This is a genomic window from Bradyrhizobium sp. 137 (genome assembly GCF_023074095.1).
GTDB lineage: Bacteria > Pseudomonadota > Alphaproteobacteria > Rhizobiales > Xanthobacteraceae > Bradyrhizobium.
This window is the reverse complement of record NZ_JADPKU010000044.1, coordinates 55,145-111,573: the sequence shown is the minus strand read 5'-3', so window position 1 is coordinate 111,573 and position 56,429 is coordinate 55,145. Positions and strand designations below refer to the sequence as shown.

General features: G+C 63.9%; 48 protein-coding genes, 1 tRNA gene and 4 pseudogenes (2 of these 53 running past the window's edge). 24 read left to right on the top strand and 29 right to left on the bottom strand.

Annotated elements, in window-relative coordinates; all coding sequences use genetic code 11:
- On the top strand, window positions 1-1,860 hold the 3' portion of the coding sequence (locus IVA78_RS09725) for an indolepyruvate ferredoxin oxidoreductase family protein (protein ID WP_247417089.1). The gene continues 1,572 nt to the left of window position 1, outside the view; only the last 1,860 of its 3,432 coding nucleotides appear in the window; the start codon falls outside the window, past its left edge; the stop codon is at window positions 1,858-1,860.
- Between the two features lie 12 nt (window positions 1,861-1,872).
- Here IVA78_RS09725 and IVA78_RS09720 read toward each other — a convergent pair whose 3' ends face one another.
- Entirely contained in the window at window positions 1,873-2,784 is a 912-nt protein-coding gene (locus IVA78_RS09720) for a LysR family transcriptional regulator (RefSeq protein WP_247417091.1), read from the bottom strand.
- Between the two features lie 134 nt (window positions 2,785-2,918).
- On the opposite strand from IVA78_RS09720, the gene IVA78_RS09715 reads away from it, so the two are divergent.
- The 3 genes from IVA78_RS09715 to IVA78_RS09705 are packed head-to-tail and all read left to right on the top strand — an operon-like array spanning window position 2,919 to window position 6,185.
- The gene (locus IVA78_RS09715; RefSeq protein ID WP_247277649.1) at window positions 2,919-4,070 is read left to right on the top strand and encodes an HlyD family secretion protein; all 1,152 of its coding nucleotides are present in this window, start codon (window positions 2,919-2,921) and stop codon (window positions 4,068-4,070) included.
- Between the two features lie 16 nt (window positions 4,071-4,086).
- Window positions 4,087-5,697: an MDR family MFS transporter gene (locus tag IVA78_RS09710; protein ID WP_247277650.1), complete on the top strand. Its 1,611-nt coding sequence runs from the start codon at window positions 4,087-4,089 to the stop codon at window positions 5,695-5,697.
- 26 nt (window positions 5,698-5,723) lie between these two features.
- Window positions 5,724-6,185 (top strand): carboxymuconolactone decarboxylase family protein, encoded by a 462-nt coding sequence (locus IVA78_RS09705; RefSeq protein WP_247277651.1) that lies wholly within the window; start codon window positions 5,724-5,726, stop codon window positions 6,183-6,185.
- Between the two features lie 160 nt (window positions 6,186-6,345).
- On the opposite strand, the gene IVA78_RS09700 is transcribed toward IVA78_RS09705, so the two are convergent.
- From IVA78_RS09700 to IVA78_RS09675, 6 genes are all read right to left on the bottom strand, one after another.
- On the bottom strand, window positions 6,346-7,206 hold the full coding sequence (locus IVA78_RS09700; RefSeq protein WP_247417094.1) for a D-amino-acid transaminase: 861 nt from the start codon (window positions 7,204-7,206) through the stop codon (window positions 6,346-6,348).
- Between the two features lie 186 nt (window positions 7,207-7,392).
- Window positions 7,393-8,124: an amino acid ABC transporter ATP-binding protein gene (locus tag IVA78_RS09695; protein ID WP_247277653.1), complete on the bottom strand. Its 732-nt coding sequence runs from the start codon at window positions 8,122-8,124 to the stop codon at window positions 7,393-7,395.
- A 192-nt stretch (window positions 8,125-8,316) separates the two neighbouring features.
- Window positions 8,317-9,009: an ABC transporter permease subunit gene (locus tag IVA78_RS09690; protein WP_028140044.1), complete on the bottom strand. Its 693-nt coding sequence runs from the start codon at window positions 9,007-9,009 to the stop codon at window positions 8,317-8,319.
- 2 nt (window positions 9,010-9,011) lie between these two features.
- The gene (locus IVA78_RS09685) at window positions 9,012-9,743 is read right to left on the bottom strand and encodes an amino acid ABC transporter permease (protein ID WP_247277760.1); all 732 of its coding nucleotides are present in this window, start codon (window positions 9,741-9,743) and stop codon (window positions 9,012-9,014) included.
- A gap of 129 nt (window positions 9,744-9,872) precedes the next feature.
- Complete coding sequence (locus IVA78_RS09680) at window positions 9,873-10,784, bottom strand: amino acid ABC transporter substrate-binding protein (protein WP_247277654.1); 912 nt, start codon at window positions 10,782-10,784, stop codon at window positions 9,873-9,875.
- A gap of 85 nt (window positions 10,785-10,869) precedes the next feature.
- Complete coding sequence (locus IVA78_RS09675; RefSeq protein WP_247277655.1) at window positions 10,870-12,255, bottom strand: M20 family metallopeptidase; 1,386 nt, start codon at window positions 12,253-12,255, stop codon at window positions 10,870-10,872.
- Between the two features lie 265 nt (window positions 12,256-12,520).
- On the opposite strand from IVA78_RS09675, the gene IVA78_RS09670 reads away from it, so the two are divergent.
- On the top strand, window positions 12,521-13,900 hold the full coding sequence (locus tag IVA78_RS09670) for an LLM class flavin-dependent oxidoreductase (RefSeq protein WP_247277656.1): 1,380 nt from the start codon (window positions 12,521-12,523) through the stop codon (window positions 13,898-13,900).
- A 209-nt stretch (window positions 13,901-14,109) separates the two neighbouring features.
- Here IVA78_RS09670 and IVA78_RS09665 read toward each other — a convergent pair whose 3' ends face one another.
- From IVA78_RS09665 to IVA78_RS09650, 4 genes are all read right to left on the bottom strand, one after another.
- The gene (locus IVA78_RS09665) at window positions 14,110-15,771 is read right to left on the bottom strand and encodes a thiamine pyrophosphate-binding protein (RefSeq protein WP_247417097.1); all 1,662 of its coding nucleotides are present in this window, start codon (window positions 15,769-15,771) and stop codon (window positions 14,110-14,112) included.
- A 262-nt stretch (window positions 15,772-16,033) separates the two neighbouring features.
- Complete coding sequence (locus IVA78_RS09660; RefSeq protein ID WP_247277658.1) at window positions 16,034-16,537, bottom strand: GFA family protein; 504 nt, start codon at window positions 16,535-16,537, stop codon at window positions 16,034-16,036.
- A 157-nt stretch (window positions 16,538-16,694) separates the two neighbouring features.
- The gene (locus IVA78_RS09655; protein WP_247277659.1) at window positions 16,695-17,822 is read right to left on the bottom strand and encodes an alkene reductase; all 1,128 of its coding nucleotides are present in this window, start codon (window positions 17,820-17,822) and stop codon (window positions 16,695-16,697) included.
- A gap of 108 nt (window positions 17,823-17,930) precedes the next feature.
- Window positions 17,931-19,427 carry an aldehyde dehydrogenase family protein gene (locus IVA78_RS09650; protein WP_247277660.1) on the bottom strand — a complete coding sequence of 499 codons (1,497 nt, stop codon included), beginning with the start codon at window positions 19,425-19,427 and terminating at the stop codon, window positions 17,931-17,933.
- 189 nt (window positions 19,428-19,616) lie between these two features.
- On the opposite strand from IVA78_RS09650, the gene IVA78_RS09645 reads away from it, so the two are divergent.
- On the top strand, window positions 19,617-20,462 hold the full coding sequence (locus IVA78_RS09645; protein WP_247277661.1) for an SDR family NAD(P)-dependent oxidoreductase: 846 nt from the start codon (window positions 19,617-19,619) through the stop codon (window positions 20,460-20,462).
- A gap of 61 nt (window positions 20,463-20,523) precedes the next feature.
- On the opposite strand, the gene IVA78_RS09640 is transcribed toward IVA78_RS09645, so the two are convergent.
- The 3 genes from IVA78_RS09640 to IVA78_RS09630 all read right to left on the bottom strand — a co-directional run bounded on the left by IVA78_RS09640 (window position 20,524) and on the right by IVA78_RS09630 (window position 22,023).
- Window positions 20,524-20,730 carry a hypothetical protein gene (locus IVA78_RS09640; RefSeq protein ID WP_247277662.1) on the bottom strand — a complete coding sequence of 69 codons (207 nt, stop codon included), beginning with the start codon at window positions 20,728-20,730 and terminating at the stop codon, window positions 20,524-20,526.
- Between the two features lie 269 nt (window positions 20,731-20,999).
- Entirely contained in the window at window positions 21,000-21,275 is a 276-nt protein-coding gene (locus tag IVA78_RS09635) for a YiaA/YiaB family inner membrane protein (RefSeq protein WP_247277663.1), read from the bottom strand.
- A 52-nt stretch (window positions 21,276-21,327) separates the two neighbouring features.
- A complete protein-coding gene (locus IVA78_RS09630; protein ID WP_247277664.1) occupies window positions 21,328-22,023 on the bottom strand; it encodes a PspA/IM30 family protein in 696 nt (231 codons plus the stop codon).
- Between the two features lie 100 nt (window positions 22,024-22,123).
- Between IVA78_RS09630 and IVA78_RS09625 the strand changes: the two genes are divergently transcribed.
- The 3 genes from IVA78_RS09625 (at window position 22,124) to IVA78_RS09615 (ending at window position 25,713) form a co-directional block, all read left to right on the top strand.
- On the top strand, window positions 22,124-22,732 hold the full coding sequence (locus IVA78_RS09625; protein WP_247277665.1) for a TetR/AcrR family transcriptional regulator: 609 nt from the start codon (window positions 22,124-22,126) through the stop codon (window positions 22,730-22,732).
- 113 nt (window positions 22,733-22,845) lie between these two features.
- Complete coding sequence (gene hydA / locus IVA78_RS09620) at window positions 22,846-24,300, top strand: dihydropyrimidinase (protein ID WP_247277666.1); 1,455 nt, start codon at window positions 22,846-22,848, stop codon at window positions 24,298-24,300.
- Between the two features lie 141 nt (window positions 24,301-24,441).
- Entirely contained in the window at window positions 24,442-25,713 is a 1,272-nt protein-coding gene (locus IVA78_RS09615; RefSeq protein ID WP_247277667.1) for a DUF892 family protein, read from the top strand.
- Window positions 25,714-26,095: 382 nt separating this feature from the next.
- Here the strand turns inward: IVA78_RS09615 and IVA78_RS09610 are convergent, their stop codons facing one another.
- The gene (locus IVA78_RS09610) at window positions 26,096-26,236 is read right to left on the bottom strand and encodes a hypothetical protein (RefSeq protein WP_007597071.1); all 141 of its coding nucleotides are present in this window, start codon (window positions 26,234-26,236) and stop codon (window positions 26,096-26,098) included.
- A 79-nt stretch (window positions 26,237-26,315) separates the two neighbouring features.
- Here IVA78_RS09610 and IVA78_RS09605 point away from each other — a divergent pair, with 79 nt between their 5' ends.
- The 4 genes from IVA78_RS09605 to IVA78_RS09590 all read left to right on the top strand — a co-directional run bounded on the left by IVA78_RS09605 (window position 26,316) and on the right by IVA78_RS09590 (window position 30,783).
- On the top strand, window positions 26,316-26,885 hold the full coding sequence (locus tag IVA78_RS09605) for an alpha-ketoglutarate-dependent dioxygenase AlkB (RefSeq protein ID WP_247277668.1): 570 nt from the start codon (window positions 26,316-26,318) through the stop codon (window positions 26,883-26,885).
- 301 nt (window positions 26,886-27,186) lie between these two features.
- Entirely contained in the window at window positions 27,187-28,116 is a 930-nt protein-coding gene (locus tag IVA78_RS09600; protein WP_346015515.1) for a carboxylesterase family protein, read from the top strand.
- Window positions 28,117-28,269: 153 nt separating this feature from the next.
- Complete coding sequence (locus tag IVA78_RS09595; RefSeq protein WP_247465140.1) at window positions 28,270-29,493, top strand: ABC transporter substrate-binding protein; 1,224 nt, start codon at window positions 28,270-28,272, stop codon at window positions 29,491-29,493.
- Between the two features lie 198 nt (window positions 29,494-29,691).
- Window positions 29,692-30,783: an enolase C-terminal domain-like protein gene (locus IVA78_RS09590; protein WP_247277671.1), complete on the top strand. Its 1,092-nt coding sequence runs from the start codon at window positions 29,692-29,694 to the stop codon at window positions 30,781-30,783.
- 303 nt (window positions 30,784-31,086) lie between these two features.
- Here IVA78_RS09590 and IVA78_RS09585 read toward each other — a convergent pair whose 3' ends face one another.
- The 5 genes and pseudogenes from IVA78_RS09585 to IVA78_RS09565 form a co-directional block, all read right to left on the bottom strand.
- Window positions 31,087-31,572 carry an L-2-amino-thiazoline-4-carboxylic acid hydrolase gene (locus IVA78_RS09585; RefSeq protein WP_247417104.1) on the bottom strand — a complete coding sequence of 162 codons (486 nt, stop codon included), beginning with the start codon at window positions 31,570-31,572 and terminating at the stop codon, window positions 31,087-31,089.
- Window positions 31,573-31,713: 141 nt separating this feature from the next.
- Window positions 31,714-32,217: a DUF488 domain-containing protein gene (locus tag IVA78_RS09580; RefSeq protein WP_346015513.1), complete on the bottom strand. Its 504-nt coding sequence runs from the start codon at window positions 32,215-32,217 to the stop codon at window positions 31,714-31,716.
- Between the two features lie 27 nt (window positions 32,218-32,244).
- A pseudogene (locus IVA78_RS09575) lies at window positions 32,245-32,459 on the bottom strand (DUF2945 domain-containing protein).
- A 172-nt stretch (window positions 32,460-32,631) separates the two neighbouring features.
- A tRNA-Val gene (locus tag IVA78_RS09570) sits at window positions 32,632-32,706 on the bottom strand.
- A 74-nt stretch (window positions 32,707-32,780) separates the two neighbouring features.
- Window positions 32,781-33,140 carry a response regulator gene (locus IVA78_RS09565; protein WP_007597092.1) on the bottom strand — a complete coding sequence of 120 codons (360 nt, stop codon included), beginning with the start codon at window positions 33,138-33,140 and terminating at the stop codon, window positions 32,781-32,783.
- Window positions 33,141-33,469: 329 nt separating this feature from the next.
- Here IVA78_RS09565 and IVA78_RS09560 point away from each other — a divergent pair, with 329 nt between their 5' ends.
- The 3 genes and pseudogenes from IVA78_RS09560 to IVA78_RS09550 all read left to right on the top strand — a co-directional run bounded on the left by IVA78_RS09560 (window position 33,470) and on the right by IVA78_RS09550 (window position 36,657).
- On the top strand, window positions 33,470-34,360 hold the full coding sequence (locus tag IVA78_RS09560; protein WP_247277673.1) for an N-formylglutamate amidohydrolase: 891 nt from the start codon (window positions 33,470-33,472) through the stop codon (window positions 34,358-34,360).
- 523 nt (window positions 34,361-34,883) lie between these two features.
- Entirely contained in the window at window positions 34,884-35,666 is a 783-nt protein-coding gene (gene hisN, locus IVA78_RS09555; RefSeq protein WP_247277674.1) for a histidinol-phosphatase, read from the top strand.
- 21 nt (window positions 35,667-35,687) lie between these two features.
- Window positions 35,688-36,657 (top strand): annotated as a pseudogene (locus tag IVA78_RS09550) (tripartite tricarboxylate transporter substrate binding protein).
- Window positions 36,658-36,668: 11 nt separating this feature from the next.
- Here IVA78_RS09550 and IVA78_RS09545 read toward each other — a convergent pair.
- Window positions 36,669-36,917: pseudogene (locus tag IVA78_RS09545) on the bottom strand (hypothetical protein); the annotation flags it as partial.
- A 140-nt stretch (window positions 36,918-37,057) separates the two neighbouring features.
- Between IVA78_RS09545 and IVA78_RS09540 the strand changes: the two are divergent.
- The gene (locus IVA78_RS09540; protein WP_247277675.1) at window positions 37,058-37,291 is read left to right on the top strand and encodes a DUF3551 domain-containing protein; all 234 of its coding nucleotides are present in this window, start codon (window positions 37,058-37,060) and stop codon (window positions 37,289-37,291) included.
- 34 nt (window positions 37,292-37,325) lie between these two features.
- A pseudogene (locus tag IVA78_RS34545) lies at window positions 37,326-38,336 on the top strand (patatin-like phospholipase family protein).
- Window positions 38,337-38,344: 8 nt separating this feature from the next.
- On the opposite strand, the gene IVA78_RS09520 reads toward IVA78_RS34545, so the two are convergent.
- From IVA78_RS09520 to IVA78_RS09505, 4 genes are all read right to left on the bottom strand, one after another.
- A complete protein-coding gene (locus tag IVA78_RS09520) occupies window positions 38,345-39,205 on the bottom strand; it encodes an SIR2 family protein (RefSeq protein ID WP_247277677.1) in 861 nt (286 codons plus the stop codon).
- Complete coding sequence (locus IVA78_RS09515) at window positions 39,202-39,693, bottom strand: NUDIX hydrolase (protein WP_247277678.1); 492 nt, start codon at window positions 39,691-39,693, stop codon at window positions 39,202-39,204. Before IVA78_RS09515 ends, IVA78_RS09520 begins: the two co-directional genes overlap by 4 nt.
- 76 nt (window positions 39,694-39,769) lie before the next feature.
- Entirely contained in the window at window positions 39,770-40,555 is a 786-nt protein-coding gene (locus IVA78_RS09510) for a succinate dehydrogenase iron-sulfur subunit (RefSeq protein ID WP_247277679.1), read from the bottom strand.
- A gap of 506 nt (window positions 40,556-41,061) precedes the next feature.
- Window positions 41,062-41,952 (bottom strand): LysR substrate-binding domain-containing protein, encoded by an 891-nt coding sequence (locus IVA78_RS09505; RefSeq protein ID WP_247277680.1) that lies wholly within the window; start codon window positions 41,950-41,952, stop codon window positions 41,062-41,064.
- A 91-nt stretch (window positions 41,953-42,043) separates the two neighbouring features.
- On the opposite strand from IVA78_RS09505, the gene IVA78_RS09500 reads away from it, so the two are divergent.
- Window positions 42,044-42,796: a sulfite exporter TauE/SafE family protein gene (locus IVA78_RS09500; RefSeq protein WP_247277681.1), complete on the top strand. Its 753-nt coding sequence runs from the start codon at window positions 42,044-42,046 to the stop codon at window positions 42,794-42,796.
- A gap of 29 nt (window positions 42,797-42,825) precedes the next feature.
- On the opposite strand, the gene IVA78_RS09495 is transcribed toward IVA78_RS09500, so the two are convergent.
- Complete coding sequence (locus IVA78_RS09495) at window positions 42,826-43,290, bottom strand: GFA family protein (protein ID WP_247465137.1); 465 nt, start codon at window positions 43,288-43,290, stop codon at window positions 42,826-42,828.
- A gap of 13 nt (window positions 43,291-43,303) precedes the next feature.
- Window positions 43,304-43,936 carry a LysE family translocator gene (locus IVA78_RS09490; protein WP_247417116.1) on the bottom strand — a complete coding sequence of 211 codons (633 nt, stop codon included), beginning with the start codon at window positions 43,934-43,936 and terminating at the stop codon, window positions 43,304-43,306.
- Between the two features lie 210 nt (window positions 43,937-44,146).
- Here IVA78_RS09490 and IVA78_RS09485 point away from each other — a divergent pair, with 210 nt between their 5' ends.
- Both IVA78_RS09485 and IVA78_RS09480 read left to right on the top strand, forming a co-directional pair.
- Window positions 44,147-45,943: a tetratricopeptide repeat protein gene (locus IVA78_RS09485; RefSeq protein WP_247277684.1), complete on the top strand. Its 1,797-nt coding sequence runs from the start codon at window positions 44,147-44,149 to the stop codon at window positions 45,941-45,943.
- A 173-nt stretch (window positions 45,944-46,116) separates the two neighbouring features.
- Window positions 46,117-48,891, top strand: coding sequence for a di-heme-cytochrome C peroxidase (locus IVA78_RS09480; protein WP_247277685.1), 2,775 nt, complete (start codon window positions 46,117-46,119; stop codon window positions 48,889-48,891).
- A gap of 93 nt (window positions 48,892-48,984) precedes the next feature.
- Here IVA78_RS09480 and IVA78_RS09475 read toward each other — a convergent pair whose 3' ends face one another.
- Complete coding sequence (locus tag IVA78_RS09475) at window positions 48,985-49,932, bottom strand: alpha/beta hydrolase (protein ID WP_247277686.1); 948 nt, start codon at window positions 49,930-49,932, stop codon at window positions 48,985-48,987.
- Window positions 49,933-50,138: 206 nt separating this feature from the next.
- Between IVA78_RS09475 and IVA78_RS09470 the strand changes: the two genes are divergently transcribed.
- Both IVA78_RS09470 and IVA78_RS09465 read left to right on the top strand, forming a co-directional pair.
- A complete protein-coding gene (locus IVA78_RS09470; RefSeq protein ID WP_247465134.1) occupies window positions 50,139-50,606 on the top strand; it encodes an Hsp20 family protein in 468 nt (155 codons plus the stop codon).
- A gap of 312 nt (window positions 50,607-50,918) precedes the next feature.
- Entirely contained in the window at window positions 50,919-51,689 is a 771-nt protein-coding gene (locus tag IVA78_RS09465) for an alpha/beta hydrolase (protein WP_247277688.1), read from the top strand.
- Between the two features lie 139 nt (window positions 51,690-51,828).
- Here the strand turns inward: IVA78_RS09465 and IVA78_RS09460 are convergent, their stop codons facing one another.
- Complete coding sequence (locus IVA78_RS09460; protein ID WP_247277689.1) at window positions 51,829-52,611, bottom strand: hypothetical protein; 783 nt, start codon at window positions 52,609-52,611, stop codon at window positions 51,829-51,831.
- Window positions 52,612-53,100: 489 nt separating this feature from the next.
- Between IVA78_RS09460 and gltB the strand changes: the two genes are divergently transcribed.
- Window positions 53,101-56,429 carry the 5' portion of a glutamate synthase large subunit gene (gltB, locus tag IVA78_RS09455; protein WP_247277690.1) on the top strand. The gene runs 1,405 nt beyond the window's last position, so 3,329 of the gene's 4,734 nt are visible here — the first part of the coding sequence; it begins with the start codon at window positions 53,101-53,103; the stop codon falls past the right edge of the window.

Here is a 56,429-nt window from a genome sequence, read left to right as displayed (position 1 = left end):
TTCAACGATGCCGTGGCGATGACCGGCGGCCAGCCGGTCGACGGGCCGGTCAGCGTGCATGCCATCGCCCACAGCGTCCGCGCCGAAGGTGTTGAGCGTATCGCGCTGCTGTCGGACAATCCCGCGCAATTTTCTCCGCCCGACCTGCCAACTGGCGTCACCATCCATCCACGCGAGGAGATGGACGCGGTGCAGCGCGAGCTGCGCGAGGTGCTAGGCGTCTCCGTGCTGATCTACCAGCAGACTTGCGCCACCGAGAAGCGCCGGCGGCGCAAGCGCGGCCAGATGAACGACCCGAAGCGCTATGTCTACATCAATGATCTCGTCTGCGAAGGCTGCGGCGATTGCTCGGTCGAGTCCAACTGTCTCAGCGTCGAGCCGAAGGAAACGCCGTTCGGCCGCAAGCGCCAGATCAATCTCTCGGCCTGCAACAAGGATTTTTCCTGCCTCAACGGCTTCTGCCCGAGTTTTGTTACCGTCGAAGGCGCCACGCGTCGTCAGAAAACCGCGAGCCGGATCGACGCGATCGGCCAGGCCGCGACGCTGCCTCTGCCCGCCTTCGCGACGCTCGACCGGCCCTACGACCTGCTGGTGACCGGCGTCGGCGGCACCGGCGTGATCACGGTCGGCGCGCTGATCGGCATGGCCGCGCATCTCGAACGAAGCGGCGTCTCGGTGCTGGATTTTACCGGCTTTGCGCAGAAATTCGGCCCCGTGCTGAGCTACATCCGGCTTGCTCCTTCCCCCGGGGCGCTGCATCAGGTCCGTATCGACCAGGGCGCGGCCGATGCGCTGATCGGCTGCGACCTCGTCGTGAGCTCCTCGCCGAAGGCCTCCGGCACCTATCGCCGCGGCACGCGCGCCGCGGTCAATACCGCGGAGATGCCGACCGGTGACGTCGTCCGCTTCCGCGATGCCGACCTCGCCTCCCCTGCCCGCATGCGCGCCATCGGCCGCGTGATCGGCGATGGCAATCTCGATACGATCAACGCGAATGCGCTGGCCGAAGGGCTGCTCGGCGATGCCGTCTATGCCAACATCATCATGCTGGGCTTTGCCTGGCAGCACGGATTGGTGCCGGTCTCGCTGCAAGCGCTGCTGCGCGCGATCGAGCTCAACGGCGTCGCCATCGAGCGCAACAAGCAGGCGTTCGCCTGGGGCCGCATCGCCGCTGCCGATCCGGATTTTCTGCCGAAGACGGACCGCGCGCCCACGGCCGAGACACTCGACCAACTCATTGAACGCCGCGCCGATTTCCTCACCGCCTATCAGGACGAAGCCTATGCGGCGCGCTACCGGGCGCTCGTCACGAGGGTCCGCCGCGCAGAGGCCGTCCTGAACAGCGAAGCCCTGACCGGCGCGGTTGCCCGCGCCCTGTTCAAGCTGATGGCCTACAAGGACGAGTACGAGGTGGCGCGGCTGCATATGCAGAGCGGCTTCCTCGACGAGCTAAAAGGCGAGTTCGAGGATGGCTTCCGCATCCAGTATCACCTTGCCGCGCCTTTCCTGCTGTCAAGCCGCGATGCACGTGGGCGTCCGCGCAAGCGCGCCTTCGGGTCGTGGATCCAGGCACCGCTCCTCATGCTGGCGCGGTTGAAGGGGCTGCGCGGAACACCGTTCGATCCATTCGGCTACACGGCCGAACGGCGTGCCGAGCGGGAGCTGATCGCCTGGTACGAAGGCCTGATCGAGCGGATGCTCGGCGAGCTTGACGCGGCACGTCTGCCGAATCTCACGGCCATCGCTAGGGCTCCCATGGACATTCGCGGTTATGGCCCGGTGAAGGAGGCTGCGATCGCGAAGGTGAAGACTGAGGTCGAATCCTTGCTGGCTCGGCCGGCCGCGGCCAAGGCAGCCTGACCGCATTCGTCCTCACGAATAAGGGTTGATCAGCTTCTGCTGTTCGGCGCTGTGATGCACGAGCATGTCGATGAAGGTCCTGACCTTCGCCGTCAGATGGTGGCGATGCGGATAGACCGCGTTCATAGACAGCTCGACGGTCCGATATTCCGGCAGCAGGCGGACCAGCCGACCCGATTCGAGATCGTCTTGAACGAGAAACCCAGCCATTAGGCAGATAGCCGCGCCCTCCAGCGCCACCTTCCGCAACGCTTCTCCGCTGTTGGTGACGAAGCTGCCTGAGATGCGGACCGATGCCGGCGCACCCTTGCGATCGAGGAAGCGCCACTCGTCACCGAAGGGATAATTCAGGTGCCGGCCGCAATTATGCGCCGAGAGCTCATCGAGCTTCTGCACGCGGCCGTGCTTGTCGAGATAGTCGTGCGAACAGCACAGCACATGGCGCCACGTGGCGAGACTCCGCACGATCAGGCTGGAATCCCGCGGCTGGGTCATGCGCAAGGCGACGTCATAACCTTCCTCGATGAGGTCGACGTCGGCCTCGCCCATGCGCAGGTCGATCTTGAGCTCCGGATAAGTCGACAGGAGCTGTGCAACCACCGGCGCGACGAATGGCACCATGTGCGTGGCGACGTGGATGCGCAGCGTGCCGCGGGGTACCGACTGCAATTCGCTCGCGATGTCGTCGGCCTGTTCGAGATCGGCGAGGATCTGCGTGGCACGGTCGTAATAGGCCTTGCCGATTTCGGTGAGGCTGACTTTCCGCGTGGTCCGATTGAGCAGCCGCACCCCCAGCCGCTCTTCGAGCGCCTGGACATGATTGCTCACCATCGTCGTCGACATGTTGAGCCGACGGGCAGCGGCGGAAAAGCCGCCACTATCGACCACCCGGACGAACGCCGTGAGGCTGCTGAAGCGGTCCATGTCTCGAAGCCCCCGATTATCCACCTAGACCGGATAATTCTTCCAATAATACCACGATTATCGCAGCCGTGAGGACAACGCATCTTAGGGCCAGCGGCGCCCCTCAGAAGGCGCCCGGGAATCTCGAGGATGTCATGTCAAATGCTTCGTATGTTGCTGAAACAAATGAGAAAATCTGGCTTCGCCCGTCTCGCCAGGCGCTCCAGCGGGGCGCGGTCGGCCTGGCGCTGGCCCTCGGCATCGTCGTCGCTGGCGATTATGGCTACGATTACCTGAAGACCGGCCGCTATCTCGAATCCACCGACGACGCCTATGTGAAGGCCGATTCCACGATCATCGCGCCTAAGGTCTCCGGGTACATCGCGAAGGTGCTAGTCGGCGACAACCAGAAAGTCAAAGCAGGCCAGCTGCTGGCCAAGATCGACGATCGTGACTTCAAGACGGCCCTCGACCAGGCCCGCGCCGATGTCGAGGCCGGCGAAGCCTCGGTGCGCAACATCGATGCCCAACTCGAATTGCAACAGCCGATCATCGCGCAGAGCACCGCCGACGTCACTGCTGCTGAGGCCAATCTGAAATTCGCCCAGGAGGAACGCGCCCGCTACGACGACCTGATGAAGTCGGGCTCCGGCACCATCCAGCGCGCGCAGCAGACCGATGCGGCGCTGCGCGCCAGCACCGCGCAATTGCAGCACGCCAAATCCGGTCTCTTGGCGGCGCAGCGCAAGGTCGACGTGCTCACCACCCAGCGGGCCCAGACGGCGGCCCAAGTCGAGCGAGCCCGCGCGGTGGCGCAGCAGGCGGCGCTGAACCTGTCCTATACCGAGATCACCGCGCCGGTCGACGGCACGGTTGGCGCACGGAGCTTACGCGTCGGCCAGTACGTGCAGGCCGGCACACAATTGATGGCCGTGGTGCCGCTGGATGCCGTCTATGTCGTCGCGAACTTCAAGGAGACGCAGCTCACGCATATGCGCCCCGGCCAGCCCGTCGAGCTACGCGTCGACAGCTTCCGCAGCAAGACCCTGCGCGGCCATGTCGACAGCCTGTCGCCGGCAAGCGGGCTCGAATTCGCCCTGCTGCCGCCGGACAACGCCACGGGCAATTTCACCAAGATCGTGCAACGCGTGCCGGTCAAGATTGTGCTCGACGACCACAGCCTGACCGGCCTGCTGCGCCCCGGCATGTCCGCAGTGCCGACCGTCGACACCAAGCAGGCGGTGCTGGCCGAACGCGAGACGGCCAGGCATCTCGCCGACAACACAACCCGTCCGAATGGCGGCTGAAGCTGACGAGACTTCCATGAGCACGCTCCAATCCACCCTCAACGCCGCAGCCGCCCTCCCCGCCCCGGCTGCGCCCGCCACCCCGGCGGTTTCCGCAAGAACATGGATCGCGGTGATCGGCGCGACGCTGGGCGCCTTCATGGCGGTGCTGAACATCCAGATCGTCAACGCTTCGTTGGCCGATATCCAGGGTGCGATCGGCGCCGGCATCGACGACGGCGGCTGGATCTCGACCTCCTATCTGATCGCCGAGATCGTGGTGATCCCGCTCTCGGGTTGGCTCGCGCAGGTGTTCTCGATCCGCATCTATCTGCTCACCAACGCGATCCTGTTCCTGGCTCTGTCGGCGGCCTGCGCGCTGGCGCAGGATCTGTCGCAGATGATCGTCCTGCGCGCGGTGCAAGGCTTCACCGGCGGCGTGCTGATTCCGATGGCCTTCACGCTGATCATCACGCTATTGCCGCGCGGAAAACAGCCCGTGGGCCTTGCGCTGTTCGCGCTCTCGGCGACGTTCGCACCCGCGATCGGCCCGACCATCGGCGGCTACCTCACCGAGAATTTCGGCTGGCAGTACATCTTCTATGTCAACCTCGTGCCGGGCACGATCATGGTCGGCATGCTCTGGTACGCGCTCGACGCAACGCCCATGAAGCTGTCGCTGTTGCGGGAAGGCGATTGGGCCGGCATCATCACCATGGCGATCGGGCTGTCCGCGCTGCAGACCGTGCTGGAGGAAGGCAACAAGGACGACTGGTTCGGCTCGCCGTTCATCGTGAAACTGTCGTTAATCGCTGGCGTTGCGCTCACCGCCTTCCTCGTCATCGAGCTCACAGTGAAGAAGCCGCTCTTGAACCTGCGCCTGCTGGTGCGGCGCAATTTCGGCTTCGGCATGCTCGCGAACTTCCTGCTTGGTATCGCACTCTACGGCTCGGTGTTCATCCTGCCGCAATATCTGGCTCGCATCCAAGGTTACAATGCCGAGCAGATCGGTTTCGTGCTGGCCTGGACCGGGTTGCCGCAGCTCGTTCTGATCCCGCTCGTCCCTCGCCTGATGCAGAGGTTCGACGCACGGCTGGTGATCGGCGTCGGTTTCGTATTGTTCGCGGCCTCCAACTTCATGAACATCACCATGACCAGTAACTATGCCGCCGATCAGTTGTTCTGGCCCAACGTCGTCCGTGCGATTGGCCAGGCGCTGGTGATGGCGCCGCTGTCCGCGGTGGCAACATCAGGCATCGAGCCGGAAAACGCGGGCTCGGCGTCAGGCCTGTTCAACATGATGCGCAATCTCGGCGGCGCCGTCGGCATCGCGCTGCTCCAGACCGTGCTGACCAAGCGCGAGCAGTATCACTCCAACGTGCTGATGCAGTCGGTCTCGGTGTTCGAGCAGGCGACGCGCACGCGGCTGGAGCAGCTCACCCAGTATTTCATCAATCATGGCATCCTCGACCATGCGGATGCGTCGCATCGTGCCTATGTCGCGATCGGCCGTATCGTGCAGAAGCAGGCCTATATCCTCGCCTTCAGCGACACCTTCTATCTGCTTGGCGCGGCGCTGATCGTGGCCCTGGTCGCAGCCCTCTTCCTGAAGAAGCCCGGCCAGACTTCCGCCGGCGGAGCCCACTGACCTCAATCCAAGCAAGGAGAACGCCCATGAAGCCCCGCATGAACTACTACCAGGCCGCGCCCGACACGATCAAAGCACTGATGGCGCTGGAGACGCAGATCCAGTCGACAGGCCTGGAGAAATCACTGATCGAGCTCGTCAAGATCCGGGCCTCGCAGATCAACGGCTGCGCCTATTGCATCAACATGCATACCGAGGACGCGCGCAAGCGCGGCGAGACCGAGCAGCGCATCTATCTGCTCGACGCCTGGCGCGAATCTCCGCTCTATTCCGACCGTGAGCGCGCCGCGCTGGCCTGGACCGAAGCAGTGACCTTGATCTCGCAGACGCACGCGCCGGACGACGTCTACGAGCAGGTCCGCGCACAGTTCTCGGAGGAGGAAACGGTCAATCTGACCATGCTGATCGCGACCATCAACGCCTGGAACAGGATCGCGATCTCGTTCCGCGCGGTTCACCCGGTGAAGGTCAAGGCGTCGGTGGGGTGAGGAGTGGCGTCATGGACGCAACGTCGCCTCCAGCCGCTCAACTGTCATGCCCCGGCGTGACCGCAGCATCCAGTACGGCGCGGCCAATCGATTGAAGCACGACCGCCTCGGAGTATTGGATCGCCCGGTCAAGCCGGGCGATGACAGCAATGGGTGTGGCTTAAACCGCCGTCGCCTTGGCGAACTCCACGTAGATCTCACGCAGCCGCGTTGCCAACGGGCCGGGCTTGCCGTCGCCGATCTTTTTCCCATCGATCGCCACCACCGGCTGCACGAACAGTGAGGCCGACGTCGCAAAAGCCTCCTTTGCGGCCAGCGCCTCGGCCACCGTGAAAGAACGCTCCTCGACGCGGAGCTGGCGCTCTTCGGCGAGCGCCACCACGGCCTTGCGGGTGCAGCCCGGCAGGATCGCATTGGAGTTCTTGCGGGTCACGATGACGTCGTCCTGCGTCAGGATGAATGCCGAGGACGAGCCGCCTTCGGTGATATAGCCGTCTTCCAGCATCCAGGCTTCGCCGGCGCCGGCTTCGGCCGCGGCCTGCTTCGCCAGCACCTGCGCCAGCAGCGCCACGCTCTTGATATCGCGCCGTTCCCACCGGATGTCGGGCACGGTGATCACGCTGATGCCGGCCTTCGCCGACGCGGCGTTGATGATATCCTTCTCCGAGGTGAACATCACCAGGCTCGACTTGACGTCACCCTTGGGAAACGCGAAGTCGCGGCCCTTGTCGGCACCGCGCGTGACCTGGAGATAGACGAGGCCGTTCTCGAGCTTGTTGCGCGCGATCAGTTCCTTCTGGAACTCGGTGATGCGCTCGAGCGTCTCCGGTAGCTTCAGCTTGATCTCGCCGACCGAACGCTCCAGCCGCGCCAGATGCGAGGCATTGTCGACCAGCTTGCCATCGAGAACGGCCGAGACCTCGTAGATGCCGTCGGCGAACAGAAAGCCGCGGTCGAGGATCGAGATCTTCGCGTCCGAGAGCGGGATGAATGAGCCGTTGACGTAGGCAATCGAGTCCAAGGCAGGTCTCCTGGCGGAAAGGGGATTTGCCCACCGGTATAGGAGATTTGGCGCCGACGATAAACCCTCGATGCGTCATTCCGGGGTGTTCGCAAAGCGAATGAGCCCGGAATCCATCTCACCTCGCGTACTGCCGCACAATGGATTCCGAGCCCGCGAAGTCGCGCCGCGGAATGACGGCGGTGATTAATGCGACAGGATCTTCGACAGAAATTTCTGTGCGCGGTCGCTGCGGGGCTTGCCGAAGAAATCGTCCTTCGCTGCGTCCTCGACGATCTCGCCGCGGTCCATGAAGATGACGCGGTTGGCGACCTTGCGGGCAAAACCCATCTCGTGGGTGACGACCATCATGGTCATGCCTTCGCGGGCGAGATCGACCATGACGTCGAGCACCTCGCTGACCATTTCGGGGTCCAGCGCCGAGGTCGGCTCGTCGAACAGCATGACGATCGGATCCATCGCCAGCGCGCGAGCGATGGCGACACGCTGCTGCTGCCCCCCGGAGAGCTGCGCCGGGAATTTCTGCGCCTGCTCTATCAGCCCGACGCGCTCCAGAAGCTGCATGCCTTTGGTCTGCGCCTTGTCACGCGGCCGCCCCAGCACCTTCTCCTGCGCGAGGCAGAGATTGTCGATGATCTTGAGATGCGGAAACAGCTCGAAGTGCTGGAAAACCATGCCGACGCGCGAACGCAGCTTCGGCAGATTGGTCTTGGGATCGTTGACCTTGGTGCCGTCGACCAAGATGTCGCCGCTCTGGAACGGCTCCAGCGCATTGACGCATTTGATCAGCGTGGACTTGCCCGAGCCCGAGGGACCGCAGACCACGACGACCTCGCCCTTGGTGACGCTGGTGGTGCAATCCGTCAGCACCTGGAAACTCGGCGTGTACCATTTGTTGACGTGGCTGATTTCGATCATGTGTTTCTCAAGCGGTTCGGCAATCTCGGTTCACCTCTCCCAAGGAGAGAGGTCGGCGCAAAGCGCCGGGTGAGGCGGTACAGGTCCATCGTTGGAGCGAAACCCCTCACCCGGATCGCTAGCGCGATCCGAGCTCTCCCTGTGGGAGAGGTGAAGGGGCATCGCATTCGAAATCTCGAACTCACGTTCCACCTAGCGAATGATGGCGATGCGCGCCTGGAGCCGGCGGACGCCGAAGGAGGCGATACAGGAAATGGTGAAATAGACGACGGCTGCGAACAGATACATTTCGACCAGGCGCCCGTCCCGCTGCGCCACCTTGCTGGCGGCACCGAGGAAGTCGGTGATGGACAGCACGTAGACCAGCGAGGTGTCCTGGAACAGCACGATGGTCTGCGTGATCAGGACCGGCAGCATGTTGCGGAAGGCCTGCGGCAGCACGACATAGCGCATGGTCTGGGCGTAAGTCAGCCCCAGCGCGCTGGCCGCAGCCGGCTGCCCGCGCGAGATCGACTGGATGCCGGCGCGCATGATTTCGGAGAAGTACGCCGCCTCGAACATGATGAAGGTGATGAGCGACGATGCGAATGCGCCGACGCTGATGGGGCGCGAGGCGCCGGTCAGCCACTGCCCGATATAGGGCACCAGGAAATAGAACCAGAAGATGACCAGCACCAGCGGCAGCGAGCGCATGAAGTCGACATAGACGCCGGCGATCCGGCCAAGGATCTTGAAGCCGGAGAGCCGCATCAGCGCGAGTGCCGTGCCGAAGACCAACCCGCCGAGTGCCGCGAGCCCCGTTAGCGTCAGCGTGAACGTCATGCCCTCATAGAACAAATAGGGCAGCGCGCGGCGGATGACGTCGAAATCGAGATTGCCGAACATCGCTATTTCCCCGTGATGTAGCCGGGGATCGCAACCCAGCGCTCAAGGAAGCGCATCGCGGTCACGACGACGGCGTTGACAAGGAGATAGAGGATCGTCGCAGCGGTGAAGGCCTCGAACACCTGGAACGAGAACTCCTGCATGGAGCGCGCCTGTCCGGTCAGCTCGAGCAGGCCGATGGTGATCGCAACCGCCGTGTTCTTGATGGTGTTGAGGAACTCAGAGGTCAAGGGCGGCAGGATGATGCGGAACGCCATCGGCAGCAGCACGTAGCGATAGCCCTGCACCGTGGTCAGACCCAGCGCGGTTGCGGCCATCTTCTGCCCGCGCGGCAGCGAACCGATGCCGGCCTGCAATTGCACGGCGACGCGGGCCGACATGAAGAAGCCGACACCGATCGCGGCCGTCCAGAACGGCGCGTTCGGCAGCTGCTTCAGCCAAGTGCCGGCGCCTCTTGGCAGCAGTTCCGGCAGCACGAAGAACCACAGGAAGAGCTGCACGAGCAGCGGCATGTTACGGAAGAATTCGACATAGGCAAAGCCGAACCAATTCGCTCCCCTCGACGGCAGCGTGCGCATCACGCCGACGATGGAGCCGGTGATCAGCGCGATGACCCAGGCCAGCGCCGCAGTCTTGAGGGTCAGCACCAGTCCCGACAGCAGCATGTCGAGATAGGTGCCGGTCCCCATCGGGTTCGGCTGGAAAAAGATTCCCCAGTTCCAGTTGTAGTTCACGTGTCCCCCGCGCGAACGCGCCAATCATGGATGTCCCGGCACCTATGCAAATGTCCGGCCATTCTCCCTCCAGAATGTCCGAAATGTACCGCCTCTCCCCGCAAGCGGGGAGAGGCGAACAGCTCCATCTTACTTGTAATCGTCCGGATTCGGCGAGTCCGTCGGCTTGGCGAACTCGTTCTTCAGCTCTGGCGAAATCGGCGTGTTGAGGTTCAGTCCCTTCGGCGGGATCTTCTGGGTGAACCACTTATCGTAGATCTTCTGGGCTTCGCCGGACGTATAGAGCGCCGCCGTCGCCGCATCGACCACCTTCTTGAAGGCGGGGTCATCCTTGCGCAGCATGATGCCATAGGGCTCGGGCTTGGAGAACGCGTCCTTGGAGATGGCATAGTCGTCCGGGTTCTTCGACCCGGCCACGAGGCTCGCCAGCAGGATGTCGTCCATCACGAAGGCGACCGCGCGGTCGGTCTCGACCATCAGGAAGGCCTCGGCGTGGTCCTTGGCGGGAATGATGTTGGCGCCGAGGCCCTTGGCAACGTTGGCTTCGGTGAGCTGCTTGATGTTGGTGGTGCCGGCGGTCGAGACCACGGTCTTGCCCTTGAGATCGTCGATCGACTTCAGGCCGCTCGACTTCTTGAACACGTAGCGGCTGGCCGTCAGATAGTGGGTGTTGGTAAAAGCGACCTGCTTCTGGCGCTCGGCATTGTTGGTGGTCGAGCCGCATTCGAGGTCGATGGTGCCGTTCGCCATCAGCGGGATGCGGGTCGCCGAGGTCACCGGATTGAGCTTGACCTCGAGCTTGTCCAGCTTGAGCTCCTTCTTCACGGCATCGACGATCTTGTAGCAGATGTCCATCGCGAACCCGATGGGCTTCTGGTTGTCGTCGAGATAGGAGAACGGGATCGAGGAGTCGCGGAAGCCCAGCGTGATCGCGCCGGTGTCCTTGATGTTCTTCAGCGTGCCGGTCAGCTCCTGGGCCCCGGCCTGGCTGACGGCGAAGGTCGCGGCAAGCGCGAGCCCGATGTAACGGAAATGTTTCACTTTTCTTCCCCTTTCGGATGATGCGGCCCGGATGCAAGCACAAATCGAGCCGGATTAGAATGTAACTTTCGGCTGGATCAAAGGCTCAGGTTAACGGCGCCGGCAACTCGCCGAGATCCCAGAACAGCCCGGCCATCACCGTCAAGGCCTCTTCGGTCAATGGCAGCAGGATGTGCTCATTGGGCGCATGTTGGGAGCAACCGGGGTAGGAGTGCGGCACCCAGATCGTCGGCAGGCCCAGGATTTCGGAGAACACGTCGTTGGGCAGCGAGCCGCCGAAATTCGGCAGCACGGCCGGCGCCTTGCCGGTCGTCTCCTGCACTGAATTGGCCGCCCATTTGATCCAGGGGCTGTCGAAATCGGTCCGCGATGCGGCAAAACTCTGGGCCGCCCGCACCTCGACCATAGGAAAACCCTTTGCGACCAGATGCGCGCGGATGGCCTCGATCAGACCCTCGATCTTCGTCCCGACCACGAAACGCAGTTGCAGCACGGCATTGGCATGGCCGGGAATGGCGTTCGCCGGCTTCTCGATATTGCCCGAGGCCATCGCCAGCACTTCCAGCGTGTTCCAGGCGTAGAGCCGTTCGGCCGCCGACAGGCCCTCCTCGCCCCAATTCTCCGCCAGCGCCGGCTCGTCCGCGGTCGGCACCACCTGCACGTCGGCGAGATAGCTGCGGATCTGGTTGGTGAGCCGCGGCGGCTTCAGCGCGTCGAGCTGGAGACGGCCGTGGCCATCAACCAGCGTGGAGATCGCGTTGACCAGGATGGTCGCGGGGTTGGCGAGCACGCCGCCCCAATTGCCCGAATGGTGACCGCCGTCGCGCAAGTTCACATCGAGATGGATGCGGATGCCGCCGCGGCAGCCCAGAAACAGCGTCGGACGGTCGGCGGACAGACGCGGCCCGTCCGAGGCCATGAACAGATCGCCCTTGAGCGCATCGCGATTGAGGTCGCAGACCTTGCCGAGATCGGGCGAGCCGATCTCCTCGCCCATCTCGACAATGAATTTGGCGTTGAAGCCGAGCTTGCCGCCTCTCGCCTCGCGCACGGCGCGCAGCGCCGCCATATTGATGCTGTGCTGGCCCTTGTTGTCGGCAGTGCCGCGGCCATAGAGGCGCGTGCCCGCAACCGTCGTGCGCCAGGGATCGCGGCCGTCGCGCCACTCGCCCTCCATGCCGTCGACGACATCGCCATGGCCGTAGATCAGCACGGTCGGCACTGAGTCACTCTCGTGGTGCTCGGCAAACAGGAACGGCGCCTTGCCGCTCGGGGATTCGACGATGCGGCTGGTGAAATCAAGCGCGGCAAAGGCCGGTTGCATTTCCTGTTCCAGATAGGCGCGCAGCTCAGTGCCGCGCGAGGGATTCTGGCTCTCGGTCCGATAAGCGATCCGGCGGTCGAGCTCGGTGAGGAACGCACCGGATTTGAAATCCTCGCGGGCGCGGGCGATAGCGTCGGCTCTGGTCATGACTTGCTTTTCGAGATTTTGAGACGAAGGACATTACCCGAGACGGGCGGGTCTTCGAAAGTGGCGGGACTTCGATAGTTCTTGGGGTTCTCTTGGAATTTGGTTCTTGCTCTCGTGAGATTGGCTTGCCAAGTGCGGCAGCACTGCGGATTTTGGCCTTGCCAAGGCCGAGACATCCAAGTCTAGGATATGCAAGAACTTCGCCAAGTTCGGGCGCACGTCTACCATTCGAAGAGCGCTCAGTACAGAGTGCCGAGGGACCGTCATGGCCAAAGAGATCAGGCTCAACGCTTTTGCGATGAATTGCGTCGCACACCAGTCACCGGGCCTGTGGACCCATCCGCGTGATCGCACCGCCAACTATAACCGCCTGCCCTATTGGATTGATCTCGCCAAGACGTTGGAGCGCGGCCGCTTCGACGGGCTGTTCCTCGCCGACGTGCTCGGCGTTTATGACGTCTACGGCAATAGCCCTGACGCAGCCTTGCGCAACGCAGCACAGACGCCGTCGAACGAGCCGCTGCTGCTGCTCTCGGCGATGGCGGCAGTAACGCAAAATCTCGGGTTCGGCGTCACCAGCAATCTGTCCTTCGAGCCGCCCTACCCGTTCGCGCGGCGGATGTCGACGCTCGATCACCTCACCGAGGGACGGATCGGATGGAACGTCGTCACTGGCTATCTCGACAGCGCCGCGCGCGGCGCCGGCAAGGACAAGCAGACCGGGCACGACGACCGCTACGACATCGCCGACGAATATATGGAGGTCGTCTACAAGCTCTGGGAAGGAAGCTGGAAGGACGATGCCGTGCTGCGAGACCGGACGCGCGGCATCTTCACCGATCCCGCGAAAGTTCATCGCGTCAACCATGAGGGCGCGAACTACCGCATCAACAACACCATTCATCTCAGCGAGCCGTCGCCGCAGCGCACGCCCGTGCTGTACCAGGCCGGCACCTCGCCGCGCGGCCGGCAATTCGCGGCGAAGCATGCCGAATGCGTGTTCATGTCGGGACCGTCGGCCAAGGTGATCGCGCCGCGCGTGGCAGCAATCCGGCAAGAGGCCGCCGCGCTCGGCCGTAACCCGGCCGAAATCCTGATGTTCTCGATGATGACGATCATCCTCGGACGGACGGAAGCCGAGGCGAAAGAGAAATACGCCGACTATCGCCGCCATATCAGCCCCGAAGGCGCGCTGGCGCTGATGTCGGGCTGGACCGGCGTCGACTTCTCCGGTTACGACCTCGACCAGCAGGTCCGGCACGTCCAGAACGACGCTGGCCGCAGCGCCATGGACAACGTCACCCGGGCCGATCCGGACCGGGTCTGGACTGTGCGCGACGTCATCGAGCATGTCGGCATCGGCGGCGCCGGCCCCGTCGTGATCGGCACGCCGGAGATGGTTGCCGACAAGATCGAGCAATGGTTCGAGGCGACCGATGTCGACGGCCTCAACGTCGCCTTTGCGATCTCGCCCGGCGATTTCGAGGATATCGCCGACATGCTGGTGCCGGAGCTGACGCGGCGCGGACGGTACAAGCCGGGCTATGCCAAGGGCACGCTGCGGGAGAAGCTGTTCGGCGAGGGCCGGGCAAGGCTCGATGCGCCGCACCCGGCGGCGGGGTATCGGGTGGGGAAGACGGGGTAGGAGCCACACTCTCACTGTCATGCCCCGGCTTGCCATCTTCGCTGAAGCTTCGCCGGCCGAGTGAGCTTGCAAGCCCCGCATAGCCTAGCGCAGCCGGGACCGGGGCATCCAGTACGCCGCGGCCTATCGAGGAATCACAGCCGTCTCTGGAATACTGGATCGCCCGCCTTCGCGCGCGATGACAGCTGAGAACTTGGAGGCAGCGCTACTTACACCCTCCCGTCCACCAGCACCTCGATCAGCTTCGTCCCCGGCCGGCCAAGCGCCGACGACAGGGTCGTCTTCAGCTCACGCGGATCGCTGACCTTGATCGCCTCGCAGCCAAGCGCTTTCGCGACGCCCGCAAAATCCACCGGCGGATCGACGAAATCCATGCCGACGTAATTGTCGTCACCGTGGAATGCGAGCAGGCGCTGCTTGATGATGCGGTAGCCGCCATTGTTGGCGATGACGACGTTGAGCGGCAGCTTGTGATGCGCCGCCGTCCACAGCGCCTGGATCGAATACATCGCGCTGCCGTCGCCGGAGAAACAGACGACGGGGCGATCCGGATTGGCGATGCTGACGCCGACCGAGGCAGGCAGGCCCCAGCCGATGCCGCCGGAGGCGAGGCCGTGATAGCCGTAGCGTTCGCGATGCGGACGCAGGTTGGTGATCTGGCGGCTGGAGGTGAGCCCTTCGTCCACGAGAATGGCATGTTCGGGCATGGCCTCGACCATTTGCAACACCAGAAAGTCCGGGTCGATCGGCGTGCGGCCCGCGCTCCTGTTGATCTGCTCGATCAGCGCGGCGCGGCGCGCAGTCCAATTCTTCGGCACGAGCTCGGCGAGGTGCTGCTTGGCGCGGCTCGCGAGTGTTGCGCCGCCCATCTCTTTCAGCACCGGGATCAGCGCGCGCAGCGTTTCCTTCAAATCCGCCTTCAGCGCGATCTCGGCGCCGTAATTCTTGGCGATCTCCCAATCGACGAGACCGATCTGCACGATGCCGAGACCATCCGGCAGCGCATCGACTTCGCTATGGACCGACATCCGCAGCGGATCACCGCCAAGCGCAATCAGGAGATCGTAGGGCGCGAGCGTATCGCGCGCCGCTTTCTGAACCCGCGCCAGCGTGCCGACGAAGCTCGGGCTCTCCGAGAGGAAGTGCGCACCGTAAGCTGTCGAGGATTGAAACGCGGCGGCGCCGAGCAACTCCGCCAATTCAGCCGCCTCCTTCAGCGCGTCACTCTTGACCACTTCGTCCATGGTGACGATCACAGGACGCTCGGCTTTCAGCAGCCGCGCAGCAAAGGCCCTGAGCGCACCATCTGATGGTCTGGTACGCGCGTCGATGCGGGTGGAGCGGCCGAGATCGATGCCCGCCTCGCTATTGAGGATGTCGCCAGGCAGCGAGATGAACACGGGGCCGGTTGGCGGCGTGGTCGCGACCTTTGCCGCGCGGCGCACGATGCGCGGCAGGTCCTCGAGCCGCGTCACCTCGACCGCCCATTTCACCAGCGGCTCGGCCATGCGCACCAAGGGACCGTACAGCACCGGCTCCATCAGGCCGTGGCCCTGCTCCTGCTGGCCGGCGGTGAGGATCATCGGCGTGCCCGTGAACTTGGCGTTGTAGAGCGAGCCCATCGCGTTGCCGAGGCCGGGCGCGACATGGACGTTGCAAGCGACAAGCTTTCCGGAGGCGCGGCTGTAACCGTCGGCGATCGCGACCACCAGGCTCTCTTGCATCGCCATCACATAGGTGAGATCAGGGTGATCCTTCAGCGCATGCATGATCGGCAACTCGGTGGTGCCGGGATTGCCGAACAGATGGGTGATGCCTTCGTCCTTGAGCAGCGCGAGAAAGGCCGAGCGGCCGGTGATCTTGTTCTTCATGTTTCCTCCAGGAGCGGACGTTGCCGCAAGGATGGGCGTATGATGGCCGAAGTCGGAGGAAGCGTGCAAGGAAACGCGGTCATGGCTGCGTTGCGTGAGCGCCTCTCCGTGTCCCGGACGTGGCGCAAACGTGTAACGTTGCGACGCAGAGCCGGGACACAGAACTCGCACGGCGGAGGCTGGTACCATGGCCCCGGCTCAGGAGCGCACCGCCGAAGGGGCGCAGCGCTGCGTCCGGGGCACGAGAGCTGTGCGCGGTGCGCTACATCTCCTCCCGCCCCAATTCGAACGGATCCTCGCCCCTCACCCGTTTCTTCCTTTTCGAGCGCTGCCAGACCACGCCAGGAAAGCCCTTCAGCGGCACCAGCGGCTCGCCGGCATAGGCCCATTCCTGCAGCTCTTCGATGGCGATGTGATAGAGCGGCTGGCGGCCGGTGCGCTCGTTGAACAGCGCGCGGGGGATATTGACCATGTGCGGCCCGCGCGGGCGCTCATAAGCGATCGGCGTGCCGCAATGCGAGCAGAAGCTGCGGGTGGTCTTCGTGGCCTTGTCTTCGTAACGCGTGAGCGCAGTCTTGCCAGCGGTGATGCGAAAGCGCTTCTTCCAGCTCCCGACATAGGTCGCGTAGGCCGCGCCATGGGCGCGGCGGCTGGCGGCGGAATGATCATGCCAGGCCCAGCGCGCAGGCACGTCGATCTCGAAGCTGACCTTGCCGCAGAGACATTGCCCGGTGGCAATTCCTGCGGCGGCGGCGGCTTTGGCCATGGGGATTCTCTCCGTCGTCATTGCGAGGACGAGAATACACGATTGTCATTCCGGGGCGCGACGAAGTCGCGAGCCCGAATCCATCGGGCGGCACGCCAGGATGCGACATGGATTCCCGGCTCGAGGCGTTGCGTCGCCCCGGAATGACGGAAACAGTTCAGGCCGGCGTCAGTTCGTCATACGCCGGATAATCCGTGTACCCCTTCTCCTCCCCACCGTAGAACGTCGCACGATTGTACGGCGTGATCGGGAAGCCGTGCCGAAGACGCCGCGGCAGGTCGGGGTTGGAGATGAAGATGCGACCGAAGGCGATGATGTCGGCATATCCGTCGGCGATCGCGGCATTCGCGCTCTCGCCGGTGAAGCCGCCGGCGGTCATCAGCACGCCGCTGTAGAGCGGGCGGAACAGCACCATCGCGGAGGGCACGTTCTCCCAATGCACGTCGGCGCGGCCGGCGCCGCTGGAACGCGGCTCGATGAAGTGCAAATAGGCAAGACCGAGCTTGTCGAGCGCCCTCACGACATGGCTATAGAGCGGCATCGGATCGGGCTCGCCGGAATCATTGGCGATGCCGTGAGGCGACAGCCGGACGGCGACGCGGTTCGCTCCCCAGACGTCGATCGCGGCCTGCGTCACTTCGAACAGCAGCCGCGCGCGGTTCTCGATCGATCCGCCATACTGATCAGTGCGCTGGTTGCTGCGCGATTGCAGGAACTGCTCGAGCAGATACCCGTTGGCGCCGTGGATCTCGACGCCGTCGAAGCCGGCGGCGAGCGCATTCTTGGCACCCTGCCGGAATGCCTCGACGATGCCCTTGACCTCTTCGGTCTCCAGCGCGCGCGGCGTCTCGTAGTCCGAAATCTTGCCGTCGGCGGTCATCGCCTTCATGCCTTCGGCCTTGATCGGGATCGCCGAGGCCGACACCGGCAGCGCGCCACCGTGGAAGGAGGAATGCGAGACGCGGCCGACATGCCAAAGCTGGAGGAAGATGATGCCGCCTTTGGCGTGCACGGCATCGACCACCTTGCGCCAGCCAGCGACTTGCGCCTCCGAATAGATGCCCGGCGTCGCCGGATTGCCGCGGCCGTGCGAGAGCACAGGGGAGGCTTCCGCGATGATCAAGCCGCCCGGCGTCGCGCGCTGGCCGTAATATTCGGCGTTGAGCGGCCACGGCGCGAAAGTTTCGCGCTCCGCCCGCATGCGCGTTAGCGGCGCCATCGCGACGCGATGCGCGAGCCTGTACGGACCGACCTGCAACGGTCGAAACAACGCCTCGAACTTCATGCTGGCCTCAAATGCTTCGGAAGGATGACGATCATATAGCGGGGCGGCTACCGGAAAGGTGCCGCCCCACGAAGGCAATATTCCTCCTTGCGAAAGGGAGGAGGGAAACTACGCCGTCTTGATCCAGACGGCCTTCACGTTGAGATATTCCTCGACGTGCTGCTTGCCCGACTCGCGGCCATAGCCGCTCATCTTGTAGCCGCCGAAGGGCACAGCCGGGTCCATCGCCTGGTAGCAGTTCACCCACACCGAGCCGGCGCGCAAACTCTTCGCTACCGCATGGGCCTTGCTGACGTCGCGGGTCCATAGGCCCGAGCCGAGGCCGAAAGTGGTGTTGTTGGCGCGCTTGACCAACTCATCCATGTCCTTGAACGCGATCGCGGAGATGACGGGACCGAAGATCTCCTCCTGCGCGATGCGCATGTTGTCCTGGACGCCCGCGAACACCGTGGGTGAGACGAAGAAGCCCTTCGACAGCGCGCCTTCGGTGACGCGTCCGCCGCCGGCGAGCGCCTTGGCGCCTTCCTTTTGGCCGATATCGAGGTAGCCGGTGACACGCTCCAATTGCTGCTCGGACACCAGTGGGCCGATCTGGGTGTTTGGATCGAGGCCGTTTCCGACTTGCAGCTTCTTGCCGAACTCCGCGACGCGGCCGACGAACTCCTCGTAGATCGACTGCTCGACGAACAGGCGCGTTCCGGCGCTGCAGATCTGCCCCGAATTGGCGAACACCGCCATCGCGGCGCCCGGCACCGCGGCATCGAGATCGGCATCCGCGAATACGATGTCCGGCGACTTGCCGCCGAGCTCGAGCGAGACGCGCTTGAGGTTGCCGGCCGACGCACGGATGATCGACTGGCCCGTGACATGCGAGCCGGTGAAGGCGACCTTGTCGACGTCATGGTGCGAGGCGAGCGCCGCGCCCGCGGTCTCGCCATAGCCGGGAACGACGTTGATGACGCCGGGCGGCACGCCCGCTTCCATCGCAAGCTCGGCGATGCGCAGCGAGGTCAGCGGCGCTTCTTCGGCAGGCTTGAGCACCACCGTGCAGCCGGTCGCGATCGCCGGACCGATCTTCCAGATCGTCGCCGTCAGCGGCCCGTTCCAGGGGATGATGGCGCCGACGACACCGACCGGCTCCTTCAGCGTGTAGGAGAAGATCTCGCCCGGCAGCGAGTTCTCGATGGTCTCGCCATGGATCGCGGTGGTTTGGCCGGCGTAGTAACGCAGCATGCCGATGGCGCGCAGGCGATAGGCGCGGGTCCGGCTGACCGGGGCCCCCATGTCGAGCGTGTCGAGTTGCGACAATTCGTCGAAATTCTTCTCGACGAGATCGGCGAGCTTGAGCAGTAGGTTCTGCCGCTCGAACGGCTTGACCTTGCTCCAGGGTCCTTCGAAGGCGCGGCGGGCCGCGGCGACCGCACGGTCGATGTCTTCCTTGTCCCCCTCGGCGACGGTTGCGAGCAGCTCGCCGGTGGCGGGATTGCGGGTTTCGAAGCGCTTGCCTGAGGCAGCGTCGACCCACTTCCCGTCGACCAGCATCTGCTTGTAGGACCCGTTCGCGAATGGATGGCGCGTGATCGGAATAGCCTGCGACACAGCCATGGCTGCACTCCCTGTCAGGTGATTGATTGGTTCGATCTGGGCGCGATCGTTCGTCCCACAAAATACAGCGGCGCCGGAGAGGCGTAAAGGCGGCGCGGAGCGAAGACCTCCCATGCCGAGTTGTGCAGGGTCGCACGAGACACGTGCTATAACGCGGCGGAACGCAACGTAGCTTCGCCGGAGGCCGCCATGTCACATCCCGCCATCATCAAAGACAACGTTGCCGTGATCACAGGAGGCGCGTCCGGGATCGGATTTGCCGCCGCCGCGGCGTTTGCGCGCACCGGCATGAAGCTGTGCATCGCCGATGTCGATCAGGTGCGGCTGGCCGAGGCCGCAACAAAACTCTCATCCATCGCAGGTGCTGCGAATGTGATGACGTTTGCCGCCGATGTCAGCAAGGCCGAGAGCGTGACGGAACTCGAACATGCCGTAGGCGAACGCTTCGGCGGCACCGATATCTTGATGAACAATGCCGGCATCCAGCCCGGCAGCACATTGTTCGCCGGGCCGGACAATTGGCAGCGCATCATCGGCGTCAACATGTGGGGCATCATCAACGGCTCGCGCATCTTCGCACCTGGCATGATCGCGCGCGGTAAACCAGGCCTCATCATCAACACCGGATCGAAGCAAGGCATCACCACCCCGCCGGGCGATCCCGCCTACAATGTCTCCAAGGCCGGCGTGAAAGCTTTTACGGAAGCGCTCCAGCACGAGCTGCGTAACACGAAGGACTGCCACATCACCGCGCATCTGCTCATCCCCGGTTTCGTCTTCACCGGCCTCACCGCGAAAGGCCGCACCGAGAAGCCCGCAGGCGCCTGGACGCCGGAGCAGACCGTCGACTTCATGCTGGCGCGGATCGAGGCCGGCGACTTCTACATCCTGTGCCCGGACAACGACGTGCCGCGCGCACTCGACGAGAAGCGCATGCTGTGGGCCGCCGGCGACATCATCGAGAACCGCCCGCCGCTGTCGCGGTGGCACCCGGATTACGCCGATGCGTTCAAGACGTTTGTGGAGGGCGACTGACTATCAGACCCTCATGCTGAGGAGCTGGAGCGCGACAGCACGGTGAGATCAGATAACCCGCTTACAGCGTCTCTTGCTTGTGCCCGCAATCCTTGCAGGCGTACTTGACGCGCGTCTGGCCCTTTTCCGCCTGCACCCGGTTCGGCGCGCCGCACTTGCCGCAGACGGCCTCGATGCGGGTGGTGCCCTGCTTGACGACGATGGTTCTCTTTTCCATCGATTCGCGGATCAGGCGCTCGGCCTCCTCACGCAACGATTGTTTCGACAATGCTCGTCTCCGCCTCTGGAAAGCGCGAGAGCCATATCGCACCTGCGTTCAAATCACAATCGGCAAAGCCTGCTCTGACCTGGACAACCAGGTAACAAGCCTCAGCATGTAAAGGATCTCGGCAACATATGAGCGCAACACCCGCCATCATGGTTCGACTGCATTTTGCGGGCGATGCCACGATTGTTGCAAATGACCGGAGATACGGCGGGGGCGGATGCTCAGCATCAGCCGCCGCCATACAGCGCTCCTCTTCCGCGCCTCTCTCCTCAAGCCGCCTTGGACACCTCCATCAGCAGCCGCTCGGCCTTGGCGTCCTCGATGCGGTTCACGAGGCGGCTGCTCTCGTGATTGTCGCGCACGGTCTTGGTCAGCGTGATGCAGGTCTGGATCAGCATGACGATGCCCATGGTGAGATAGCCCTTCATCCAGAGGTCGATCGGCAGGAAGAAGATGCCGATGCCGACGAGGAAAGCCGAGGCTGCGAAGGACGCGTAAGTGAAGCTCACCCAAGCGCTGCTGTGCGGCTGGCCGTTCTGGTTCATGGTGGTCTCCTGTTGTTCGAATGATGATTGGTTCGGGAAGTTGGGGTTGAGATCAGGCAGTCGGCATGCGCTTGGACTTCAGCCGCGCCAGCACATCGTCTGCCGTCGTCTTGAGCCGCGGGCCAAAGCCCTGTTCGGCGAGTCTCTCGGCAGTGGCGAGCGGACCGGTGGTCGCGTCGAGCTCCACCAGGGCATCGTCGGCGGCCTGGGCCTCCATCTGCCGCTCGCGCAAACGCCTCAACGTGCCCTCCGCCTCCGGCAGCGTGGATTCGTAGGGTCGTGCAGCCTCGATGCCACTGCGACGAAGCGAGCGCACCGCTTCCGATGCGCGGGCAATGCGGCGGCCGCGATCGAGCTCGGTGATGCGAGCCTGCGCGCTGGCGACATGGCGCTTCAACCGCACGATCTCGGTCGCGAACAGCGCGCGTGCCGTCATCAACGCATCGCGATCGGCCTCAAGGCTCGCGATGGCTTCCGCCGCGTCCTTGGCGAGGTCGTCGCGGCCACCGTCGAGCGCCGCAACGGCGCGGGTCTCGAGATCGGCGATGCGGGCATTCGTCGCTTCGAGCTTGCGGCCCTCCTGCTGGTCCTGCGCGATCGCCAGCGCCAGCGTGCGCTTGCTGCGCTCGACGGCCGCGGCCGCATCACGCATCTGCTGATCGAGGATGAGTAGGGCGGTCCGGTCTTCCAGCTCCTCGCCCGCAGCGGCCACGCTGCCGCGGAAAAGGGTCACCACGGTCTTGAACATTTGTTGCTCCCTGTTATGAGCGTTGCTCACATATGCTTTCTAGCATATCTTGAGCGTTGCTCAAGAAATTTATGAGCGACGCTCACGAACTTGGTAGGCGATGTCTAAGATCTTGGAACGTCGAGAGAAATTGCGATCAGACCTAGTTCTTGCGGCGGAACGAATGATCGCTGAACGGGGATTGGCTGGCCTGAAGACCCGGGATCTCGCCCGCGAGATCGGCTGCGCCAATGGCGCGGTCTACAATCTCGTCGCCGACGTCGACGAATTGATCCTGCGCGTCGGCTCGCGCACATTGCTTCGGCTCGACAAGGCGCTCAGCGCCGCTGAGAGCGCGGGCGAGCCATCGCCACAAGAAGCCCTGGTCCGCATCGCGATCGCCTATTGTGATTTTGCCGCGGAAAATCTCCAGCTCTGGCGCGCGCTGTTCGAGCACCGCATGGAGGCCGACAAGATCGTCCCGGACTGGTCGATCGAGGACCAGATGCAGCTGTTCCGCCACATCTACCAGCCGCTGTCCGCGCTGCTTCCAAAGCGCAGCCCGGAAGAACTGAGCATCACCGCGCGCAGCCTGTTCTCGGCGGTCCATGGCATGGTGGCGCTGGGGTTGGAACAGAAGCTGGTCGCCGTACCCCTGCCGGCGCTGCGCAAGGAAATCGCAGGCCTCGTACGCGCAATGCTGGTTGGGCTAGTCGCCCTCGCAGAGTAGAGGCAGCGGCGAAACCGTTGGCGGTGGCTGACTAAAATTTCGCCTGTCGCATCGCGATTGCCGCGCTTAGCCTTCACGGAGCCCTATCCCCTCGCCCCACCCCGGAGTTCTCTATGCCCCTCCTCGTCCGCGGCGGCACCGTCGTCAATCACGATTGTTCGCGCCGTGCTGACGTGCTGATCGACGGCGAGGCCATCGTCGCGGTCGGGGCCTCACTCGATGCACCCGCGGGCGCTGAAGTGATTGACGCCGGCGGCGCCTACGTCATCCCGGGCGGCATCGATCCGCATACCCATCTCGAAATGCCGTTCATGGGCACCGTCACCGCCGACGATTTCGAATCGGGAACCAAAGCGGCGCTCGCTGGCGGCACCACGATGGTGGTGGATTTCTGCCTGCCCGATCACGGCCAGTCGATGCTCGCGGCGTATCAGGACTGGCGCCGCAAATCCGAGAAGGCGGCCGCCGACTATGGTTTCCACATGGCGGTGACATCGTGGTCGAAGCAAATCCATGACGAGATGGAGACCGTGGTCAAAACCTACGGCATCAACACGTTCAAGCATTTCATGGCCTACAAGGGCGCGCTCATGGTGAACGATGACGAGCTCTACAACTCGTTCGCGCGCTGCGCTCATCTGGGCGCCATGCCGGTGGTCCATGCCGAGAACGGCGACGTCGTCGCCCTGATGCAAGAGGCGCTTATCGCACGCGGCGTCACCGGCCCCGAAGGCCACGCTTACTCGCGACCGCCGGAGGTCGAGGGCGAAGCCACCAACCGCGCGATCATGATCGCGGACATGACGGGCACGCCGGTCTACATCGTGCACACCAGCTGCCGCGAAGCGCATGAGGCGATTGCAAGGGCGCGCGCGGCCGGCAAGCGCGTCTATGGCGAACCGCTGATCCAGCACCTGTTGCTCGACGCCGGCGAGTACCAGAACAAGGACTGGGATCACTCCGCCCAGCGCGTGATGTCACCGCCGTTCCGCGACAGATCGCATCAGGACAGCCTGTGGGCCGGCCTGCAAGCCGGCTCGCTCCAGGTCGTCGCGACCGACCATTGCGCCTTCACCATTGCGCAGAAACGGTTCGGCCTCGGCGACTTCAGGAAGATCCCGAACGGCACCGGCGGGCTCGAAGACCGCCTTGCGCTGCTGTGGACCGCGGGCGTCGCCACCGGGCGGCTGACTAGGGAAGAATTCGTCGCGGTGACTTCGGCGAACATCGCCCGCATCCTCAACATTTATCCGCGGAAAGGCGCCGTCGCCGCCGGATCGGACGCCGACATCGTGGTGTGGGATCCCAAGGCAACCAGGACCATCAGTGCCAAGCGGCAGATGAGTCGGATCGATTACAACGTGTTCGAGGGCTTTTCCTGCACCGGCGGATCGGCCGCGACGTTGTCCCGTGGCCGCATCGTCTGGAAAGATGGCGATCTGCGCGCCAAGGCAGGCGACGGCCGTTATGTCGAGCGGCCGCCATTCTCGCCGGTGCATCTGGCCAATTCGACCTGGAAGAAGCTCACCGCCCCGCCCGCGGTCGAACGCGGCGCGGTGACGCCGTAACACTCCTCGCCGCGAGATCAGGGCTATCGCTTCTGCGGCAATGTCTCGGGCAACTACAGCTTGAATCTTGGAGAGGGCTTAGGAACGAACGTCCGGACGTCTCGTTGTCGCGTATCTTTCCTTCCAGAGCGCGAGCCCTCCATGTATCACCACGTCAAAAAGCTGATGTTCACCGTGCGCGTCGACGAACCCGATCCGCGCTTCGGCAATATGCTCCTCGAGCAGTTCGGCGGCGCCAATGGCGAACTCGCGGCCGCGATGCAATATTCGATTCAGGGGCTGAATTGCGAGGACCCCGACCGCAAAGACCTCTTGATGGATATCGGCACCGAAGAGCTTAGTCATCTCGAGGTCGTCGGCTGCCTGGCGCGGATGCATCTTGCGCCTTCAAAGAACGACCGTCAGGCGGCGGAAGCCGATCCGCTCATTGCAATTGCCGGCGGCGGTGGCGTCAATCTGTTCAATTCGCAGGGGAATCCCTGGACCGCCGACTATCTCAAGATCACCGGCGAGCTCGACGTCGACCTGCGCAGCAACATCGCCGCCGAAGCGCGAGCCAAGATCGTCTACGAGCGTCTGATCAATTTCTGCGACGACGCCGGCAGCAAAGACGCACTACAATTCCTGATGACGCGAGAGATTACGCATATGAAGGCGTTCGCGCGCGCACTCGAAAGCCTGTCCAAACCGGCCTTCAGTGTCGGCCGGATTGCTCCGACGCCTGGCCTCGTGAACCAGTACTTCAACGACTCCACCGGCAGCGGTGACCACGGCGAAATCGACACCCGCGGTCCGTGGAACGAAGGCGAAGACTGGGTGTTCACCGAGTCCCCGGCACTGCAGTCCGCGGAGCCCGGCGCTGCCACATCGATCGTCACGGAGAGCTCGCCGCCCGTCGACGAAGCCGGCCTGACCGATCTTCTGCTTCACGAGCTGCGTGACATTCTCCATGCCGAGAAGCAGTTGACCAAGGCGCTTCCGAAGATGGCGCAGGCCGCGCGTTTCGATCAGTTGCGGGAACTGTTCGAGCAGCATCTCGCCGAGACCGAGAACCAGGTCGAACGCATCAACGAATGCTTCGAGCTCCTCGGCGAGAACGCTCGGGCCAAGCCTTGCAAAGGCATGATGGGGCTGATCGAGGAAGGCCAGGAGGTCATGAAGGAAGGCGAAGAGAAGGAAGACGCAGCCGCCGACCTCGCGCTGATCTCAGCGGCTCAACGCGTCGAACATTACGAGATGTCCGGCTATACCACGGCACGCAATCTGGCCCAGCAGCTCCGTCACAGCGCGGTCGTCGCTTTGCTCTCGAAATCGCTCGCCGAAGAAGAGAATGCCGATCTCCTGCTCAATCAGGTGGCGCGGTCGCTGATGTCGGTGGCGAAGATGCCCGCCGCACTGGAGCAGGCCGAATAGGAAGCCAGCCCAACGCGTGTGCGCACTGAGTTCAACCGCCCCCTCTACGGGGGCGGTACGCGCTGCTCCTCGTACTGCGCTGGCTGACTGGCTGTTCTTTGGCGAGTGGATCGCGCCGTCGATGACGCTCTTGACGATCGAACTGCTTACGTGCCGGTGCTGTTCAACTATGCCGCAATCGACCCTGCGCCGAACCGATCTTCTTGCGCAACCGCGAGCGGATTTCGACGCCTTCTGCACCAGCCGCCCGCAACAGGGTGGCACCAGGATGGGCTTGGCGATGGCACTCGCGGTAATGGCGAGCCATGGCGATCCGGCTCAAGCCGGCCGACCAGGGCCGCGGCTTTCGAACTTCAATTCCCAGTCGCCTATTCCCTGTAGCCTAGATGGCGAACACCCAGGCGGCGACGATGGTGCCGATGGTGACCAGACCGGCGATGGTCCAGCCGGCGGCATATTCCAGCTCCGGATGACCGGTCGCCCGCATGATCTCTGCCGGATCGGCGGTATGCTTCTCTGCCATGACGGCCTCGCACATTACTCCCCGCGTCCTATGTAAGTCGCATCAGCCGCAATTAGGTTCCATCACGGACGTGCGAGGAATGACGCAGCTAGGCTTGTTCGCAGAACCGCAGGAAGGGCCCGCTGGGCTTCGCTACACGGACGATTTTATCGAGGCGGCCAACGAGCAGGCCTTGATCGGCCGCATCGCGGCATTGCCGCTCCAGCGCTTCCAGTTCGGCGTCTTCGAGGGCAATCGCCGGGTGGCCTCGTTCGGCTATCGCTACGACTACTCCCTGCAACGACTGGCCGAGGCGGAGCCAATCCCGGACTGGGTGGCGCCCGTCGCGCGCCAGGTCGAGGCGTGGGCGGGTCTGCCGTCGGGCGACATCCGGCAGGTGCTCTGCACCGAATATGAGGTTGGCGTCGGCATCGGTTGGCACCGCGACAAGCCGCATTTCGACAAGGTCCTCGGCCTGTCGCTCGGCGCGCCCTGCAAATTCCGCTTTCGCCGCCGCAACGGCGACCGATGGGAGCGTCACACGCTCGAAGCCATGCCGCGCTCGCTCTACATGATGGACGGCGAGGCACGGTCGCAATGGGAGCACAGCATTCCGCCAGTCGAGGCGCGCCGCTATTCGATCACCTTCCGGACCATGAAGCGGGCCTGACGGGCGGTCCAAAACAAAAACTGCGAAAACAACCCCATGCACAGTAGAAAGCCGTTTCCGGCTCGAGGCTTTGCGGCGCTGGGCAACGGCTTGACAGATCGAGATAAAACGGCTGCGCCGCGCAATCGTCCCGCGGCCCGCCAACTTGCGTGCCAAGAGCGGCTGCAGGCCGGGCTGGATGCCCGTCCCGTGCCGACCGAGGTGCCGTGAAATCGCCTCAAGCCGAGCCAACTAATGGGGCGAATTGAATAGACAGGCCAAACCGGCAAGCCAATATGAGGCACGCAAGGCCGGCATCACCATGAAGAATTATCTGGCATTTTTCCTAACTCTGACCATGACCTCGGCCTCCGCGCACGGACCCTTGCCGGCGCGGCTGTCGCCGCCGTCCGATCTCGTCCAAGTGGGCCTCACCGACTCCGACACGACCGCCGGCGGCACCGCGCGGCTGTGCGAGCAGGTTACCTTCTCGCGCGGTTTGCGCTATGGCGAGAGCGAGGCCAATGTGCTCGACGTCGCGACCAGCGCGACCAAGGCGGATACCCCGCGGCCGGTGCTGCTGTTCGTGGCCGGCGACTCCTTCACCGGCGACCGCGCCGCGCCGGAGCTGGCTCGCCAGATCCAGGACCAGGCGATGTGCTTTGCCGCGCGCAATGACATGATCGGGGTCCGCGTGGGCTATCGCCTGGCGCCCGGCGCGACCTGGCCCGCCGGCGCGAGCGACGTGGCGGCGGCGCTGTCCTGGGTCCACGGCAATATCGACCTGTTCAACGGCGATGCCCGCGAGATCGTCGCGGTCGGCTACGGCGCCGGCGCCTTCCATGTCGCCACCCTGCTGGCGCATCCCGAGCTTCAGGCCGACCGCGCCGATGTGGCCGCCGTGATCCTGGTGTCCGGCATCTACCGTGCGGGCAAGGACGCCAGCGACAGCGAGAAGGCGTATCTCGGCAGCGACGCCAGCCAATATAACAAGCGCTCGGTCTTCCCCGGCATCCTCAATGTCGACGTGCCGATCGTGCTGGCCTGGGCCGCGGACGATTCCGCCGGTGTTGTGGCGCAGGGCGAGACCCTGAAGAAGACGCTCTGCGGCGCCGGCCATTGCCCTCGCAGCGCGCTGCTGCGCAGCCGCGACGGCATCGCGAGCGCCTTCGGCCTCGACGGCTCCGGCGACAGCCTCGCCGAGCCGACGCTGCTGCTGGTGCATCAGCTCGAGGCGCGGGGACTGCCGTAGAGGGCGTGACAGCAGGGCTGCCATTTCATTCGGTCCCTGCGCTGCGTTGAAGCGGGCGATCAAGCCATACGATCGCCAAACGCTTGACCTACACCAACCAGCCTTGGTGGGGATCGAGCCGACCTCTCCGGGGCCAACGTCGAGGTGCCGACCATGCGCGTCACCGGCAGACTATCCTTCGTTTTGATCGTCGCCTACGCCTCCCTCGGGGCGATGTCGCAGCAACGTGCGGAGCAACCCACGACCGACAAGGAAATCCGCATCGGCAATGTCATGCCGTATTCGGGACCGCTGTCGGAGTTCGGCGCCATCGGCCAGGCGGAGGCCGCCTATTTCGACATGATCAACGCGCGCGGCGGCATCAACGGCCGCAAGATCCGCTTCATCTCGCGCGACGACAATTCCGATCCGGCGACTGCGCTGGAGCTGACGCGCAACCTGGTCGAGACCGACGATGTGCACTTGATGTTTGGGTCGTTCGGCACGCCCGGCAATCTCGCCACGCGCTGGTATCTGAACGAGAAGAAGATCCCGCAATTGTTCGTCGCCTCCGGCGACGAGGAGCTGAGCCAGCCAAGCGCGTTTCCCTGGACCATGGGCTGGCAGCCGTCGTTCCGGTCGGAGGGGCGCATCTACGCCAACTACATCCAAGCCTATTATCCCCGGAAGAAGATCGTGGTGCTCTGGCAGAACGACCAGTTCGGGCGCATGCTCTACAAGGGCGTCCAGGAGGGCCTTGGCGATTTGAACCGTCATGTCCTCGTCGACATCGCCTTCGACATTGCCGACGAGCATCTCGAGGGGCACGTCTCGATTCTCAAGCGCGCGGGCGCCGACATCTTCGTCTTTCTCGGCGTGCCGTCGACGGCCTCCAAGGTGATCAAGCTGGCGGCCTCATTTAATTGGCATCCGGTGTTCATCATAAACGATGCCTCCGCCTCGATCGCCAATGCAATGGCGCCAGCGGGCCTGGAGAACTCCGCCGGCGTGATCTCCGCGGCCTTTCTGAAGGATCCGAGCGATCCCGCATGGAAGGACGATTCCGCCATGAAGGAATGGTTTGCCTTCATGGACAAATACCATCAAGTCGAAAGCACGAACAACAGCGCGGCCGTCTTTGGCTACGCCGCGGCCGAGGCGCTGACGCTCGTCCTGAAGCAATGCGGCGACGACTTCTCGCGCGAGAACATCATGCGTCAGGCGGCGTCGATTAGGGGTCATCACCCCTCCGTTGCGCTGCCCGACATCAGGATGAATACCTCGCCCAATAGCTATCTGCCGATCAAGCAGATGCGGCTCGTCCAGTTCGACGGCCGCTCCTGGCAGCCTTTTGGCGACGTGATCGAGACCGCCTTCACGGAAGGCGCGGCGCGGTGAGCTCACGCGCACCGCTGGGCTACCCATCCCCGCAGAAGGCAGGCCTATCGCATATGATCTTGGCGGCAGCCACAGCGCGCGCCTCGACCGCTTCATAATCGCTCTGCGTTTTATGAGAGTCGCAACAGGCACCTTTTCGTTTGATCGCGAATGCTTAAGATCGGCGCCTTCCTGCATCCGCTCCGCCGGGAGAGACCCATGACCGAGACTATCCGCATCAGGCGCTTCCATGCGCGGCCGGTGATCGTGCCGATGAACCTGCCGCTCCAGACCTCGACGGGGGCAATCGCAAAAGCGCCGCTGGTGCTGATCGACTGCGAGACCGACCAGGGCGTGCGCGGCCACGCCTATCTGTTCTCGATCACGCCGTCGGCCTTGAAGCCGTTGACCGCCATGGTCACGGAGATGTCAGACCTCGTCGCCGGCGACGAACTGCTGCCGTTCGAGATCGAGCGCAAGCTGTCCCAGCGCTTCACGCTGCTGGGCCTCGCCGGCCTGCAACGGCTGGCGCAATCCGGCATCGACATGGCGGCCTGGGACGCTCTCGCGCGCACACGCGGCCTGCCGCTGGCCCGCCTGCTCGGCGGCGCGCCGAAGCCGGTCAAGGCCTACAATTCGAAGGGGCTCGGCCTCATGCCTGCAGGCGCGGCGGTGGATGAAGCGCACAAGCTGCTGGCCGAGGGTTTTCGGGCGGCAAAGATCCGCGTCGGCCGGCCCGATGCGCGGGAGGATCTCGCCGTCGTGCGCGCGGTGCGCAAGGCCGTCGGCGATCAGGTGACGCTGATGTGCGACTACAATCAGGCGCTGACGGTCACGGAAGCCATCCGCCGCGGCGAGATGCTCGACGACGAGAGCTTGAGCTGGATCGAGGAGCCGATCCGCCACGACGACTATTCGGGCTGCGCCCGCATTGCGGACGCGCTGCATACGCCGGTCCAGATCGGCGAGAACTTCGACAGCGCATTTGCGATGCAGTCGGCACTCTCCGCAGAAGCCTGCGACTACGTGATGCCCGACGTCCAGCGCATCGGCGGCGTCACCGGCTGGCTGCGCGCTGCCTCGCTGGCACACGCCGCCGGCATCGAGATATCGACGCATCTGTTCTCGGAAGTCAGCGCGCACCTCTTGTGCGTGACGCCGACCGCACATTGGCTGGAATATGTCGACTGGGCGGACGCGGTGCTGTCGACGCGCCTCGCGATCAAGGACGGCTTTGCGTTGCCGAGCGAGGAGCCCGGCAACGGGATTGCGTGGGACGAGGCGGCAGTCACCAAATATCTCGTCAGCTAATCGCGCCTACCGCGGGTAACGGCGCTCGGCGGCGAGATCGAGCTTGCGAAAGTCGGCGGGCTGCCCTTCGCGCGAATTCAACTAAGAGCTCGGGTCGTCGCCCTCAAGGGCGATCCCTTGATGCTGGAGAATATCTTCGTGGACGAGTGATGTTCATCTCCGAGGTCGAGTTAGCCGATGCCGCATTCCGCGATCAGGACCCAGATCGACTTCAGGGACGTCAACGGCGCGCACGTCGTCGCCGCTGGTTCACCTGGCTGATCTCGATGTGTGGAAGACGCGTCTGCGTGAGAGGCGCTCCCTTCACCGGCGCTCACCGGAGTCGCGCCGGTAGCGGAAGTCGCAATGATCGGCGCCTTGCATGATGGTCTGCGTGCGCGTGAGCGTGATGTCAGGGCCGAAGCCATCTGCTGTCGCAAAGTCGGCGGTGCAGATCAGGAGGAAGCCGAGCTCGGGCTCGCCGAGCGCCTTGTAGAACTCGGCATAGGCGCATCGTTTCACATCGAAGGCGAAGACGTCTTTCGACTGCTCGATGACGTCATAGGCGAGCGCGTCGCCGCGGGCATAGGTCTTGAAGGCGGACGCGACCGCCTGGCCGAGGTCTGTCTCGTCCTTGTTCAGGTTCTTCGATTTCCAGAATTCCTCGCCGAAGCCGCGATAGAGATCGCCGAGCGCCTTGCGCACCAGCGTGTTGGCGCGCGCCTCGCCGAGTTCGGCCTGCAATGCCTTGACCAGCGGCACCAGCACCTGCGCCTGGATTTTTGCCTGTTCGATGACGGACACGCTCATGGGCAGCCTCGCGTCTTGGATCAAGGCCGTAGATTTATGAGTGACGGTGAAGACCATCACCGCAGAGGATCTACGACTGCGGCAAGAATAGCCGCGATAGGGACGATTGGCTAACTTTCCGCAGGATAGACCAAGCTGCCGTCAGCCATGACGCGCCGCCGGATTCATCTCGGCCGGATTGACCTGCCCTGGTCCCAGAATGTGAAACACGGTTTCCCCGGCGGCGAGCAGATAATCGGTGATGATGCGTCGGTGACATCGCCACCACAATGTTTCCGCGCACATGATGGCGCAGCGCTGCGTCTGCCCGAGATCGCGCAAATGAGCGAGACCATGGTGAAAGGCCGCGCTCATGGCATGGTCCGCATAATTGTGAAAGCTGCCGTTCTGCCAGAAAGCATTGGTCTCGCGCGGCACCTCGCGCTTGCGGCTGCGCAGGCCGCCGAGCGAGGCGATATGCTCGTAGCCGATCGAAACGGCCGCGAGCGACTGCGGCAGCGTGTCGCGATTATACTGCGGATTGGTGCGCGAGCGGGGAACGGTGCGAACGTCGGCCAGATATGTGATCGAGCTGCCTCGGAGCAACTCGACGAATTCCCCAATCGAACGCGTGGCATGGCCGATGGTGAAGAAGGGATGAGCCATGGGGATGCCTTGCTCACCTCACGTTCGTCAGCTCTGCAACAATCGCAACGCCTTGCCCTTGTGCAGGGCGACGTGATCGGTCTGGTCGCTCTTGATCTCGTATTGCGGATCGTCCGGCGTAGCGTGTGGACGTAGCCCTTGTAGTCGACGTCCTCGGTGTGCGCGCGCAGGATACGGCCGCGCACGCGGCCGGCCTCCGAATTCCAACTGACGTGATCGCCGCGCTTGAAGGTTTTCGGCATGGCGGACCAATATCGATGGCATCGGACTGTTCCAAGGACACCCCAGCCCGTCTACGCTTCGCGTTAGGATACGTTGAATCGTGGCTTGCCGAGCCGTAGCTCGCGGCGATAAGCCCGCCTGCGCCCTTGGGGCTTCGGCGTGGCATCCTTCTCTCGCTTCGCGAGCGAAGGATGGTGGGCACGACAGGGATCGAACCTGTGACCCCTACCATGTCAAGGTAGTGCTCTCCCGCTGAGCTACGTGCCCTAGAGGTCGTCTAGATCGGGTGGGGTCCCTATAACGGCTCAGGGGAGCCTGTGCAAGGACGGAAGGGGGCCGATTCAGGCCGCCAGCATCTTGTTCACTTCACTGACCAATTCGCGCAGATGGACGGGTTTGGACAGCACCTTGGCATTCTTGGGGGCGTCCGAATCCGAGTTCAGGGCGACCGCGGCGAAGCCGGTGATGAACATGATCTTGATGTCGGGGTCGAGTTCCGAGGCGCGGCGGGCGAGCTCGATGCCGTCCATCTCCGGCATCACGATGTCGGTCAGCAGCATCTCGAACGGTTCTTCCCGCAACCGCTGATAGGCGGCCATGCCGTTGTCGTGGGACGAGACCTGAAAACCAGCGTTTTCCAGCGCCTTGACCAGGAAGCGGCGCATGTCGTTGTCGTCTTCGGCGAGCAGTATCTTTGGCATGGCAGGAAACGTCGAATCCCCAGAGGATATCAGCAGAGGTCACTAAGCCCGACAGAGGGTAAATTTGGGGTGAAAATCTTAACCCTGAGACGGCTGCCACTGCCGGTCCCTTGTGAACCGGAATGCAGTTCGAATCAATCGAGCCGCCACCGCATCCCCGCCTCCCTGCCCGCACGGTTAAGACGTGTTCCAACGTCCATCGCATCTTTTCGCTTGGCAGAATGGTTGCGATTCCGGACAATGACGACACATAAGAGCCGCTCGATCGGCCGAATCAATGCGATCTGGACCACGCCAGATCCCGGCGCGAAGGGACGAAGCCTGAGAAGATGACCCGGTTTGACGGCGCGACGTCGCCAGCCTTCGAGATCGTGGAGCCCGCGCAATGGCGTGCCCCGGTCATCTTCAACTCGCCCCATTCCGGCTCGACCTATCCGGACGAATTCCTCAGCGCCTCCAGGATCGACCTGCCGACGCTGCGGCGGTCCGAAGATTCCTTCATGGACGAGCTGATCGGCCATTTGAGCGATCGCGGCTTTCCCACCGTGCGGGTCAACTTTCCCCGCTCCTATGTCGACGTCAACCGCGAGCCCTATGAGCTCGACCCGCGCATGTTCACCGGCCGTCTGCCGAGCTTTGCCAATACCCGCTCGATGCGGGTCGCTGGGGGCCTCGGCACCATTCCGCGCGTGGTCGGTGACGGACAGGAGATCTACCGCGACCGCATCCTGGTCGACGACGCGCTGGGGCGCATCGAGACGCTGTATAAGCCCTACCACCGCGCGCTGCGTCGGCTGATCAACAAGGTACACCAGATGTTCGGCACCGTGGTGCTGGTCGACTGCCACTCGATGCCATCGGTCGGCGTCTCCCGCGACGAGCCGCGCCGGCCCGACATCGTGATCGGCGACCGCTATGGCACGAGCTGCACGCCGCTGCTTCCCGACCGCATCGAGGAGACCATGACGGGGCTCGGCTATTCGATCGGCCGCAACAAGCCCTATGCCGGCGGCTTCATCACCGAGCATTACGGCAACCCCGCAAGCGGCTTGCATGCGGTGCAGCTCGAGCTCAATCGCGCGATCTACATGGACGAACGGCGGCGCGAGCGCGGTCCGCGCTTTGCGCAAGTCGCAAGCGACTTCGCCATCCTCGCCGACGTGCTGGCGGCCACGATCCCGTTCGGCGATCTCGGCCCGTTCCAGGCCGCAGCGGAATAGGCTTGGATTTTTCCCCGAACGATCCGTGCCATGAGCAACGGCGCGCGCGTTTCGCTGCGCAGCGCCGCGCGCTGAAAACGAAAGCAGACCCGGAAAGAAAAAAGGGCCGCTTCTGATGAAGAAGCGGCCCAAGTCTAGGGAGGAAACGCCCAAGGAGGGCAGCGGTAACGCAAAGCGCTACCGCACCGCAACAATATGCGACCGCGCCGCACAAAGTGCAAGGGCTTTTGAGCGATTTCCCATGCAAAACACACATGGCTCAGTTGCTTCTATGGAAACCCAGATTCACTTTCTTTAATAAGAGAATTCAATGGGTTGATAGATGTTTGCATACGAACGAGGCATGATTGGAACTAAGTTTTCAACGCTGTGATCGATATTTGGCCAAGAGATGACTGAGATAAGGCAGCCGGCTGCGGCATTCAAAATACCAGGGAGCATTTAAAGACAGCGCTGCAAGATTCTGCCGATTTGAGCTAGGCAGAAGCGAGCTTCATTCGACTTTCGCTTTTGAGGATACGCCGTGACGGTGATCGACTTCTCAGCTTTCATCGGACGGCTCGCCACCGTCTCGGGCGAAACCATCCTGCCGTTCTTCCGCACCTCACTGTCGGTCGACGACAAGAGCAAAACCAAGGATTTCGATCCCGTGACGGAAGCCGATCGCGCCGCGGAGGCAGTGATGCGGCGGCTGATCAAGGCCAGCTTCCCCCAGCACGGCATCGTCGGCGAGGAGTTCGGCAATGAGCGCGACGACGCCGACTATGTCTGGGTGCTCGACCCCATCGACGGCACGAAGTCCTTCATCGGCGGCTTTCCGATCTGGGGCACCCTGATCGCGCTGCTGCACAAGGGCGCGCCGGTGTTCGGCATGATGCACCAACCCTTCATCGGCGAACGCTTCTCCGGCGACAACGGCTCGGCCAATTACAAGGGCCCCTCCGGCGAGCGGCGGCTCCAGGTCCGCCGCTGCACCTCGCTCTCGCAAGCCACGACCTACACCACCAGCCCGCTGCTGATGAACGAGCGCGACCGCGCCATCTTCGGCCGCATCGAGCAGGGCGCGCGGCTGTCGCGCTATGGCGGTGACTGCTACTCCTATTGCATGCTCGCGGCCGGCCATGTCGACCTCGTGGTCGAGACCGAGCTGAAGCCCTACGACATCGCGGCGCTGATCCCGATCGTGACCGGCGCCGGCGGCATCGTCACCACGTGGGAAGGCAAGCCGGCCCAGGGTGGCGGCCGCATCATTGCGGCCGGCGACCCCAGGGTCCACGAAGAAGCACTCAAGCTATTGAACCAATAACAACGCGAGCGGAGGGCTTGCATGACCGTCTCACGCAGGCTGCTCCTCGGATTGTTCCTGCTTCTGCTGCCGACACTCGCCTCCGCGCAGAATTTTCCGGCCAAGCCGATCAAGCTGATCGTGCCGTTCCCGGCCGGCGGTCCCAACGACATCATCGCCCGGGTGATCGGCCAGCGCATGTCGGAACTGTCGGGGCAGCCGGTGCTGATCGACAATCGCGGTGGCCAGGGCGGCGTGCTCGGCACTGACGCCGTCTCCAAGGCCGCGCCCGACGGCTACACCGTCGCGATCTCCTCAGCCGGCGCGCTGGCGATCAGCCCGAGCATGGAGAAGGTCGCCTACGACACGCTCAACGACCTCACGCCGGTGACGCTGGTTGCGACCGTGCCGGAAATGCTGGTGGTCGCAACCAACGTGCCCGCCAAGGACATCGGCGAGTTGATTGCGCTCGACAGGGCGCAGCCGGGAAAGCTCAACTTCGCCTCCTCCGGCCCCGGCAGCCTGCCGCATCTCGCCGGCGAGCTGTTCAAGTTGACGGCGAAGATCGACATCGTGCACGTGCCGTATCGCGGCGCCGCGCCGGCGGTGAATGATCTGCTGGGACAGCAGGTGCAGATGACGTTCCTCGACCTGCCGGTGCTGCTGCCGCAGGTCAAGGCCGGCGCCTTGCGCCCCATTGCGGTCGGCTCGGCCGAGCGCGCACCGACCGCGCACGACGTGCCGACCACCGCGGAAACGGGATTTCCCGCGCTACGTATCGAGAACTGGTACGGCATGGTCGCACCCAAGGGCACGCCGAACGAGAATCGTCGCCGCGCTGCATGCTCTTGCGACGAAGGCGATGGCCGATCCGGCGGTGAAGGAGAAGCTCGCAGCCCAAGGCGCGACGCTGATCGGCGATGAGCCGGAGCATTTTCGCAGCTTCATCGCGGATGAGACCAAGAAGTGGGCGAAGGTGATCAAGGACGCCGGCGTGGAGACGGCGAAGTAAAGCCCACAGACCGGAAATAGTTGGTCGAGCCGGTCGAAATACGGAATTGCGTGGAGGTATGCCTTGGCCTCTATCAGCTTCTCGCTGCCTCGACGCAGCAATGCGATATGGGTATCGACGCGCGCGGCGACCTCGCTGTCGAGCTCGAGCACGAGCCGCAGCACGCCATTGGCCGCCGGATGCTGAGGACCGAAATTGATGCTGAAGTTCTGAGGCTCGAAGACTGTTCGGGTATCCTGCTTCCGATCGAAACGTCGCAGCGATTACCGTAGCCGCGATCCACCGCGAGCGGCTTCATACAGGTTAATCGCACGCTTGAATCCCTGGGATGCGCGTGCTGCGCGCCGCTTTGGAACGCAGCCTCACCGGCTGCGTTCATTGTCGAAATTGGAGATTTTCAATGAAACATCGTTTGCTGATGATTGCCGCCGTCCTGTCGTTTGTGACGAGCTTCGGCCCTTCGACGGCGGTCGCACAGGATCGCTACTGCCTCCAGGGCCGCATTTGGGGCTATCCGGGCAATTGCCAGTTCGCCAGCTACGCTCAGTGCATGGCGACCGCATCGGGCACGCAGGCCTATTGCGGCATCAACCCTCGACATGCCTATGCACGCCGCCACAGGGGATACCGGTGATCGGCCTGAATCAGACTGACAACCGGGGCCCGCCTTGACTGACCGCGCCGCTGAGCCGAGCGGCGCCAAGACAGCAGAGCGCCAGCTCACCGCCGTTGTCTTCTCCGGCGGCCTTGGGCTCGGGGCGTATCATGGCGGTACGTTCGAAGCGCTCACTTCTCTCTCGCCACAGATCGATTGGGTGGCCGGTTCATCGTCCGGTGCGATCACGGCCGCACTGATCGCGGGAAGCCCGAGCGCCGATCGGATCCGGACTCTAAGTAATTATTGGCATGGACCGGGCGGTCGTGCCGGTCCGCCGAGCGCCCGCCGTCATCTGTCCGCCTGACTGAGCTCGATCAATACGCGCCTACTTGGCCATGCCGGCTTCTTCCATCCCCGTCTCCCGCTTCCGGCACCTCACTTCGGCGGCCTGTACGATCTCGGCCCGACGCGCGAACGCCTTCGTCAGCTGGTCGATTTCGACCGCCTGAATGACGGTGATCCCCGCATCACGATCTGCGCCACCGACCTCGAAAGCGGCGACGCCGTGCTCTTCGACTCCTCGTCGGAACGGATCGAAATGGATCACATCCTGGCCAGTTGCGGCTTCCTCCCTGAGTTCGCGCCAGTGCAGATTGCCAGCCGCTGGCTCGGCGATGGCGGGTTCTCTCTGAACGCACCATTTGAACCGATCCTGGAATCCCCGAGCCCGCTTCGCCTCTATGTGATCGACCTCTTTGCGCGCGACGGCAAAATCCCTGATGGCATCGAAGCCGCAGCCGAGCGCAAAAGCGACCTGACCTACGGCAACCAGACATTTCAGCGCCTGGACCATGCCCTGGAAGCCCGCCAGCTCCGCGCAGAGTTGCAGGGGCTTGTTTGCGACGACGTCGTCTATCTCCTGAGCTGCCGCCCGGGTCGCGAGGAGGCCGGACCCGAAAAATCCTTTGATCTTTCGGAAGCGGCGATGGCGCAGCGGTGGCGGGCGGGCCTTCTGGATATGCAATATGCAGCAAGCGTCGCCCCGATCCGGAACGGGATCTGCACCGTGCGCCGGCGATAGCGATCACTCTAGGAGCTTCGATCGATACGCTGGCGGACGTCGAGGAGAAACCGGGTCAGACCATCGTCGGCGGCCATTCCTTCAGGCGGCGCAATGGTCGTGATGCCCCAGTTCGCCAATACGGCTTCCTGCACCGGATTGCGCTGGGCGACGAACACGAAGGATTTCGGCCGGTCCTGTCGGTGCCCGGATTCATCCCAAATCTGCCAAATTCGGTGCAGCAGCAGCCGTATGTTTGGATCGGACATGCTGTAGCCGACGAAGAGCAGCGTGCTTCCCAAAGCATCGGCGCGAAAACGGATATCCAGCGGGGAATCGAATGCGAGCCGGTTGAGAAAGTCGGTCTCGGTCAGAACGAGCGAGGCATCATCGTCGAAGTCGCCGTGGAATTTGATGATGTGCGTGACGCCGGCGCCAGCGCTCGCGATCTCCTTCGCGTTGCTGATCTTCGCGTATGGCTTTTTCAGGACATCAAAGGCAGTCTCGAGATTGCGATCGTAGTTCGTTGTGTAGATGACCGGAAAATCGAGCTCGACGATGATCTGGTGGAGCTCCGAGGTGGCGATTCTCTCTGGATCGACGCGCCAATTGCGATCGAGCCAGCTGCGGAGCGGTCCGATGCCCCCACGCTTCAGCCGGTAATACTCCGCAAGCATCTGATAGCCGCCGTGCATTCCGTCGAGGACGTCGCGTTCGAGACCGAGATCGTCCAGCAGATGCTCGATCAGGGACTGCCAGGATGGTAATCCGACAGCCATCGAGACACCGGCGCCGACGAACAGGACCGCGCGGCGTCGTTCTATCGCCGCAGCCAGAACTTCGTGAGGCGGCCGCTCCTCAGATGCGAGCCTTGTCGGTCTTTGCTTCATCTAGCTTGAATGATTGCGCGGGACGCTGGTTCCTGGACAAGAAAGCCCGCCTGCCGCTCAGCAGCGAGGACGCACCCCTTTTCCGTTTGCGCCGCGAAGCGGGCAATCAACCGCCGGAGCTCCGCTTTGTGCACCAGACGCGCCGCCGTTTCCGCGGAGACCCAGGTCGCTTCCCGCTCCCCTTTTTCAGGCCACCAACGCTCCTGACCATGGACCTTCATGGGAAAGACGGCAACGTCCATGGTCCGCTTGCGGTCACCCTTCCGTTTGCGATGCTTGAAGCTGCCCATCGCGCGTGTCGCAATGATGCCGACCAGCCCCGCCTCCTCGTAGGCTTCCAGCGCAGCCGTGAGGTGCGGCTCCTTGTTGCGCATCGGCGATCCCTTGGGGACACTCCATCTGCGCTTGCGCCTGGTCGTGATCAGCATCACGCGCAGTTCGGAATTATCCAGACGAAACGGCAAAGCGGCGAACTGCTTCTTTCCCATCAAACTCCTCCGTTCGGAGATTGATAAGCAAGCGCCGCAGGCATGGTTCCTGTCTGCGGAGTGGCGTCTGCAGCGATCAGAACTTCCGCTCGACCATCTTGAGGCGCAGAGCGGCGATGGCTTCTCCCGGATTGAGACCTTTCGGACAGGCCTTGGCGCAATTGAGGATGGTGTGGCAGCGATAGATCCTGAAGGGGTCCTCGAGCATGTCGAGGCGCTCGCCGGTGGCTTCGTCCCGGCTGTCGTTGATCCAGCGCGCGGCCTGAATCAGGGCCGCCGGCCCCAGGAAGCGCTCGGAATTCCACCAGTAGCTCGGGCACGACGTCGAGCAGCAGGCACAGAGAATGCACTCGTACAGTCCATCGAGCTTTGCGCGATCCTCGAGGCTTTGCCGCCATTCCCTCTGGGGCGTCGGCGAACTGGTCTGCAGCCACGGCTCGATCATGGCGAGCTGCGCATAGAAGTTCGTCAGGTCGGGCACCAGATCCTTCACTACGGGCTGATGCGGCAAGGGCAGCACGCGGAGCGGCTCACCATCCCGAATATCCTCGCTCATGGATTTGGTGCAGGCCAGCGTGTTCTGGCCGGCGATGTTCATCGAGCATGAGCCACACACGCCCTCGCGGCAGGATCGCCTGAACGTCAACGTCGAGTCGACGTTGTTCTTGATCCAGATCAGGCCGTCCAGCACCATCGGCCCGCAATCCGTCGTGTCGACAAAGTAGGTGTCGAGCCGGGGATTGCGGCCATCGTCGGGATTCCAGCGATAGATGTGAAACTCGCGCAAGCTTTTGCTGTGCGGCTTTGGCCAGACCGTTCCTTTCCCGATGCGGGAGTTTCTTGGAAGCCTGAACTCCACCATGGTCACCTCCTCCGTCAGATCGGCACAGAGCAACGCATCTGCAGGAGATCATCCAGCGAGAGACCGAACAGGACGACCGTGAATGCCGGCGCTGTCGCGAGCGCGAGCAGCATCTGATGCCTTGCATTAATGAACCCGTGCGCGGACCGGAACTTTTGCCGCGAGAACAAGCCATCTCTCGCGCAAGCGTTCCTATGACAATCGCGCTTCCGCCGCGCGAAGCTTGCGCATCTAAATAGCCAATCCATCGAGATTAACATGCGTTAAACGGACATACGCCTGCTCTACGTCGATCTTCTCGATGAAGTAGGAACGTTCGACGCGGCGATGCATCTGTCGTCCGCACGTTGGAGATGCAATCTGCTGCGAGAACCATTTTTGCCCGCTCTTGGCGGGCCTGGCTTGTCGACCTACGCTGCAAGCGCCAGAACCACATGGGCGGCGCGGGCGCGATGCAGACAAGTCAGCTTGCCTTCGCGCACCGCAATTCCGCGGCAACACCCGGCTTATGCCGCCGTGGCCCGCAAATGCTCCACCAGCATCTTCGCCGGTCTTGGCAGCGTCTTGAAGCTGCGCGCGCAGATCACGAGCTTCCGGTTGGCAAAAGCATCGCGCAGGCGGACCATGGAGAGCGGCATGGTCTTGGCGCAGCGGCGGGCGGCGGCTTCGGGCACAAGCGCCACGCCGACATCGGCGGCGACCATCTGGCAGATCGCGTCGAAGTCGCGCAGCCGCGCGCGGAAATGCGGGCGCATGCCGAGCCGCGCCGCATGTTTCGATATGTGCATCTGAAGCGCGGTGGCGCTGGTCAGGCCGACGAAGTCACAGGCGCCCGCTTCCTGAAAGTCGATCTGGCGGCGGCCCGCGAACGGGCCACGGCGCGACGTCACCAGCGTCAGCCGATCCTCGCTGAAGGGGAAGCGCTCGATATGCTCTGGCAGCGCGTGCTCGGCGGCAAAGCCGAGGTCGGCGGCGCCCGCGGTAATCGCCGCCGCAATATCGGTGCTCTCGCGCTCCTCGATGTCGACGGCGACGTCGCGATGTTCGCGCAGGAAGGCGGCCAGCGCCTTCGGCAAGTGCTCCGAGAGCCCTGAGGTATTGGCGAGGAAATGCACGCTGGCGCGCACGCCGCTGGCAAAGCCGGCGAGATCGCCACGCATGGCATCGATCTGGTGGATGACGAGGCGCGCGTGATCAAGCAAGCTCTCGCCCGCCGCCGTCAGCTCGACGCCGCGGCGCCCGCGCTTGAGCAGCGCGACGCCGAGTGCATCCTCGAGGCCCTTGATGCGTGCGCTGGCCGAGGCAAGCGCCAGGTGCGACCGCTCCGCGCCGCGGGTGATGCTGCGCTGATCGGCGACCGCGATGAAGAGCTGGAGGTCGACGAGGTCGAAGCGCATGACGGTTTTCTCCCCAGCCTTCGCATCAAGCGAAGGCTGTCTCCGTAACCTCCAGATTGTGCCGGCGCAAGGCTTCGGTCAATGTGCGGCTATGTTCGACCCCCTTCTCATTGCCGTCGCCGCTGTGTTCCTGATCGCCGGGTTCGTCAAGGGCGTCGTCGGGCTCGGCCTGCCGACGGTGTCCATGGGCCTGCTCGCGGTGAGCATGGCGCCGAGCCGCGCGATCGCCATCGTCATCGTGCCCGCGATTATCACCAACATCTGGCAGACTTTCGTCGGCCCTCATTTGCGCGACATTCTGAGGCGGCTGTGGCCGCTGATGATCGGCACCGTGATTGGATGCTGGCTCAACGCGGGCGCGTTGACCGGCCCGCATGCGCGCTACGGCACGATCGTGCTCGGCGCCCTGCTGGTCATCTACGCGGTGATCGGCCTGAACAAATTCCAGGTCCGCGTCGCGCCTGAGAACGAGAAATGGGTCGGCGGCGTGGTCGGTGTCGTCACCGGCGTGATCTCGGCCTCGACCGGCGTGCAGGTGATCCCCTCGATGCCGTTCATGCAGGCGATCGGCATGGAGAAGGACGAACTGGTGCAGGCGCTCGGCGTGTTCTTCACCACGGCGACGCTGGCGCTCGCCTTCAACCTGACTGCCGTCGGATTACTGACGCCCGCCAATGCCGTGCCTGGCGCCGTGGGACTCGCCATGGCCTTTGCCGGCATGTTCATCGGCCAGTCGGTACGGGCGCGGATGCCGGCGGAAGCGTTCCGCCGCTGGTTCCTGATCGCGATGATCCTGCTCGGCCTCTATCTTGCCGGCAGCGCGCTGGCGAAGGAGTTCGCCTGAAGGCCTGCGCCATCTTTACTCGAACAGACTTACGCCTCGGGTGCGTAACCCGGCACCCATTTTTCGTGCTGAGGCAGATCGTCCTGGATCGTCCACCACGGCGCGCGCGACGAGGTGAAACCGTGGAGGCGAGGCCGGACTTCCGGGTCGTCATCAAGCAGACCAGCGGGAATGCTGACTGTCGGGAGATAGCTCGCCTTGCCCGGCGTCAGGCAGCCGCAGGTCCTGCACCGATGGCGGAAACTTCCCGGCGAGGATTCATAAGCCACCGTTAGCTCCTCGCCTGCAACAAAGCGAAATTTGTCGGCGTCGACATGGGCGTAGGTGGCGAATGCCGCGCCGGTCAGCTTGCGGCAATTGGCACAATGGCAATGTGTCAGCCAACGTACCTGATCGATCTCGAACCGCACGGCGCCGCACAGACAGCTACCACGAATCATCAAAACCTCCCGAGCGCGGCTTCGATCGAGCGAACCGCGCGATGCTTCAGCCATTCGTTCGAACGAGTCACCGCGTCTCCAGCATGGCGACGCGGATGCCGAGATAGATGAAGAGGCCGCCGAGCGCGCGGTTGACCCAGGCGATCGCGCCCTCGGAGCTCCGCAAGCGATGGGCCGCCCTTGCCGCAAAGGCCGCCAGCACCAGGCACCACAGCGTCCCCGTGCAGATGAAGACCAAGCCGAGGGTCAGGAAGGCGAGCGGCTTGTGCGGTGAATCGGCTGCGACGAATTGCGGCAGGAAGGCGAGGAAGAACAGCGCGACCTTGGGGTTGAGCGCGTTGGTGAAGACGCCCTGGAGGAAGACCCGCCGCAGCGAGCTCCGTTCGCCTTCGTCCCTGACCGCCGCCAGCGCCGGGCGCGACCACAGCATCTGAAGTCCTGTGACGACCAGATAGGCCGCGCCGACCAACTTCAGGATCGAGAACGCAGTCGATGAGGCCATCAGCAGGGCCGAAAGGCCGATCGAGGCGCCCGCGACATGGAAAAAGCAGCCGCAACTGATGCCCAGCGCGGCGGCGGCGCCGCCCCGCCAGCCCATCTGCATGCTGCGGCCGATGACATAGACGGTATCAGGGCCCGGCGTGACGTTGAGCAGCACGCCCGACAGGATGAAGAGCCAGATCTCGTGAATGCCCAGCATGTGATGCCCCCCGTCGGCCCTGAAGCGGCTTAATCGGTTCGCCCCTCCCCGTCCACTGCCGCAATTGCGTGGGAATTAACTCGAATTTGCAATGCGGATCATACTTTCGCGCGGCCCTATCTGCTTTATAAAGGCAGGGTTCTTGAAATGCGGGATTCGGGGCGACTGCCACGCCGTGGCCGATCGCAGGTCCTTTGGAGCTCCTGGGGTATGGAAAGACGTCTGGCCGCCATTGTCTGCGCCGATGTCGCCGGCTATTCGCGCATGATGGGCAGCGACGAGGCCGGCACCCATGCTGCCTTCAAGGCCCATCGCAGCGCGATCCACCCCATCATCCTCAATCACGGCGGCCGTGTCGTGAAGAACACCGGCGACGGCTTCCTACTCGAGTTTCCCTCGATCGTCGGCGCCACCGAGGCGGCGATTGCGATGCAGACGCTGATGGCGGAGCGGAACCATCATCTGCCCGCCGACCGCGCCATGCAGTTCCGGCTCGGCATCCACATGGGCGACGTCATCGCCGACGAGGACGAAGTGTTCGGTGACGACGTCAACATTGCCGTCCGCCTGGAATCGGTGGCGAGCCCCGGCGGCTTCGCCATCTCGGCGAAGGCCTATCGCGAGGCGAGCAAGCATCTCACCGTGCCGCTCACCGACGCCGGCAACCATCGATTCAAGAACATCAAGGATGCGGTCGGAGTCTGGACCTGGACGCCCGAGGGCGCGCCGCCGCTCGCGCCCGAGCTGAGGGAGGCCTCCGCCCTTTCGCAGCAGTACCGCACCGCGATCGTCGGCGTACTGCCCTTCGCCAATCTCAGCGATGCCCAGGACGAATATTTCTCCGACGGGCTCACTGAGGATTTGATCCACGCGCTGTCGCTGCAATCCTTCTACCGCGTGCTGAGCCGCAACTCGACTTTCGCCTTCAAGGGCAAGAACACCAGCACGCGGCTGATCGCGCGCGAGATCGATGCCACCTATCTGATCCAGGGCTCGGTGCGGCGTGCCGGTGCCAAGATCCGCGTCACCGCCGAGCTGATCGCGCCGGAGAGCGGCGAGCAGCTCTGGACCGGCCGCTACGACCGCGACATTGGCGACCTGTTCGCGATGCAGGACGAGATCACCACCAACCTGTCCGCCGCCATCGCCACCGAGATCGTCCGCGCCGAAGCCTCGGCGCCGGCGCGGCTGTCGACTGACGTGAGCGCCTGGGACCGCTTTCTCAAGGGATTGTCGCACTACTACCGGCAGACCAAGGAGGATTTGGCCGTCGCGGTCGAGCTGTTCCGCGAGGCCATCAGGCTCGACCCCAAACTGTCGATCGCGCATGCCTATCTCGGCACGATCCAGATCCAGAGCATCCAGTTCGGCTGGGTCAAGGGCACGCGCGAGATGTGGGCCGAGGCGATGGACCTCGCCGAGACCAGCGTCCGGCTGGACCCGCGCTCCTCCTTCGCGTTCTCGATCCTGTCCTGGGCCCACGCCATGGAGGGGCATTACGACGCCGCGATGGACGCCGCCAAGCGCGCGGTCGCACTCAACCCCTACGACAACGGCGCGCGGGGCGTGCTCGGCATCTGCCATTTCGTCATCGGCGAACACCGCGAGGCGATCGAGCTGTTCTCGATGGCGGCGCAGCGCGACAACAGCGACCCGCGCTACCAATGGGCGGCGCTGAACGCCTTCAGTCACTATCTGTTGCGCCAATATGATGCGACCCTGTCATGGGCGCGCGAGCAGCTCTACATCAACCCGAACCACATGCAGGCACTGGCGATCCGCGCCGCGGCGTTGGCCCAAATGGGACGGAGCGGCGAGGCGAACGAGGCCGTCGGCGTGCTGATGGCAAACTATCCAACCCTGAATGTCGACAGGCACTTGCGCAACTTCCACTGGAAGCGGCCTGAGGACATCGCCCATTACCGCGAGGGTCTGCTGAAGGCTGGCGTGCCGCTCGGCAAGCTGACCCTGGTGCAGAGCGACCTCAAGCGCGCCGCCGAGTCCTGACAGGGCCACGGGTCCATTGCAGTCCATTGGCAGCCTCACGTCTGCTCTTGTTTCCAGGACAGTGAAATCCGCCACACTTCGTCACACGCTGAAGTCGTATATCGTGCTGTCGGTTTGTTAAAACTTTCGCGCTCTAACGGCGCGCCTGCTTTTTCACGATTCGGATTTGGGCCATGCATCACGCCGCTTCGAAGCCGCCCTTTGACCCTTCGATCCAGGTTTCGCCAAATAATCCCTGTCCGTTCCTTCGCGGCCTCGTCGGCGAAGGCTTCATCGACGGCGAGACCGTCCCGCTCAACACGCTATCGCAGACCATTGCGAATGCGAGCGGCGAGACGGGGGTGAAGAAGATATCGGCCCGCATCCAGGTTCGCGGCGTTGCGCTCATCGCCAACGGTATCAGTCACATCCTGAAGACCATCTGGTCGGGCCCGCAGCTCGACGCGTTGCGCGGCGGTCCGCTCGACAAGCGCGGCGCCGGCTCGCGCATCCTCGGCGTTGACGGCAAGGTCAACGAGGACGAGATCGCGCGGCTCGCGAGCTTCGGCCGGACCTACACCGATCCCAACACCGGCATCGGCGAGGTTGGCCTCAACGCCGTCGAAATCAAGACCTTCATGCACGACAACCTTCAGCGCGCCGGCAGCGCCGCACGCTGGTACGACCCGCTGCTGATGAAGTTCGAATGGCCCATCCTCCTGAAGATCATGGGCAAGGGTAAGAAGGGCGAGGAGCGTTATCTCAGCGTGGCCGACGTGCGCACGCTGTTCGAGCAGCGCAAATTCCCGGACCGTATCAACCAGCGGATCGTGTCGCAGCCGCTGCTGTCGGCCTGCCAGCTCGGCTTTCGTTGGACGGTCGCGCTCACAGCGGTCGTGATCGGTCTCGGTCTCCTCGCCCTCGTCGCGGTCGCCGAATTCCCCAACCAGGTCCGCGCCTTGCTGCCGCAGAAGGGCATTCTCGTGAATCTTCTGCCGCCACCGTTGCCGCAGCTGCCGGAGACGAAAGCGGCCTATTGGCTTGAGCAAAACTGGTCGTTGAAGGACCGGCACTGGTTCCACCATGCCAGCCAAGGCACTGCGACCTTCCCGGTGCCCTATGAGTGGTTCGTGGCGCTGGAGCAGCCGCGCCTTCATCTGTTCTCGAAGCCGGGCATGATGAAGGACAGCGCCTATCTCGAGCGCTTCGGCTTCATCCCGAGCCCGCAGTCGATCCTGACCGACACGGCGACGCTGCGCCGGTTCGGCTACGCCAATGTCTACGAAACGACGCCGGTGTCGGACTGGTCGACGAGATGGACGCCGACGGAGAACGTCGACGGCCTGCCGGTTGGCTTCGCGCGGATGACCGGTGTCGTCGATCCCGCGACGGGCCGCCGCGAAGAGGATAAGATCGGGCTGACCTGCGCGGCCTGTCATACCGGCCAGATCCATTATCAGGACGTCGACGTCCGCTTCGACGGCGGTCCGGCGATGACCGACCTGAAGAAGCTCGAGCTCGCGACCGGCCTGTCGATCGCCTACACGCTGCACGTTCCGTTCCGCTTTCAACGCTTCGCCGATCGCGTGCTCGGCGCTGAGGCCAGCAAGACGGACCGCGCCGCGCTCAAGCAGAAGCTCAGCACGATCGGCACCTTCCTGATCGATTGGGCAAAAACCCAGCAACAAACGATCGAAGGCAAGACAACCTGGGACGGCAAGCAGCAGAAGGATACCGAGGAAGGGTTCGGCCGGCTCGATGCCCTCAACCGCATCGGCAATCAGGTCTTTTCGCAAGATCTCGCTCTGAGCGGCGTCAAGGGATTCGAGAAGAACCTGCACGCCCAGGACGCGCCGGTCAGCTACCCCGCGATCTGGACCGTGCCGTGGTTCAAGTTCGCCCAGTACGACGCCTCGATCGAGCAGCCGCTGATCCGCAACGCCGGCGAAGCCCTCGGCGTGACGGCCCTGCTTAACCTGTCCGATGCCTATCCAGAGGACAGGCTGTGGCGCTCCTCGGTGAACATCACGACACTCGGCTGGATCGAGGACTTGCTGAGAGGCCCCGATCCGTTCAAGGCCGCCGATCCTTCCTCCGGTCCGAAGTTCGGCGGCCTGCTCGCGCCGAAATGGCCCTCGCAGATCCTCGGCGATGCCTGGAGGCTGAAGCCTGATCGCGTCGAACGCGGCCGTGCGATCTACACCGAGATGTGCTCCGGATGCCATCTGCCCGCCGTCGACAGCCCGGCCTTCTGGTCATCGAAGCATTGGGAGCCGAGCGGCGACAGCAAGGTCCTGAACGCGGTGACGATCCCCCTCGACGAGATCAAGACGGATCCCGAACAGTCCCTTGTCCTCAGCAAGAGGACCGTCGATGTGCCCGGCTTCCTGAAGGTGAACACGGCCGATCTCCAGAAATGGTGGCAATGCGACATCCCGACCGCAAGCACCTCGCCCAACGAGATGATCTATGCGCTCGGCCTGATGACGGTGGTCGATCTCGTCGCCCGCAAATGGATGGACGACGAGAAGATGCCGGAGGCCGAGCGGGCGAAATTATGGAATCTCGCGCGCAAGAACTGTCTCAATCCCGCGCCTGATCCGCGCTATCGCGCGCGGCCACTGAACGGCATCTGGGCCACCGCACCTTACCTGCACAACGGTTCGGTACCTTCACTGTATTGGTTGCTGAAGCCGGCGGGCGAGCGCCCGCAAAAATTCTGCATGGGCCGCCGCGACTATGATCCCGAGACCGTCGGTTTTGCAGTCACCGACAACGAGCGTTGCAAGACCGGCGAAACGGAATTCTCTGCGACGGGATCGGACGGCAAGCCGATCCAGGGCAACAGCGTGCTCGGCCATTCCTTCGAGCGCAAGGAAGGCGATCCGAAGCGCCCCGGCGTCATCGGCCGCGCGTTCAAGGACGATGCCGAGCGCTACGATTTGATCGAGTATTTGAAGACGCTGTGAGCACCGCCATTTGCTTCGTCGCAAGAGCTCCTCGCAATAACGGAGGATGAGGATTCTCTGCAGGTCCACACCACTCTTGCGGAACCAGGGCTCTCACTTGAACAGCGGCGTGCCCGGCACGAAGGCGTCGAAGGCGGCCCAGAACTGGGAGCGGTAACGGTCCTGCTCCTGGAGTATCTCGTGCTTCGAGCCCGCGATGACGAGATGCGAGCCGGCGCGCAAATGATAGGCGAACTCCTCGATCGCAGCGGTGGAGACCACGGTGTCGCTGGAGGCCGCCAGCATCAGGATTGGCTGGCGGATCTCTGACGGATATTTCACGCGCTTGAAGGTTTGCATCGCGCTGAAGGCAGCGTCGGCCCAGGCCACCGTCGGGGACGCCAGCCCCAGCGTCGGATCCTCCTCCAGGATCGCGACATTGCGCGCATAGCGCACGGGATCGCTGGTCAAGGGATTGTTGATGAAGGGATCGAGCCCGGTGATGCGGCTGCTGCCGCCGGGGACATAACGGCTGCCCTGCCCGAACAGGCGCATCGTCTTTATGAGCGCGCGGGCCGGAAACGACGTGGTGCGGCCAGGCAGGTCGATCATCGGCGCCGACAGCACCATGCGGTCGAACCAGCGCTTGCCGGCATGCGCGACCCGCAGCAGCACCGTGCCGCCCATGGAATGGGCGAGCGCAAAGAACGGCGGCGGGCAATCCGGCAACACCACCTGCTGCACGAAGGTCTCGACGTCCACCTCGAAATCGGCGAAGTCGCGCACATAGCCCTTGCGCGGATCGCGCAGGCGGCGCGAGGAATGGCCCTGTCCGCGCCAGTCGATCATCGCCACCGCAAAGCCGCGGTCGCGCAAATCCCGGACCGTCTCGAAATATTTCTCGATCTGCTCGCTGCGCCCGGTGAAGACGCAGACCGTGCCCTTGCGGCCCGCCGGCGGCGCCCAGCGCGCAAAGCGCAACTCGGCGCCATCGGGGGTCTTGATGGTGCCGCTGACGACGTTTTCGGGGACGGGATTGGACGGGATCGAGACCAGCGTCATAGGCGGGAAGTACTGCAAATCAAGGGGCTAAAGCGCCGAAAAGGCGCAAATGCCGCCCTCTTGAACGCCGTCTCGTTCCACCCATATCATTTTCGTGCAGGCCGCTACCAGTGTTTCGGAACCGGAACATCAGGCTGCACACAGACGAAAGCCCGGCCCGATTGGCGGGCGGGTTACCCAACAGTCGCTCTATGGAGGACTTGACCATGCGTAGCTATGATCTCACCCCGTTCTATCGTTCCACCGTCGGCTTCGACCGCCTCTTCAGCCTGCTCGACCAGGCAACATCGGACGGCAGCCCCGGTTATCCCCCCTACAACATCGAGCGCACCGGCGAGAACGCCTACCGCATCACCGTTGCGGTCTCTGGCTTCGCCAACGATGAGCTCTCCATCGTCGCGAAGGAAAACACGCTGACGATCAAGGGCGAGAAAGTCGCCAACGAGAACTCGCAATCCGAAGTGCTCTACCGCGGCATCGCCGCGCGTGCCTTCGAGCGCGCCTTCCAGCTTGCCGACTTCGTGCAGGTGAAGGACGCCTCGCTCGAGAATGGCCTGCTTCACGTCGACCTCGTACGCGAGATTCCCGAGGCCAAGAAGCCGCGCCAGATCGCGATCAACACCAGCGCCCCGAAGGCGCAGGTGATCGAGAGCTCCGCGCAAGCCGCCGCGTAAAGGCACGTCACTTCCAAGTTGCGAGAACGCCCCGGTGCCCCGGGGCGTTTTTTTCGTTCGTGATCGCGCCTCCCGCCGTCGTTCTGGCGAAGGCGACGACCCACACCCCAGCGAGACGATTGGCGAAGACTCGCCTCCGGCACGAACACCTCACTTCGGCCGATAGACCTCGCGGTATGGGTTCTGGCCTTCGCCACGACACCGTTTCTGTGCCGCTATTGCACCGCATCACAGAGCAGTGAAGTCGCGTAACGCGGCCACCCCTCCCTCCGTCCTATGGTCATCGAAACCAAAACGAGACGGAAAACGATCATGACACTCTGGCGCAGCCTTTTCGTCGCCGCGAGCCTTTTAGCGGCCCCCATCCGCCTTGCCGACGCGCAGACACCGCAAACAGTGAAAGCCAACAACGTCGTGCTGGTGCACGGCGCCTGGGCCGACGGCTCGAGCTGGTCGGAGGTGATCCCGATCCTCCAGGCCGCAGGCCTGCACGTGACCGCCGTGCAGAATCCGCTGTCGTCGCTTGCGGACTCGGTCGACGCGACCAAGCGCGTACTGGCTGAACAGGACGGACCGACCGTGCTGGTCGCGCATTCCTGGGGCGGCACCGTGATCAGCCAGGTCGGCACTGACCCGAAGGTCACCGGCCTCGTCTATGTCGCTGCACGTGCTCCCGACGCGAACGAGGATTTCGTCGCGCTGTCCAAGCAGTTTCCGGCGGGACCTGCCCGCGCAGGCATTGTCGAGCGCGACGGCTACACAAAACTCTCGGAAGACGCCTTCCTGAAATATTTCGCCAATGGCGTGAAGTCGGAGCAGGCCAAGGAGCTCTACGCGGTGCAATGGCCAACCGCAGCCTCAATCTTCGCCGGCCGCACCACGGAAGCTGCATGGCACAGCAAGCCGGCCTGGTACGCGGTGTCGAAGAACGACTACACCATCAATCCCGATCTCGAACGTTTCCTCGCCAAGCGCATGAACGCCACCACGATCGAGCTCGATGCCGGCCACCTCTCGCTGGTGTCGCATCCGAGGGAAGTGGCGAAGCTGATCCTGAACGCGGCGGGGTATGGGCATAGCTGAGGAACGATGGCCTGATGCAAAGGCGCCCGAGATTGTCGGGCGCCTTTCATTTTTGCCCACATCTCTCCGCAGCGTCCTGGTGAAAGCCAGGACGACACCGAGGAATTTAAGACGGGCCGTCGCGTCAAGCAGCAGCTCGCTAATCCAGGCCCTGTGCGGCCGGCATCTCCTGGGTCGGCATGATCGCCGGCGCCGGCTTGGCCTGAGCGACGGTTGGCGGGGCCGCCTGCGGAGCGGCCTCGGCAGGCTTTGCGGCCACGGCAGTGGTCTGCTGCGCGGGCCGTGCCTGTACCGGCGGCGGCGCCTGAGCCTCCTGCCGCGCGGGTTCGGCCGGCTTCGCCGCGGCCACCGGCGTCGCCCCGCGCCGCGGGGCAGCCTTGGGCATCGGCACCGTGCGGCTGGCGACATGCGGAATCGAAGCCGGCGGGCGCGGCGGGCCGCTGCGGATCACCGTCGGCGGCGGGAGCGCGCTTTGCGGGCCGTAAGGCGCGACCGCGTGCTCGTCATAGGCGGGCGCCATGCCGTAGGCGTCACTGGCGCGCATGAAGCGGATGATCCGTCCGTCGCGGGCGTCGATCACCAGCCGGCCATCGTCGCCGCGATGGTCGATCACTGCGATGGTGTAGACGCTGCCGCGCAGGCGCGGGATGCCGAGCGGCGAGAAGCCGTTTTCGCGCAGCACCGCATAGACCTCGGTCGACGGCAGCAGCACCGGGGCCGGACCGCGCCCCTCGGAGCCGTAGCCATAGCCGTAACGCGGCGGCGGTGGCGGCGCGGCCTCCGGCGGCGCATAGGGTCCGTCGAAATCCGACACTGCGATAACGCCCCCTCTCCCGATACCGTTCGGAGGAGCCTGCGCATGCCCCGCACTTGCGGCCAGCGCCAGCGCGGCGGCAGCCACACATCCTGTGAAAAACTTCATGGTCGAGACGCTCCTGTCAGGCCCCCCGACGGCGGCCCTCTTTCGCTTCGCGCGGCGTGGCGCGCCTTCCGAAGGGTTGATCCGAAGCTTCATTCGGGATTTCGGCGCCCGCGGGGCCGGATCGGGGCACGTTTGCTTCAAAACCGGGGCTGCCGGCCTACGGAAAGCGGGAATTGACACCTCGGGAATCGGGACTTGTGCGCGCTTGTGTGCTAGACAAAAATTTGGCAAGGTGATGGTTAGGACAGGAAAGCTGTCTCAATTTTGCTTGCGGTCCCCGGCATGGGGATTGCAGCGAAAGCGGTGCTCTCGAGCGCCGGGAAGGTACCAGGCAAAGCCGTTCTCGGGGACGAAGAACGCCTAGGCCTGAATTTAAGAAAATGCGGCTCGCTAGCGGACGAGCGGTGACCCAGAGGCGGGTGCCGCGGAACGCCCAAGGTGCGCCGAAGATGGCGGTGAGGCAGCTTGCCGCATGGAGAGGACAGGACAATGAACGGGTCGCAATTCGGGCGCGCAAACATCGTGGCAGAACAGCTGTCGGCGACGGTCGCCTCGAAAACGACCGATCCGATTCAGGAACACAATTCGCGCCCTGAAGCCGAAGGCCTGTACGATCCGAGCCTGGAGAAGGACTCCTGCGGCGTCGGCTTCATCGCCAACATCAAGGGCAAGAAGTCGCACGAGATCGTCGCGGACGCGCTGAGCATCCTCTGCAACCTCGAGCATCGCGGCGCCGTCGGCGCCGATCCGCGCGCCGGTGACGGTGCCGGCATCCTGGTGCAGATCCCGCACGCCTTCTTCAGCCGCAAGGCGAAGGAGCTCGGCTTCGCGCTGCCGAATCCGGGCGAATATGCCATCGGCGCGCTGTTCATGCCGCGCGACACCGCCTGGCGCAACGTCATCAAGAGCATCATCGCCGACCAGATCAAGGAAGAGGGCCTGACGCTGCTCGGCTGGCGCGACGTGCCGACCGACAATTCCTCGCTAGGCATCACCGTGAAGCCGACCGAGCCGGCCTGCATGCAGGTGTTCATCGGCCGCAACGGCACCGCCAAGACCGAGGACGAATTCGAGCGCCGGCTCTACATCCTGCGCAAGTCGATCTCGCAGGCGATCTACCAGCGCCGCGACCGCGGACTTGCGGGCTATTACCCCTGCTCGATGTCCTGCCGCACTGTGATCTACAAGGGCATGTTCCTCGCCGACCAGCTCGGCAAGTACTATCCCGATTTGCACGAGAAGGACTTCGAGAGCGCGCTGGCACTCGTTCACCAGCGCTTCTCGACCAACACCTTCCCGGCCTGGTCGCTGGCGCATCCCTATCGCATGATCGCGCATAACGGCGAGATCAACACGCTGCGCGGCAACGTCAACTGGATGGCGGCGCGCCAGGCCTCGGTGAGCTCCGAGCTCTACGGCAAGGACATCAACCGGCTCTGGCCGATCTCCTATGAGGGACAGTCGGACACCGCCTGCTTCGACAACGCGCTCGAATTTCTGGTGCAGGGCGGCTACTCACTGCCGCACGCCGTCATGATGATGATTCCGGAGGCGTGGGCCGGCAATCCCTTGATGGATGAGAAGCGCCGCGCCTTCTACGAATATCACGCCGCGCTGATGGAGCCGTGGGATGGCCCCGCCGCGATCGCCTTCACCGACGGCCGCCAGATCGGCGCCACGCTCGACCGCAACGGATTGCGGCCGGCGCGCTATCTGGTGACCAAAGACGACCGCATCGTGATGGCGTCCGAGATGGGCGTGCTGACGATCCCCGAGGACCAGATCATCACCAAGTGGCGCTTGCAGCCGGGCAAGATGCTGCTGGTCGACCTCGAACAGGGCCGCTTGATTCCCGACGACGAGATCAAGGCCGAGCTTGCCAAGAGCCATCCCTACAAGGAGTGGCTGGAGCGGACCCAGATCGTGCTGGAGGAGTTGCCGAAGGTGCCGACCACCGGCGTGCGCTCCAACCTGTCGCTGCTCGATCGCCAGCAGGCGTTCGGCTACAGCCAGGAAGACATCACCATCCTGATGACGCCGATGGCGGCCACAGGCGAGGAAGCCGCGGGCTCGATGGGCAACGACACGCCGATCTCGGCGCTGTCGGACAAGGCCAAGCCGCTGTTCACCTACTTCAAGCAGAACTTTGCGCAGGTCACCAACCCGCCGATCGACCCGATCCGCGAAGAGCTGGTGATGAGCCTCGTCTCAATCATCGGGCCCCGGCCGAACCTGTTCGATCTGCAAGGCATGGCCACGACCAAGCGCCTCGAAGTGCGCCAGCCGATCCTGACCGACGCGGACCTTGAAAAGATCCGCTCGATCTCCGAGGTCGCCGAGTCGCACTTCAAGTCGCGCACGCTCGACACCACATTCCACGCTGGCCTCGGGGCGGCCGGCATGGATCAGGTGCTCGACGAGCTCTGCGCGCGCGCTGAGAGCGCGGTGCGCGAGGGCGTCAACATCATCATCCTGTCCGACCGCATGGTCGGCACCGACCGGGTGCCGATCCCGTCGCTGCTGGCCTGCGCCGCCGTGCATCACCACCTGATCCGCACCGGCTTGCGCACCTCGGTCGGCCTCGTCGTCGAATCCGGCGAGCCGCGCGAAGTGCATCACTTTGCCTGCCTTGCAGGCTACGGCGCCGAAGCGATCAATCCTTACCTCGCGTTCGAGACCATCATCGCGATGAAGGACCGCCTGCCCGGCTCGCTCGACGACTACGAGATCGTCAAGCGCTACATCAAGTCGATCGGCAAGGGCCTGCTCAAGGTGATGTCCAAGATGGGCATCTCGACCTACCAGTCCTATTGCGGCGCGCAGATTTTCGACGCAGTCGGCCTCAAGGCGGACTTCGTCGCAAAGTTCTTCGCCGGCACGCACACCCGCGTCGAGGGCGTCGGTCTTTCCGAGATCGCCGAAGAAGCGGTACGCCGCCATGCCGACGCGTTCGGCGAGGCGCAGGTCTACAAGACCGCGCTCGACGTCGGCGGCGAATACGCCTATCGCAGCCGCGGCGAGGACCATGCATGGACCGCCGAGTCAGTGTCGCTGCTCCAGCACGCCGCCCGCGGCAATTCGCAGGAGCGCTACCGCGCCTTCGCAAAAATCCTCAATGAGCAGTCGGAGCGCCTTTTGACGCTGCGCGGCCTCTTCCGGATCAAGAACGCGGAGGAGGAGAAGCGCAAGCCGGTGCCGCTCGACCAGGTCGAGCCGGCCAAGGAGATCGTCAAGCGTTTCGCAACAGGTGCGATGAGCTTCGGCTCGATCTCGCGCGAGGCCCATACCACGCTCGCGATCGCGATGAACCGGATCGGCGGCAAGTCGAACACCGGTGAAGGCGGCGAGGAAGCCGACCGCTTCAAGCCGATGCCGAACGGCGATTCCATGCGCTCGGCGATCAAGCAGGTCGCCTCGGGCCGTTTCGGCGTCACCACGGAGTATCTCGTCAACTCCGACATGATGCAGATCAAGATGGCACAGGGCGCCAAGCCCGGCGAAGGCGGCCAGCTGCCCGGTCACAAGGTCGACGCGACCATCGCCAGGGTCCGGCACTCGACGCCGGGCGTCGGCCTGATCTCGCCGCCGCCGCACCACGACATCTACTCGATCGAGGATCTGGCGCAGCTCATCTACGACCTCAAGAACGTCAACCCGGCGGGCGACGTCTCGGTCAAGCTCGTCTCCGAGATCGGCGTCGGCACGGTCGCCGCGGGCGTCGCCAAGGCGCGCGCCGACCATGTCACCATCGCGGGCTTCGAGGGCGGCACTGGCGCCTCGCCGCTGACGTCGATCAAGCACGCCGGCTCGCCCTGGGA

Excerpts from the sequence above, each read along its gene's own strand:
- IVA78_RS09520 (WP_247277677.1), bottom strand. The coding sequence starts at position 39,205 with ATGAAGCAAAGACCGACAAGGCTCGCATCTGAGGAGCGGCCGCCTCAC.
- IVA78_RS09625 (WP_247277665.1), top strand. The coding sequence starts at position 22,124 with ATGTCTAAGATCTTGGAACGTCGAGAGAAATTGCGATCAGACCTAGTT.
- IVA78_RS09515 (WP_247277678.1), bottom strand. The coding sequence starts at position 39,693 with ATGGGAAAGAAGCAGTTCGCCGCTTTGCCGTTTCGTCTGGATAATTCC.
- IVA78_RS09485 (WP_247277684.1), top strand. The coding sequence starts at position 44,147 with ATGGAAAGACGTCTGGCCGCCATTGTCTGCGCCGATGTCGCCGGCTAT.
- IVA78_RS09460 (WP_247277689.1), bottom strand. The coding sequence starts at position 52,611 with ATGAAGTTTTTCACAGGATGTGTGGCTGCCGCCGCGCTGGCGCTGGCC.
- IVA78_RS09470 (WP_247465134.1), top strand. The coding sequence starts at position 50,139 with ATGCGTAGCTATGATCTCACCCCGTTCTATCGTTCCACCGTCGGCTTC.
- IVA78_RS09495 (WP_247465137.1), bottom strand. The coding sequence starts at position 43,290 with ATGGCTGAAGCATCGCGCGGTTCGCTCGATCGAAGCCGCGCTCGGGAG.
- IVA78_RS09670 (WP_247277656.1), top strand. The coding sequence starts at position 12,521 with ATGGCCAAAGAGATCAGGCTCAACGCTTTTGCGATGAATTGCGTCGCA.
- IVA78_RS09635 (WP_247277663.1), bottom strand. The coding sequence starts at position 21,275 with ATGAACCAGAACGGCCAGCCGCACAGCAGCGCTTGGGTGAGCTTCACT.
- IVA78_RS09630 (WP_247277664.1), bottom strand. The coding sequence starts at position 22,023 with ATGTTCAAGACCGTGGTGACCCTTTTCCGCGGCAGCGTGGCCGCTGCG.
- IVA78_RS09480 (WP_247277685.1), top strand. The coding sequence starts at position 46,117 with ATGCATCACGCCGCTTCGAAGCCGCCCTTTGACCCTTCGATCCAGGTT.
- IVA78_RS09720 (WP_247417091.1), bottom strand. The coding sequence starts at position 2,784 with ATGGACCGCTTCAGCAGCCTCACGGCGTTCGTCCGGGTGGTCGATAGT.
- IVA78_RS09475 (WP_247277686.1), bottom strand. The coding sequence starts at position 49,932 with ATGACGCTGGTCTCGATCCCGTCCAATCCCGTCCCCGAAAACGTCGTC.
- IVA78_RS09695 (WP_247277653.1), bottom strand. The coding sequence starts at position 8,124 with ATGATCGAAATCAGCCACGTCAACAAATGGTACACGCCGAGTTTCCAG.
- IVA78_RS09540 (WP_247277675.1), top strand. The coding sequence starts at position 37,058 with ATGAAACATCGTTTGCTGATGATTGCCGCCGTCCTGTCGTTTGTGACG.
- IVA78_RS09705 (WP_247277651.1), top strand. The coding sequence starts at position 5,724 with ATGAAGCCCCGCATGAACTACTACCAGGCCGCGCCCGACACGATCAAA.
- IVA78_RS09645 (WP_247277661.1), top strand. The coding sequence starts at position 19,617 with ATGTCACATCCCGCCATCATCAAAGACAACGTTGCCGTGATCACAGGA.
- IVA78_RS09560 (WP_247277673.1), top strand. The coding sequence starts at position 33,470 with ATGACCCGGTTTGACGGCGCGACGTCGCCAGCCTTCGAGATCGTGGAG.
- IVA78_RS09585 (WP_247417104.1), bottom strand. The coding sequence starts at position 31,572 with ATGAGCGTGTCCGTCATCGAACAGGCAAAAATCCAGGCGCAGGTGCTG.
- IVA78_RS09650 (WP_247277660.1), bottom strand. The coding sequence starts at position 19,427 with ATGGCTGTGTCGCAGGCTATTCCGATCACGCGCCATCCATTCGCGAAC.
- IVA78_RS09605 (WP_247277668.1), top strand. The coding sequence starts at position 26,316 with ATGACGCAGCTAGGCTTGTTCGCAGAACCGCAGGAAGGGCCCGCTGGG.
- IVA78_RS09505 (WP_247277680.1), bottom strand. The coding sequence starts at position 41,952 with ATGCGCTTCGACCTCGTCGACCTCCAGCTCTTCATCGCGGTCGCCGAT.
- IVA78_RS09660 (WP_247277658.1), bottom strand. The coding sequence starts at position 16,537 with ATGGCCAAAGCCGCCGCCGCCGCAGGAATTGCCACCGGGCAATGTCTC.
- IVA78_RS09715 (WP_247277649.1), top strand. The coding sequence starts at position 2,919 with ATGTCAAATGCTTCGTATGTTGCTGAAACAAATGAGAAAATCTGGCTT.
- IVA78_RS09615 (WP_247277667.1), top strand. The coding sequence starts at position 24,442 with ATGTATCACCACGTCAAAAAGCTGATGTTCACCGTGCGCGTCGACGAA.
- IVA78_RS09580 (WP_346015513.1), bottom strand. The coding sequence starts at position 32,217 with ATGGCTCATCCCTTCTTCACCATCGGCCATGCCACGCGTTCGATTGGG.
- IVA78_RS09600 (WP_346015515.1), top strand. The coding sequence starts at position 27,187 with ATGAAGAATTATCTGGCATTTTTCCTAACTCTGACCATGACCTCGGCC.
- IVA78_RS09610 (WP_007597071.1), bottom strand. The coding sequence starts at position 26,236 with ATGGCAGAGAAGCATACCGCCGATCCGGCAGAGATCATGCGGGCGACC.
- IVA78_RS09490 (WP_247417116.1), bottom strand. The coding sequence starts at position 43,936 with ATGCTGGGCATTCACGAGATCTGGCTCTTCATCCTGTCGGGCGTGCTG.
- IVA78_RS09595 (WP_247465140.1), top strand. The coding sequence starts at position 28,270 with ATGCGCGTCACCGGCAGACTATCCTTCGTTTTGATCGTCGCCTACGCC.
- IVA78_RS09665 (WP_247417097.1), bottom strand. The coding sequence starts at position 15,771 with ATGAAGAACAAGATCACCGGCCGCTCGGCCTTTCTCGCGCTGCTCAAG.
- IVA78_RS09500 (WP_247277681.1), top strand. The coding sequence starts at position 42,044 with ATGTTCGACCCCCTTCTCATTGCCGTCGCCGCTGTGTTCCTGATCGCC.
- IVA78_RS09655 (WP_247277659.1), bottom strand. The coding sequence starts at position 17,822 with ATGAAGTTCGAGGCGTTGTTTCGACCGTTGCAGGTCGGTCCGTACAGG.
- IVA78_RS09590 (WP_247277671.1), top strand. The coding sequence starts at position 29,692 with ATGACCGAGACTATCCGCATCAGGCGCTTCCATGCGCGGCCGGTGATC.
- hydA (WP_247277666.1), top strand. The coding sequence starts at position 22,846 with ATGCCCCTCCTCGTCCGCGGCGGCACCGTCGTCAATCACGATTGTTCG.
- IVA78_RS09690 (WP_028140044.1), bottom strand. The coding sequence starts at position 9,009 with ATGTTCGGCAATCTCGATTTCGACGTCATCCGCCGCGCGCTGCCCTAT.
- IVA78_RS09465 (WP_247277688.1), top strand. The coding sequence starts at position 50,919 with ATGACACTCTGGCGCAGCCTTTTCGTCGCCGCGAGCCTTTTAGCGGCC.
- IVA78_RS09710 (WP_247277650.1), top strand. The coding sequence starts at position 4,087 with ATGAGCACGCTCCAATCCACCCTCAACGCCGCAGCCGCCCTCCCCGCC.
- IVA78_RS09565 (WP_007597092.1), bottom strand. The coding sequence starts at position 33,140 with ATGCCAAAGATACTGCTCGCCGAAGACGACAACGACATGCGCCGCTTC.
- IVA78_RS09510 (WP_247277679.1), bottom strand. The coding sequence starts at position 40,555 with ATGGTGGAGTTCAGGCTTCCAAGAAACTCCCGCATCGGGAAAGGAACG.
- IVA78_RS09675 (WP_247277655.1), bottom strand. The coding sequence starts at position 12,255 with ATGACCAGAGCCGACGCTATCGCCCGCGCCCGCGAGGATTTCAAATCC.